At 66.3% G+C, this 57,131-nt stretch carries 44 protein-coding genes and 1 pseudogene (1 of these 45 running past the window's edge); 20 read left to right on the plus strand and 25 right to left on the minus strand.

Annotation, left to right across the window (positions count from 1 at the left end; all coding sequences use genetic code 11):
• On the minus strand, positions 1 to 551 hold the 5' portion of the coding sequence (locus KO490_RS09125; RefSeq protein WP_216019103.1) for a YafY family protein. It extends 430 nt beyond the left edge of the window; 551 of the gene's 981 nt are visible here — the first part of the coding sequence; it begins with the start codon at positions 549 to 551; the stop codon falls past the left edge of the window.
• A gap of 299 nt (positions 552 to 850) precedes the next feature.
• Here KO490_RS09125 and KO490_RS09130 point away from each other — a divergent pair, with 299 nt between their 5' ends.
• Complete coding sequence (locus KO490_RS09130; RefSeq protein ID WP_216019104.1) at positions 851 to 4,117, plus strand: TM0106 family RecB-like putative nuclease; 3,267 nt, start codon at positions 851 to 853, stop codon at positions 4,115 to 4,117.
• On the opposite strand, the gene KO490_RS09135 is transcribed toward KO490_RS09130, so the two are convergent.
• Complete coding sequence (locus KO490_RS09135) at positions 4,114 to 9,687, minus strand: DUF3320 domain-containing protein (protein WP_252727088.1); 5,574 nt, start codon at positions 9,685 to 9,687, stop codon at positions 4,114 to 4,116. The genes KO490_RS09130 and KO490_RS09135 overlap by 4 nt on opposite strands.
• A 185-nt stretch (positions 9,688 to 9,872) precedes the next feature.
• Positions 9,873 to 10,715 carry a helix-turn-helix transcriptional regulator gene (locus KO490_RS09140; RefSeq protein ID WP_216019105.1) on the minus strand — a complete coding sequence of 281 codons (843 nt, stop codon included), beginning with the start codon at positions 10,713 to 10,715 and terminating at the stop codon, positions 9,873 to 9,875.
• A 116-nt stretch (positions 10,716 to 10,831) separates the two neighbouring features.
• Between KO490_RS09140 and KO490_RS09145 the strand changes: the two genes are divergently transcribed.
• From KO490_RS09145 to KO490_RS09165, 5 genes are all read left to right on the plus strand, one after another.
• Positions 10,832 to 11,038 carry a DUF2061 domain-containing protein gene (locus KO490_RS09145; RefSeq protein WP_216019106.1) on the plus strand — a complete coding sequence of 69 codons (207 nt, stop codon included), beginning with the start codon at positions 10,832 to 10,834 and terminating at the stop codon, positions 11,036 to 11,038.
• Positions 11,039 to 11,228: 190 nt separating this feature from the next.
• Positions 11,229 to 12,227 (plus strand): YHYH protein, encoded by a 999-nt coding sequence (locus tag KO490_RS09150; protein WP_216019107.1) that lies wholly within the window; start codon positions 11,229 to 11,231, stop codon positions 12,225 to 12,227.
• Between the two features lie 9 nt (positions 12,228 to 12,236).
• On the plus strand, positions 12,237 to 13,400 hold the full coding sequence (locus KO490_RS09155) for an NAD(P)-dependent oxidoreductase (protein ID WP_216019108.1): 1,164 nt from the start codon (positions 12,237 to 12,239) through the stop codon (positions 13,398 to 13,400).
• A 2-nt stretch (positions 13,401 to 13,402) separates the two neighbouring features.
• Complete coding sequence (locus tag KO490_RS09160) at positions 13,403 to 14,146, plus strand: class II aldolase and adducin N-terminal domain-containing protein (RefSeq protein ID WP_216019109.1); 744 nt, start codon at positions 13,403 to 13,405, stop codon at positions 14,144 to 14,146.
• Between the two features lie 24 nt (positions 14,147 to 14,170).
• Positions 14,171 to 15,322, plus strand: coding sequence for a TauD/TfdA family dioxygenase (locus KO490_RS09165; RefSeq protein ID WP_216019110.1), 1,152 nt, complete (start codon positions 14,171 to 14,173; stop codon positions 15,320 to 15,322).
• Between the two features lie 114 nt (positions 15,323 to 15,436).
• On the opposite strand, the gene KO490_RS09170 is transcribed toward KO490_RS09165, so the two are convergent.
• The 3 genes from KO490_RS09170 to KO490_RS09180 are packed head-to-tail and all read right to left on the minus strand — an operon-like array spanning position 15,437 to position 19,707.
• On the minus strand, positions 15,437 to 16,879 hold the full coding sequence (locus KO490_RS09170) for an aldehyde dehydrogenase family protein (RefSeq protein WP_216019111.1): 1,443 nt from the start codon (positions 16,877 to 16,879) through the stop codon (positions 15,437 to 15,439).
• A 10-nt stretch (positions 16,880 to 16,889) separates the two neighbouring features.
• The gene (locus tag KO490_RS09175; protein ID WP_216019112.1) at positions 16,890 to 18,098 is read right to left on the minus strand and encodes a mandelate racemase/muconate lactonizing enzyme family protein; all 1,209 of its coding nucleotides are present in this window, start codon (positions 18,096 to 18,098) and stop codon (positions 16,890 to 16,892) included.
• Positions 18,099 to 18,126: 28 nt separating this feature from the next.
• The gene (locus tag KO490_RS09180) at positions 18,127 to 19,707 is read right to left on the minus strand and encodes a GMC family oxidoreductase (RefSeq protein WP_216019113.1); all 1,581 of its coding nucleotides are present in this window, start codon (positions 19,705 to 19,707) and stop codon (positions 18,127 to 18,129) included.
• Positions 19,708 to 19,861: 154 nt separating this feature from the next.
• Here KO490_RS09180 and KO490_RS16660 point away from each other — a divergent pair.
• A pseudogene (locus tag KO490_RS16660) lies at positions 19,862 to 20,047 on the plus strand (LysR family transcriptional regulator); the annotation flags it as partial.
• Positions 20,048 to 20,095: 48 nt separating this feature from the next.
• Positions 20,096 to 20,734: a LysR substrate-binding domain-containing protein gene (locus tag KO490_RS09185; protein WP_371822296.1), complete on the plus strand. Its 639-nt coding sequence runs from the start codon at positions 20,096 to 20,098 to the stop codon at positions 20,732 to 20,734.
• A gap of 63 nt (positions 20,735 to 20,797) precedes the next feature.
• Here the strand turns inward: KO490_RS09185 and putP are convergent, their stop codons facing one another.
• The 9 genes from putP to KO490_RS09230 all read right to left on the minus strand — a co-directional run bounded on the left by putP (position 20,798) and on the right by KO490_RS09230 (position 32,268).
• Positions 20,798 to 22,255 carry a sodium/proline symporter PutP gene (gene putP / locus KO490_RS09190; protein WP_216019115.1) on the minus strand — a complete coding sequence of 486 codons (1,458 nt, stop codon included), beginning with the start codon at positions 22,253 to 22,255 and terminating at the stop codon, positions 20,798 to 20,800.
• A gap of 141 nt (positions 22,256 to 22,396) precedes the next feature.
• Entirely contained in the window at positions 22,397 to 24,673 is a 2,277-nt protein-coding gene (locus KO490_RS09195; protein ID WP_216019116.1) for a TRAP transporter permease, read from the minus strand.
• Between the two features lie 96 nt (positions 24,674 to 24,769).
• Positions 24,770 to 25,771, minus strand: a complete 1,002-nt coding sequence (locus KO490_RS09200) for a TAXI family TRAP transporter solute-binding subunit (RefSeq protein WP_216019117.1) — start codon at positions 25,769 to 25,771, stop codon at positions 24,770 to 24,772.
• A gap of 135 nt (positions 25,772 to 25,906) precedes the next feature.
• Positions 25,907 to 26,740: an inositol monophosphatase gene (locus KO490_RS09205; protein WP_216019118.1), complete on the minus strand. Its 834-nt coding sequence runs from the start codon at positions 26,738 to 26,740 to the stop codon at positions 25,907 to 25,909.
• A 30-nt stretch (positions 26,741 to 26,770) separates the two neighbouring features.
• A complete protein-coding gene (locus KO490_RS09210; protein ID WP_216019119.1) occupies positions 26,771 to 28,234 on the minus strand; it encodes an alkaline phosphatase D family protein in 1,464 nt (487 codons plus the stop codon).
• Positions 28,235 to 28,318: 84 nt separating this feature from the next.
• The gene (locus KO490_RS09215; protein WP_216019120.1) at positions 28,319 to 28,960 is read right to left on the minus strand and encodes a DUF3047 domain-containing protein; all 642 of its coding nucleotides are present in this window, start codon (positions 28,958 to 28,960) and stop codon (positions 28,319 to 28,321) included.
• 91 nt (positions 28,961 to 29,051) lie between these two features.
• Entirely contained in the window at positions 29,052 to 30,440 is a 1,389-nt protein-coding gene (locus KO490_RS09220; RefSeq protein WP_216019121.1) for an FAD-binding oxidoreductase, read from the minus strand.
• Positions 30,441 to 30,539: 99 nt separating this feature from the next.
• The gene (locus tag KO490_RS09225; RefSeq protein WP_216019122.1) at positions 30,540 to 31,481 is read right to left on the minus strand and encodes a class I SAM-dependent methyltransferase; all 942 of its coding nucleotides are present in this window, start codon (positions 31,479 to 31,481) and stop codon (positions 30,540 to 30,542) included.
• Between the two features lie 94 nt (positions 31,482 to 31,575).
• Positions 31,576 to 32,268, minus strand: coding sequence for a FadR/GntR family transcriptional regulator (locus tag KO490_RS09230; protein ID WP_216019123.1), 693 nt, complete (start codon positions 32,266 to 32,268; stop codon positions 31,576 to 31,578).
• Positions 32,269 to 32,416: 148 nt separating this feature from the next.
• Here KO490_RS09230 and KO490_RS09235 point away from each other — a divergent pair, with 148 nt between their 5' ends.
• The 4 genes from KO490_RS09235 (at position 32,417) to KO490_RS09250 (ending at position 36,031) form a co-directional block, all read left to right on the plus strand.
• Complete coding sequence (locus tag KO490_RS09235; RefSeq protein ID WP_216019124.1) at positions 32,417 to 33,289, plus strand: fumarylacetoacetate hydrolase family protein; 873 nt, start codon at positions 32,417 to 32,419, stop codon at positions 33,287 to 33,289.
• A gap of 68 nt (positions 33,290 to 33,357) precedes the next feature.
• Complete coding sequence (locus KO490_RS09240) at positions 33,358 to 34,377, plus strand: ABC transporter substrate-binding protein (protein ID WP_252727090.1); 1,020 nt, start codon at positions 33,358 to 33,360, stop codon at positions 34,375 to 34,377.
• On the plus strand, positions 34,377 to 35,189 hold the full coding sequence (locus KO490_RS09245) for an ABC transporter ATP-binding protein (RefSeq protein ID WP_216019125.1): 813 nt from the start codon (positions 34,377 to 34,379) through the stop codon (positions 35,187 to 35,189). Before KO490_RS09240 ends, KO490_RS09245 begins: the two co-directional genes overlap by 1 nt.
• Positions 35,189 to 36,031, plus strand: a complete 843-nt coding sequence (locus KO490_RS09250; RefSeq protein WP_216019126.1) for an ABC transporter permease — start codon at positions 35,189 to 35,191, stop codon at positions 36,029 to 36,031. The genes KO490_RS09245 and KO490_RS09250 overlap by 1 nt, the downstream gene beginning before the upstream one ends.
• A gap of 40 nt (positions 36,032 to 36,071) precedes the next feature.
• On the opposite strand, the gene KO490_RS09255 is transcribed toward KO490_RS09250, so the two are convergent.
• Genes KO490_RS09255 through KO490_RS09275 form a run of 5 tightly spaced genes read right to left on the minus strand, consistent with a single transcriptional unit; the run spans position 36,072 to position 41,173 of the window.
• Positions 36,072 to 37,190, minus strand: a complete 1,119-nt coding sequence (locus KO490_RS09255) for a Gfo/Idh/MocA family protein (RefSeq protein WP_216019127.1) — start codon at positions 37,188 to 37,190, stop codon at positions 36,072 to 36,074.
• A gap of 31 nt (positions 37,191 to 37,221) precedes the next feature.
• A complete protein-coding gene (locus tag KO490_RS09260) occupies positions 37,222 to 38,292 on the minus strand; it encodes an ABC transporter ATP-binding protein (protein WP_216019128.1) in 1,071 nt (356 codons plus the stop codon).
• 44 nt (positions 38,293 to 38,336) lie between these two features.
• Positions 38,337 to 39,353 carry a hydroxyacid dehydrogenase gene (locus KO490_RS09265; RefSeq protein ID WP_216019129.1) on the minus strand — a complete coding sequence of 339 codons (1,017 nt, stop codon included), beginning with the start codon at positions 39,351 to 39,353 and terminating at the stop codon, positions 38,337 to 38,339.
• A gap of 21 nt (positions 39,354 to 39,374) precedes the next feature.
• The gene (locus KO490_RS09270; protein ID WP_216019130.1) at positions 39,375 to 40,103 is read right to left on the minus strand and encodes an SDR family oxidoreductase; all 729 of its coding nucleotides are present in this window, start codon (positions 40,101 to 40,103) and stop codon (positions 39,375 to 39,377) included.
• On the minus strand, positions 40,100 to 41,173 hold the full coding sequence (locus tag KO490_RS09275; protein ID WP_216019131.1) for a LacI family DNA-binding transcriptional regulator: 1,074 nt from the start codon (positions 41,171 to 41,173) through the stop codon (positions 40,100 to 40,102). Before KO490_RS09275 ends, KO490_RS09270 begins: the two co-directional genes overlap by 4 nt.
• A gap of 318 nt (positions 41,174 to 41,491) precedes the next feature.
• Between KO490_RS09275 and KO490_RS09280 the strand changes: the two genes are divergently transcribed.
• The 7 genes from KO490_RS09280 (at position 41,492) to KO490_RS09310 (ending at position 48,525) form a co-directional block, all read left to right on the plus strand.
• Positions 41,492 to 42,796: an ABC transporter substrate-binding protein gene (locus KO490_RS09280; protein WP_216019132.1), complete on the plus strand. Its 1,305-nt coding sequence runs from the start codon at positions 41,492 to 41,494 to the stop codon at positions 42,794 to 42,796.
• A 73-nt stretch (positions 42,797 to 42,869) separates the two neighbouring features.
• Complete coding sequence (locus tag KO490_RS09285) at positions 42,870 to 43,775, plus strand: carbohydrate ABC transporter permease (protein ID WP_216019133.1); 906 nt, start codon at positions 42,870 to 42,872, stop codon at positions 43,773 to 43,775.
• On the plus strand, positions 43,775 to 44,659 hold the full coding sequence (locus KO490_RS09290; protein WP_252727091.1) for a carbohydrate ABC transporter permease: 885 nt from the start codon (positions 43,775 to 43,777) through the stop codon (positions 44,657 to 44,659). The genes KO490_RS09285 and KO490_RS09290 overlap by 1 nt, the downstream gene beginning before the upstream one ends.
• A 2-nt stretch (positions 44,660 to 44,661) precedes the next feature.
• Complete coding sequence (locus tag KO490_RS09295) at positions 44,662 to 45,510, plus strand: sugar phosphate isomerase/epimerase (RefSeq protein ID WP_216019134.1); 849 nt, start codon at positions 44,662 to 44,664, stop codon at positions 45,508 to 45,510.
• Between the two features lie 11 nt (positions 45,511 to 45,521).
• Positions 45,522 to 46,757 (plus strand): D-mannonate dehydratase ManD, encoded by a 1,236-nt coding sequence (gene manD / locus KO490_RS09300; protein ID WP_216019135.1) that lies wholly within the window; start codon positions 45,522 to 45,524, stop codon positions 46,755 to 46,757.
• Positions 46,758 to 46,793: 36 nt separating this feature from the next.
• Positions 46,794 to 47,774 carry an aldo/keto reductase gene (locus tag KO490_RS09305; protein ID WP_216019136.1) on the plus strand — a complete coding sequence of 327 codons (981 nt, stop codon included), beginning with the start codon at positions 46,794 to 46,796 and terminating at the stop codon, positions 47,772 to 47,774.
• Between the two features lie 112 nt (positions 47,775 to 47,886).
• Positions 47,887 to 48,525, plus strand: coding sequence for a glutathione S-transferase family protein (locus tag KO490_RS09310; RefSeq protein WP_216019137.1), 639 nt, complete (start codon positions 47,887 to 47,889; stop codon positions 48,523 to 48,525).
• Positions 48,526 to 48,572: 47 nt separating this feature from the next.
• On the opposite strand, the gene KO490_RS09315 is transcribed toward KO490_RS09310, so the two are convergent.
• The gene (locus KO490_RS09315; RefSeq protein WP_216019138.1) at positions 48,573 to 49,403 is read right to left on the minus strand and encodes a DUF1206 domain-containing protein; all 831 of its coding nucleotides are present in this window, start codon (positions 49,401 to 49,403) and stop codon (positions 48,573 to 48,575) included.
• Between the two features lie 1,600 nt (positions 49,404 to 51,003).
• Positions 51,004 to 52,182, minus strand: a complete 1,179-nt coding sequence (locus KO490_RS09320) for a YHYH protein (protein WP_216019139.1) — start codon at positions 52,180 to 52,182, stop codon at positions 51,004 to 51,006.
• A 141-nt stretch (positions 52,183 to 52,323) separates the two neighbouring features.
• Between KO490_RS09320 and KO490_RS09325 the strand changes: the two genes are divergently transcribed.
• Entirely contained in the window at positions 52,324 to 52,773 is a 450-nt protein-coding gene (locus KO490_RS09325; protein WP_216019140.1) for a MarR family winged helix-turn-helix transcriptional regulator, read from the plus strand.
• A gap of 835 nt (positions 52,774 to 53,608) precedes the next feature.
• Here the strand turns inward: KO490_RS09325 and KO490_RS09330 are convergent.
• Genes KO490_RS09330 through KO490_RS09340 form a run of 3 tightly spaced genes read right to left on the minus strand, consistent with a single transcriptional unit; the run spans position 53,609 to position 57,012 of the window.
• Positions 53,609 to 54,307, minus strand: coding sequence for an aspartate/glutamate racemase family protein (locus KO490_RS09330; RefSeq protein WP_216019141.1), 699 nt, complete (start codon positions 54,305 to 54,307; stop codon positions 53,609 to 53,611).
• Complete coding sequence (locus KO490_RS09335) at positions 54,304 to 56,049, minus strand: SulP family inorganic anion transporter (protein ID WP_216019142.1); 1,746 nt, start codon at positions 56,047 to 56,049, stop codon at positions 54,304 to 54,306. The genes KO490_RS09330 and KO490_RS09335 overlap by 4 nt, the downstream gene beginning before the upstream one ends.
• A gap of 45 nt (positions 56,050 to 56,094) precedes the next feature.
• Positions 56,095 to 57,012 carry an MBL fold metallo-hydrolase gene (locus tag KO490_RS09340; RefSeq protein WP_216019143.1) on the minus strand — a complete coding sequence of 306 codons (918 nt, stop codon included), beginning with the start codon at positions 57,010 to 57,012 and terminating at the stop codon, positions 56,095 to 56,097.
• Positions 57,013 to 57,131 lie beyond the last annotated feature (119 nt).

Raw genomic sequence — 57,131 nt, forward strand, 5'->3', positions numbered from 1 at the left:
AGGACACCATGCGGTTCCAGGATCCTTTGCTTCGCATCGTCGCGATAGAACACCTTCAGACGGAACGGTCCGCGCAACGCCTCGATCATCGCATCGAGAAGGCTGCTGTCCAGAAGGCTGCGCGGGCCGGGGCGCGTCACCTCGGCCAGGGATGACAGGACCGCCTCGGCATCCGCTTCCACACGCGCTGCATTCGGTCCGGGCAGGCGTGCCAGCAAGCCCGCGCGCAGATCGTCCAGCGCCTTGGCGTGGCGCATCCGGCCCGCATCGCGCGCATGCCGCGCCGCGATGTCCAGCGCCTCGATCCCGGTTTCGTTCGACAGCTGCAGGCGGTCCGATTGCGGATCGACCAGACGCCAGCGTCGCTTGCGGTCGGGGCCATCCGTGTATTGGACATTGGCGAAGGTGGTTTCCAGCGCGGCGGCCATCCGCTGCGCGGTGCGATGGGAAACGGCGAATTCGTCCATGATGTCTTCGAGAGCCACGCCACGTCGGCGGGCCGCCGCCATCTGCGCAAGCTGGACGAGGTCGCGTGCCTTGGAAAACGACATGAGCGAAGCCCTGAAATGATTGTACTAATGCGATCGTCGAAAATGACCCTGACAGGGTTTGTCACCCGCAAAGGCTAGGACTGGACATGCCACCTGTCGAGGTGATTCCCCGTTTTCCCGTCGTGTTGGTAAATGGTGCGGGGGACGTCATCGGCGGGCCGGTCGGGTGTGGTGCCTGCAGGGCCGGGCGCGTCTCGGCGCGCCCGGCATATTGACACGAAGACCTTTCATCACGAAAGGCGGTCCGATCCGGTTTGCGATCGGGCCGCCTCATTCATCCGGCACAAGAGGGACATTCCATGCGCGATCTGGACGGACGCATCCTGTTCTCGGCCAGCGACCTGATGCGGTTTTCGGGCTGCGCCCATGCGACCTCGCTGGACCTCGCGCATCTGCGCGGAAACGGGCCTCGGCCTTGTGCCGGCACGGATGACGCGGCCCTGCTGCAGGGACGGGGCGACGCCCACGAGGCTGCGCATCTGCAGCGGCTGCGCAAGGAGGGCCGACAGATCACCGAGATCGCGCAGGGCAGGCTGGCCGACAATGCAGAACAGACGCGGGCCGCCCTGGCCCTGGGGGCCGAGGTGGTGTTCCAGGGGGCATTCCTCGACGGCAACTGGGGGGGATGGTCGGATTTCCTAGAACGGGTCGAACGCCCCTCGGCGCTTGGCGATTTCAGCTACGAGGTCGCCGATACCAAGCTGAAGCGCAGCCCGCATCCCAAGCATGTCCTGCAACTCGTGCTCTATTCCGATCTGCTGGCGCGCATCCAGGGCGTCGCGCCCGAAATGGCGCATGTCGAACTTGGCAGCGGCGAAAGGGCCAGCCTGCGCCTGACGGATTACGCCCATTACGCCCGCGCGATGCGCGACCGGCTGGAGGATTTCGTCGAACGACCGCCCCAGACGCGGCCGGTGCCTTGCGCGGATTGCGCGCTCTGCCGTTGGGCCGATCACTGTCAGGGGGTGTGGGACCGGACCGACAGCCTGTTCAACGTCGCAGGCATCACGCGGTCGCAGGTCAAGCGGCTGGAGGCCGCGGGGATCGACAGCATGGCCGCGCTGGCCACCCATGACGATTCGGTGCGCGGCATCGCCCCCGAGACCTTCGACCGCCTGAAGGCGCAGGCGCGTCTGCAGCATGCCCGCAAGACCGGCGCGCCCTGTCACGAGCTGCGCGCCCATGTGCCCGGTCGCGGCTTCGATCTGCTGCCGCGCCCGTCGCAGGGCGATCTGTTCTATGACATCGAGGGCGATCCGCATCACGAAGGGGGTCTCGAGTATCTGCACGGGGTTCTGGATGCGGGCGGGTTCCAGGCGATCTGGGCGCATGATCACGCGGCCGAGGCCGATGCGCTGACGGCGCTGCTGGATCTGTTCCGCGATCGGATCGAGGCCGATCCCGATGCGCATATCTATCACTATGCCCCCTACGAGGTGACGGCCCTGCGCCGCCTGACGGCCAAGTACGGGCGCGGCGAGGCATTCCTCGACCGGCTTCTGCGCGAGGGGCGCTTCGTCGATCTCTACTCGGTCGTGCGTGGTGGCCTGGTGGCATCCGAGGGGAACTACTCGATCAAGTCGATGGAGCGGTTCTACGGCCAGGAACGCGCGGGCGCGGTCACCACGGCGGGCGGTTCCGTGGTGGCCTATGAACGCTGGCGCGAGACGGGCGAGGACGCGATCCTGTCCGAGATCGAGGATTACAACCGGATCGACTGCGTCTCGACCCGGGGATTGCGCGACTGGCTGCTGTCGATCCGGCCCGAACGTCCGTGGCACGAAACAGGCCCCGACGCGAGCGCGCAGGAGGATGAGGACGACGCCGAGACCGATACGCTGCAGTCCATGCTGGATCGCGCCGATCTGACGGCCGAACGACGGCAGATGCTGTTCGATCTGGGCCGGTTCCACGAACGAGAGGCCAAGCCGGCCTGGTGGGCGATCTTCGACAGCCTTGCACAGGAAGACGACGCCCTGATCGACGGCCTCGATACGCTTGGGGGGCTTCGCGCCACCGGCCCCGCCGAACCCGTCGCCCGATCCGTTCGCCGCAGCTACCGATTTCCGTGGCAAGACAGCAAGCTGCGGGCGGGCAGCAAGGCCAGCATCCCGGACCCCGAAGGCGGCATCGCCAGCGTCACCATCGAGGATCTGGACCGGCGCAATCGGATCGTGACGCTGAAGATCGGCAAGGCGCGGGCGCATCTTCTGGCAGACCGGATGGGGTTGCATCCCGACCGCCCGATCAGCACCGATGTCATCGCGGATGCGGTCAGGGACGTGATCGCGGATCAATGCGGTCCGGTCGCCTATCGCGCGGTGGACGACCTGCTGGCACGGCGCGCGCCCCGGCTGACGGGTGGCGGGCCGATCCTGCCGCCCGGCGATGTGGTCGCGGGCACGGTGGCCGCGGTGAGCCGGATGGATGAAACCGTGCTGCCCATTCAGGGCCCGCCCGGCACCGGCAAGACCCATATCAGCGCCCGCGCGATCGTGGCGCTGGTCCGCGACGGTTATCGCGTCGGCGTGGCGTCGAACAGCCACGAGGCGATCCGCAACGTGCTGATGGGCTGCCTGAAGGCGCTGCCCGAGGATCTACAGATCGACATCCTGCACAAGCAATCGGGCGATGACGGCTATCCCACGGGTTGCCCGGTGCGTCGGACGAACGACAATGCCGAGGCCGCCGACAGCGGCGATATCGTGGGCGGCACGGCATTCTTCTTTGCCCGCCCCGAGAATATCGGTCGGTTCGATTGGCTGTTCGTGGACGAGGCGGGGCAGGTCGGTCTTGCCAACATGGCGGCGATGGGGCGCGCGGCGCGCAACATCGTCCTGGTGGGCGATCCGCGCCAGTTGCCGCAGGTGATCCAGGGCAGTCATCCCGAACCCGCGAACCTGTCATGCCTGGAATGGGTGTTGGGCCGCGACGCGACGATCCCCCCCGATCGCGGGATCTTCCTGGGTCAGACGAGGCGCATGCATCCTGCCGTCAACGGCTTCATCTCGGCCCAGGTCTACGAGGGCAGGCTGACGGCACATCCCGATACGGCGCGGCAGGGGGTTCCCGGCACCGCATTGCCCCAGACCGGCGCATGGTTCGTGCCGGTCCCGCATGACGGGAACGCCCAATCGGCCCCGGAGGAGGTGGCCGCGATCACCGCCGTCTGCGCAGACCTGATGGCGGGGCGATGGCAGGACCGCGACGGGACATCGCGACCCCTGCGGGCATCCGACATCATCGTGGTCGCCCCCTACAATGCGCAGGTGAACGCCCTGCGCGAGGCCCTGCCCGAGGCGATCCGGGTGGGCACGGTCGACAAGTTCCAGGGGCAGGAGGCACCCGTCTGCCTGGTGTCGATGACCGCGTCCTCGGCCGAGGAGACCCCGCGCGGGATGGAGTTTCTCTTTTCGCTCAACCGGATCAACGTCGCGGTGTCGCGGGCCAAGGCGCTGGCGCTGATCTTCGGCGCGCCCCGGCTGCAAGAGGCCCGTTGCGACACCGTCGATCAGATGCGGCTGGTTAACACGCTCTGCGCCTTGCCGAAGGTTCCGGGGCGCTAGGCCCCGGAGTTGCGCCACCAGTCGATCACCGATTGCAGGTGATCCTGCCCTTCATCCACGGGCAATCCGGCCAAACGGGCAAGCAACTGCGGATCGGCGTCGGGATGCCCGTCCAGCAGGGTCGCGTATTCCGCCAGCGGGATCTGATCCGCATGCCGATCCGTCCCCTCGCGGAAAGGCAGCCTTGTGGCGCGTTCGCCCGGCCACAGGAACTCGGCCCGGCCCTCGCGGTGCAGATGCGCGGGTTCCATCGCCGATCGCACCCGATCCTGGATCCGATCCCCGGCGCGCGGCCAGCCATGTGCCGTCGCGATGCGGGCCGCCAGCCGGTCAAGCGCGATGGGCGCCTCCTCGGCCAGGATATCCGCGATGATCCGCGTCAGGACGGGCTGATAGCCCGCCTCGAAGAACCGCTCGGGGTCGGGGGTGACGCCGCCCGCATCCGCAGGCGCGGCGCCGGTTTCGGCCTTGCGCGCCGCGCGACAGGCGCGGTCCCGGGCAAGGTGTTCCGACAGCGCCTCGTGGATGCGGTCGGCAACCGCCCGCGGATGGCGGAACCAGTCGGTGGACCAGACGCGCAGGATGGTCCAGCCCAACCCCTCCAGCACTGCTTGGCGGACCTTGTCGCGGTCGCGCGCGGTGGCCGATCCGTGATAGGTCGCGCCGTCGCATTCGACACCCGCCAGATAGATCCCCGCATGATCGGGATGAACGACGCCCAGGTCGATCCGGAAGCCCGACACACCGATCTGGGGCCGCAGCTCCCATCCTCGTGCCTCCAGCGCCGTCATCACGGCGGCCTCGAACGGGTTCTCGACCGGCCCTTCCGACCCGGTATCCTGCGCAGGCAGCGCAACTGCGCCGCGTTCCGCATAATCGAGGAACGCCTTCAGATGGCGCACCCCCGTCGCATTCGTCCGGGCAAGGTCGATCTGTTCGGCCCGGATCGAGGCGAAGACATGCAGCTCGGCCCGGGCACGGGTCACGGCCACGTTCAGCCGTTTCTCTCCGCCCGTTCCGTTCAGCGCGCCGAAGGCCATCGACAGCTTGCCCGCCTGATCGGGCCCGAAGGTGATCGAGAACAGCATCACGTCGCGTTCGTCGCCCTGGATGTTCTCCAGGTTCTTGACGATGACGGGTTCCTCGCGGGCATCCTCGAAGAACCATTCCAACTCGGGATCGCGGCGGCGTTCCTCGTCCAGCAGGTCGAGGATCAGCGCCTGCTGTTCGGCATTGAAGGTGATCACCCCAAGCGTCGGGCGATCCGCCTCGGGCAGGGTCAGCCATTCGGTCAGGCGCGACACGGCCATCGCGGTGATGGCGCGGGCCTCGACCTCGTTCCGCCGGTCCTTGCCGCGGCCATAGGTGCCGTTCACGGGATGCAGCCGCACGGCCTTCGACTGGGTGCGGGGCGAGGGGAAGGTGATCAGGCGCCCGCCATAGTAGTGCCAGTTGGAGAAGGCGATCAGCGCCTCATCCCGGCTGCGGTAATGCCAGTCCAGCTGCTGCATCGGCACGCCCGACGCCGCGACCTCGTCCAGGATCGAGGGCAGGTCGCGTTCGGTTTCGGGGATGTCGTCGGTGTCATCCTCGACCTTGCCGAAGAAATTGGTGGGCGGCAGCTGCTTGGGGTCGCCCACGATGATCGCCTGACGTCCCCGTGCTATGGCCCCGATCGCGTCCCATGTGGTGATCTGGGACGCCTCGTCGAAGATCACCACGTCGAAGGCCGTCTGGCCCGCCGGCAGATATTGCGCGACCGACAGGGGCGACATCAGCACGCAGGGCGCGAGCTTGGTGAAGGCGTCGGGCATCTGCGCGATCAGCGAACGGATCGGCATGCTGGGGCGCTGCAGGCCCAACTGGTGCCGAAGCGTGCCCAGCTCGGACTTGCGCGGGACCGCGTCGCGCGCGGGCAGCCCGTGGCGGATGCGTGACAGGATCTGTCCGGCGGCCATCTGCGTCGCGGCGCGGTCGAGGTCGCGGAAGCGTGCGATCGCATCCTCATGCGCCCAATGCGAGAAGCCGCGAAGGACAGGATCGGCGTCCAGCGCATGGGGCAGCCACCATGCGGCATAGGCATTGCGGAAGGCATCCTCGAGCGGCTGCTCGATGCCGCCACCCTCCAACACCGCGACCAGCGGTGACAGGCCCGCCGCCATCGCCTGCGCACGCGCGGCGTTCCAGCGGGTCCAGTCGGGCAGATGCTCGCGCGCGGCGTCGATGGTCTCCAACTGCTCCAGCAGGCGGGGCAGCGGCATCGTCAGCGGATCGCTGCCGGCGGCTTCGGCGAATGGTCGGGCGGCGTTGCGGAAGGTGTCCTCGGCAACGGACAGGGCGCGGGCGGCCGCATCCTCGCCCGCCGCCATGCGGCGCAGGGCAAGGTGCCAGCGGTCTTGGTCGGCGACATGCGGCGCGATACGGACGGCGGCCTTCAGAAGCACCACCGCCGCGTCGGCCTTGCGGCGAAGATCGGCGGGATCGTCGGCGATATCCCTGAGGGGGCTTGCGTCGATGACCGCCCGGTGGCGCGCGATTTCCGCAAGCGCGGGGATATCGGTTTCAGGATCGACCGCGCCGCCCTGGGCATAGGTCTGCAGCAGCTTGCGCAGGCGGCCCATCGCCAGCGCCGACATGGGCCAGATCCTGGTGCGGGCCATGCGCCAATCCTGATCCAGCCGGTCCACGGGGATGGGGGCGTCGGGCGCGTAATCCCCCGCCAATCGACCCCGCGCCGCATTCCGGGCCTCGATCGCGCGGGCCAGATCCTCGGCCTGGGCGCGCAGGGCCGAGGCATCGCGGTCGATGGCCCAGCCAAGATCACCCCCCTGCGATGCCGCGCGGGCCAGGTCCGCAAGCGCATCGGGGCCGGTATCGGGCTGCAGCCCGGCCTCGTGGATCAGCGCCTGCCGGGCCGCGTCCAGATCGCGCGCAGCGACCCGCAACGCCTCCGCGGTTTCGAGCAGGGTGGCCTGCCAGCCGAAGGACCAGTCCTGCGCGCCGATCAGCGGAAACTCCGGCAGGTCGCGCACGATCCGATGCGTGCGGCCCAGGGTCGCCGCGATCTGCAGCATCCGCTGGAAGCTGGCCTCGTCATGCGCATCGTGGTTGTCGAAGCGCAACCGCAGCGACGGATCGGCATTCAACGACCAGCCGATGGCCTGGAAGATGCTGAAGCCCTGTCGCCCCTTGGCATGCAGCGCGGCGACATAGGCGTTCAGTTCCTGCCGCGTCATGTCCAGATCGGCGGTCACGCGGGTCCATTCGGCGTCGCTGCCTTCGGATGCGCGATCCCAGCTGCGGCCCAGCTGGGCCATGACGGCCTTGCGGTCGGCCTTGTTCGAATGCAGCTCCAGCACGGCATCGCCCAGGCCGTGCGCGTTCAGGCGGCGATGAACGACGTCCAGCGCGGCGGATTTCTCGGCCACGAACAGGACGGTGCGTCCGGTCGCCAGGCACTGGCTGATGATGTTGGCGATCGTCTGGCTCTTGCCGGTGCCGGGCGGGCCGATCAGCACGAAATCGCGCCCCTCTTGCGCGGACAGGACCGCGGCCAGCTGGGAACTGTCGGCGGGCAGCGGCGCGAACAGGTCCTGCGGCGGTAGGCGACGGTCCACGTCGCGCGGACCGGCAAGGCCCGGATCGCCGTCGGGCAGGAAGGGCGTTTCGGGGTTGTCGACCAGGTGACGGACCAGCGGGCTGTCGCGCAGGCTGTCGGCGCGTTCGGCCAGGTCCTTCCACATCAGGAACTTCGCGAAGGAGAAGGTCGACAGCGCCGCCTCCTCGACCAGCTCGAAGCCCGGAACGTCGCGGATGCGGGCGCGCATGGTCGAGAAGATGCGCGTCACGTCGAAGCCTGCCTCGTCGCGGGGCAGATCGCCTTCCAGCTCCGGGATCTTCAGGTCGAAATCGCGCTTGAGGAACTCCAGCAGCGTCGTGTTGAAGCGGATGTCGTCCTCATGCGCCTCGATCAGGAAATCCGATTGCGCGGAGCGGCGGGTCAGCCGAACCGGGATCAGCAGCAGCGGCGCGCGGTAGCTGCGGCTGTCCTGCGCGGTATTCTTCCACCGCAGGAACCCCGCCGCCAGGAACAGCGTGTTCGTACCCCCCTCCTGCAGGTCGCTGCGCGCCTTGCGATAGAGGTCCAGCAGCCGTTCCTGCATGTCCTTGCCCGCAAGCGGCACCGCGATGCGGCCGCGCGCGAAGGCATCGTTTGCCATCTGGTGCAGGATGGCGGCATCCTCGGGCAGGCCGTCGCCCGCCATCGCCTCGGGTCGGATGCCCTGGCCCTGTGCAAGGCGGTCCTCCAGCGCGGGAATGTCGGGGCAGACGAAGGGCAGGGTCTGGCGCGTGTCGCGGAAATTCAGCAACCGGTTGCGCAAGGACAGGTCCAGCAGCTTGCGCTGCCAGCGCGCGATGCGGTCGGCGGCGTTCCGGGGGGTGTCGTCCGCGATGGGGCTTGCAGGCATCATGCCCGGCGGCAGCGGACGGGGCAGGGCTGCCGGCGCCACGGGGGCGTCCGGATCCGTATCCTCGGGCGGGCGGTGGCTGGCCATGGGCCGGATGCGGGCGGCACGGGCACGGCGGATGTCCAGCGCCTGCAGAAAGCCGTGTTCGTTGCGTTCGGCCACCAGATCGCGGCCGGCCGCTGCGGCCTCTTCGAAGGCGATGGCGGGGCGCCTGGTCAGGTGGGTGGTTTCCAGCATCACCAGTTCGCGCGCATCGACCGCCTTGCGCACGGTCATCACGTCGGGTTCCGCGATGCAGCCGAAATCCGCATCCGTCAGCCAGAAGCCGGCCCATGCATGGCCTTCCGCGAACAAGATCACGGGGTTCAGGCCCGCGGCCTCGAAGCACGAGGCAAGCAGCACGGCGCTGTCGAGGCATGTCGCCAACCCCTCGGACCGGATGCGGGCCGGGTCGCGCAGCTTCTGGCCCTGCAACTCGAACGAGGTGGGCGGCAGCGCGTAGCTGAGACCCCAGGCCGTCAGCGCCGACCAGATCGCGCCGGCAAGCATCCAGGGACGCCCGGGATCGCCGCTGCGATAGCCGTCGATATCGCCGGGCTCGCCCACCGCCTCCAGAAGGCGCGCGGCGTCCTTGAGGACAACGGCCACGACCGCGTCGTTCGGCGACACATGCGCGGCCAGCAGCGGGGCCATGGACAACCCGCCCCATTCGTCGCGGGCCAGCATCTCGACCGGGCGGGCGGCTTCCGCGATCAGCTCGTCGCCCCGATGGACCTGCAGGACGACCTCGCCCCATTCGGCCTCGTTCAGGCCCGAAAGATGCGCGGTATCCAGCGGCGTCTCGGCCTGCGGCAGGACGACGGTGGCGCCCGGTGCGATACGGTCGATGCGGAAGCTGCGCGGACGCATGACGGCGGGGCGCGTGGTCACCGTGACCTCCAGCGCCTCCAGCGGCGCGTCCCCTTCGTTCGTCAGCGCGACCCGACGCAGGATCGCGGGCCCGTTCTGGGACAGGGCAAAGTTGATCCGGTCCACCGGTTCGAGGTCAAGGGCGACTGCGGGGGCAGCGCCTTCGGGGCTGAGGTCTTCCAATTCGTCCAATCCAAGGGGTCGTCGTTGCCTGATATGCGATGCGTCAGGAAAGCCGATATCGCGCAAGGGGATGCATGGCGTTCTTCATGCACTTCCCGTTGCGCCCGTTTCTATATGTTGTATTGCTCGACTGCATCCTGCCATAGATGCGATCACGATATGTTCCGGGTCAAGTCGAAAGTTTCCCGCGGCGGTCAACCCACCGTCAGTTGGCGGGCATAGGCGGCCGCATGGCGGTCGTCGACGGCGCAACCCCGGATCAGCCAGTCGAAATGTTCGGTGAGGGCGGTCACACGCTGACGTTCGCGCAACGAAAGATAGAACTTGCCCACATAGATGATCGCAAGGCTGTTTCCGAAGACGGTCGTGGGCGCGCTGAAGGCGCAGCGCTTGTCGAACAGATGCAGTCGCAGGCGCGGGAACAGGACGTCGCACTGATCGGCCAGAAACGCCAGCTGGTCACGACGCAGCCCCGCAGCCAGCCCCGCGTAATAGCCGCTGCCTTCGGCCAGGGCGCGCAGTTCCTGCACCGGCATCGCGATCTCGTAATCGGCCTCGCCGGTGCGGACCCAGTCGTGATGGCTGCGTGCGGTCCCCTTGATCTGGGCGATCGCCTCGGGGGGAAGGGCCGCGTATTCCCAGTCCAGCAGTTCGGGGGTCTTCAGCATTTCGGGCAGGGTCGCGGGAACATGCCGGATCTTGCTGCCGATCGCGGTCTGGTGCCACTCGATGATCTGGGCATCGGCCGCGTCACGCTCGGCCGGGCTGAGGCCCATGGCCGAGGCGAGGATGTCGCCCGCAAGCTCGGGGCGGTTGGTCAGCCCCAGCAGCCAGTCGAGGCTGACCCCCAGGGCCATCGCCATGTCGGCGGCAAGCTGGGCATTGGGCAGGCGGGGCGCATCGCCCTTGAGCAGTTGTCCGATCGTCGAACGATCGACCCCGGTCGCGCGGGCCATCGCGCTTTTGCTGATGGCGCGATCGGCCATCGCCTGCTGCAACCGGGTGCGAAAGATCAGATGTCGGTCACGGCTGGCCATGCCGCAACTATGCAGATCAAACGCAACAAGGCAAATTATTTGCAGCAAATTCACGGAATTTCGGCACAGGGCGGGTTCCGATAAGGCGGATGGGATGACGATAACAGGAGGAATGCATGGAGACGCGGCGACGTATCGCCCTAAAGGCGGTGACATGGCAGATCATGGGTTTCGTGGTGATGACGGCCATCGGGTTCGCCTTTACCGGGTCGGTCCGGGCGGGCGGCGGGATCGCTGTCGTCGGTGCGGTCACAGGCTTTCTGTGCTATTTCGGGCATGAGCTGGCCTGGTCGCGCATCGGATGGGGCCGAAGGTCGCAATGACACGGCCGTGACCGCCGGCCCGCTTGCCGCAAACCGACGGTTGGCATACGAATCATGGGGATGAGCCATCCGGGCGTTCACCTTCCGCTGCACTCCGCGGATCTGTCGCAGGACAGGCTGCGCAAGGAGCTGCGTCCCCTCGGCCTGCATCCGGCCCAAAGCTGAGCGTTGACATCAGAAGGACGCATCCATGTTCCGAACCAGCCTTGCCGCAACCGCGCTTGTCATGACGGGCCTGCCCGCCATGGCGCACGAGACCGGGATCGACCGGATCGCGGCCTTTTTCGAGGGCGCCGATATCGTCAGCGGTCCGTCCGAGGTCGAATGCACCCTGTCGGGCGGGGCGACGACCAGCTGCTTCCAGATCACCGTGCGCCCCAATCCGCCCGACTACACGCCCGGGCCGTGGTGCCCGACGAATATCGCCGACGATGCCGAGAAGGGCGGCATCTGGTTCCTTGATGGCAAGGCCGTGGAAGTGGATGGCGATTTCATCGCGAACCTTGCCGAAACCTATGGCGATACGGAATGGCAGCTGTTCGACAAGGACACGGGCGAGATCCGTTTCACCGGCACCCTTGAGGCCTGCGAGGCGGCCGCGCGTCCCGACGTGGACCCGGACTACCAGAACTATTGCGTGCAATGTCAGCCGGAATACCTGCCCGAGGATGCCAGCGTGACCTATGTCATCCCCATGCATCCCGAACCGGCCGATGAACCGCAGCCCACGCAGATGGGGTCGGGGGTCGCGCTGAACGGCGTGCGGCTGGACGGGCCCGCGCCGCTGGATGCGATCCTGGGCGCACATACCATCGCGCCCTTCGACGATTGCGGCGGGCATGTGAACACGCATGTCGGGTATCACTATCACGCGGTGACGGATTGCCTGGAGGGTGGCCAGGCGACCGTCGATGCGGGGGCCGGGACGTTGGCGGAACATGGCGGGCAGATCGGCATCGCCATGGACGGCCATCCCATCTTCGCGCATCTGATGGCCGACGGGTCCGAGCCTGCGGATCTGGACGCGTGCTTCGGCCACGAGGCCGAGGGACTGCCATATCATTACCACGCGGGGGCTGCGGGTTCGAACCAGATCCTGGGTTGCCTGAAGGCGCAGACCGGCTGCACCCTCGAGGAAGAGGGCGGCACCTGCGATGCCAGCAGACGCCGCGGTCCGCCGCCCCGGTGATCCGGCACGATGGCCGGCAGCACGGGCCGTTCCCATCCGGGGGCGGCCCTTTTTCATAGGCGCGATGCGGCAACGCCAGCAGCCCCTCTGGGTGAAAACGCATTGCTTCATCTGTGCGGCGAACTGCCTCACGCTGGACGGGACTGGAAATGTTCTCGCGGAAGGGCGCTGCATCACATGAAAATCGGCTTCATCGGATTGGGCAATGTCGGCGGCAAGCTGGCCGGCAGCCTGTTGCGCAACGGCTTCGACGTCACCGTCCACGATCTGGACCCCAGGCTGGTTGCGGCATTCGTGGCCAAGGGGGCGAAATCGACCACGGGGCCGGCCCGGCTTATGCGGGATTGCGATGCCGTGATCACCTGCCTTCCCTCGCCCGCCGCATCCACCGCGGTGGTCGAGGAGATGCTGCCCGAAATGGGCCCCTCGAAGATCTGGATGGAGATGTCCACGACCGATCAGGCCGAGGTTCAGCGCCTCGCGGCCCTGGTCAAGGAGCGGGGCGGTGCGGCGATGGAATGCCCGGTTTCGGGCGGTTGTCACCGCGCGGACACGGGCAACATCTCGATCTTCGCGGGCTGCGACCGCGAGACGTTCGAACGCATGCTGCCGACGCTGGCCACGCTCGGGCGCCGCGTGCTGCATACCGGGGATATCGGCACCGCATCTGTCCTCAAGGTGATGACCAACTATCTTGCGACGGCGAACCTGCTGACCTGCTGCGAGGCGCTGGTGACGATGAAGGCCGCGGGCATCGACCTGAACACCACCTACGAGGCCATGAAGATCTCGTCCGGGACGTCCTTCGTCCACGAGACCGAGAGCCAGGTGATCCTGAACGGATCGCGCGACATCTCGTTCACGATGGACCTGGTCAAGAAGGATATCGGCCTGTTCCAGAAGATCGCCGAACAGGCGGGCGTGCCCTTGGAGATCAGCCCCCTCATGGTCGAGATCTTCGACGACGGCATTTCCCGCTTCGGGGAACGCGAACTGTCGCCCAACATCATCCGCCGCCTGGAAGAGGCCACCGGCCTGTCGATCACCGCGCCGGGCTTTCCGCCCGAGCTGGTCGATGACGAGCCCGAGGAGCGCGGCTACGAGGTGATCCCGACGGGCCTGTCCGCCCCCGCCGGATTGAAGCCCGCATCCCCCGCCCTGGCCGAGGGCTGATCATGCGCGACGCCAATATCGACCACTGGACCGAACGCGCGGATCTTGCCGCCAGCTTCCGTTGGGCCGCACGGCTGAACATGCACGAGGCGGTGGCCAATCATTTCAGCCTTGCGGTCAACGATGAGGGCACGCGGTTCCTCATCAACCCGAACCAGGTGCATTTCTCGCGCGTCAAGGCGTCCGACCTGCTGGTGCTGGATGTGAATGATCCGTCCGTCATGGATGCGCCGAACGCGCCGGATCCGACCGCCTGGGGGCTGCATGCCGCGATCCATCGCGCCTGCCCGCATGCGCGCTGCGTCATGCACACGCATTCGATCTGGTCGACGGTGCTGGCCTGCCTGGCCGACAGCCGCATGCCGCCGATCGACCAGAACACGGCCACCTTCTTCAACCGCCACGCCATCGACAACGAATTCGGCGGCGTGGCCTTCGAGGAAGAGGGCGCACGCTGCGCGACCCTGCTGTCCGACCCGGCCACGAAGGTTCTGGTGATGGGCAATCACGGCGTTCTGGTCGTCGGCGACGGGGTGGCGGATGCCTGGAACCGGCTCTTCTATTTCGAACGCGCGGCCGAGACCTATATCCGCGCGCTGCAGACCGGTCGGCCCCTGCGCGTCATGTCCGACGAGATCGCCGAGAAGACCGCGCGGGAACTTCAGGACTATCCCGGCCAGGCCAGGGCGCATCTGACCCAGCTGCGCGCCATCCTGGACGACGAGAACGACAGCTATGCCGACTGAGACGAACTGCAAGGGATCATTCCTATGACCGAGACGAGCTTCGAATTGCATGACAAGGGCATGGTCGTCGGCCTGCCCGAAGGCCAGCGCTACTTCAACTACTACTGGCTGCGCGACGCCTGCCAGTCCTGCATCGACCCGCAGACGCGCGAACGCGTGTTCGATGCCTCCGAACTGGCGCAGCCGCCGCGCGCGACCTCGGCCATGGTCGAGGGCGAGGTGGTGGTGATCGGCTGGGCGGACGAGGCGCAGGCATCCCGCGTGCCGCTGGCGCTGCTGCGCGATGTCGCGGCCAACGGACGGGGCGCCGATCCGGCCGATCTGCCGCGGCGCCTGTGGTTCAACGACCATCTGCCGCGCATCGCCCGCGTGTCGCAGGATGACGTGACCGGCACCGAGGAAGGCCGCGCCCGCCTGGCCCGCGCCCTGATCGAGGACGGCATCGCCATCGTCACCGGCATGGAGAAATCCGAAGGATCGCTGCCCCGGCTGGTCAACGCCATCGGTCCGGTGACGCCGTCCGCCGAGGGCCTGTTCTTCAACGTGCGGGTCGAGATCGCGCCGACGAACCTGGCCTTCACCGCCGGCCCGCTGGAGATGCATACCGACCTTCCGGGCGAGGAGACCGCGCCGGGCGTCCAGTTCCTGCACTGCCTGGAAAATACGGTCGAGGGCGGCAATTCGCTGTTTCTCGACGGGGCGGCGGTCGCCGAGGCGCTGCGAGAGGAGGATCCCGAGGCGTTCGCGCTGCTGGCGGGACACGACATCCCGTTCTTCTACCGCCACGACGACTGGGATTACCGCGCCCATCAGCGCGTGATCGAGACGGATGTGGACGGGCGCGTCACCGGCGTCACCATCTCTCAGCATCTGCAGGACAACATGGACCTGCCGCAGGATCTGCTGGACGACTACTATCCGGCCTTCGTCAAGTTCATCCGCATGATGAAGGAGGATCGCTTCCTGCTGCGCTTCCGGTCCGAGGCGGGGAACTGCGTGGTCTTCGACAATCACCGCATCGTTCACGGTCGCGAAGGTTACGTCGCAGACAGCGGCAGTCGCCACCTGCGGGGCTGCTATACCGATCGCGGTGCGCTTCGGTCGACCTATCGCGTGCTGGCGAAGAAGGGTTTCGACGGCGAGGCCGAGATCCCCGCGCGCCAGGCCCAGGGCTGAAGGCCGCGCCCGGCCGCAGATTGCAAGGGCACGGCGGGGCGCCCCACCGTGCCTTTCGTCCTGCCCCGTCCGATTGCCCGGCCCCGCCCCCATGATCAGGGGCGGGGCCTTTTGTCAGAGCGCAAAGGGCGGCTGCGATTTCAGTTCGAGATAGTCCTCCAGCCCGAAGCGACCGCCCTCGCGACCGATGCCCGAATGCTTGAACCCACCGAAGGGCGATCCGTAATCGGCATCCCTGCCGTTGATATGGATGCCCCCCGCCCGCAGACGGCGCGCGACGCGGCGGGCGCGATCCTCGTTGCCGGTCTGCAGATAGGCCGCAAGCCCGTATTCGGTGTCGTTGGCCATGGCGATCGCCTCGTCCTCGGTATCGAAGGGGGTCATGACCAGAACGGGCCCGAAGATCTCCTGCCGCCAGATCGCCATGTCGGGGGTGACATCCGCGAAGATGGTCGGGCGGACGAACCAGCCGCCCTGCAGCTCGGGCGCCAGCGCGTCCGGGCGGCCAGGCCCCCCGACCAGCAGCGTCGCGCCCTCGTCGATGCCCTTGGCGATCATCGCCTGCACGCGGTCGTATTGCAGCCCGTCGAACAGCGGTCCGATATGGTCGCCCGGTGCCAGCGGATCGCCCACCTGCTGCGCGCGGGCCGCGTCGCGCGCGATCTGGACGGCACGGTCGTAGACGCCGCGTTCGACCAGCATCCGGGTCGGTGCGTCGCAGGACTGGCCGGTATTGTAGAAGCAGGTCTGCACGCCCTCGCGGATGCGGGTTTCCAGGTCGCAATCGGCAAAGACCAGGTTCGGGGACTTGCCGCCCAGTTCCAGCGTGACGCGCTTGATCGTGTCCGCCGCATCGCGCGACACCGCGCTGCCCGCCCGGGTCGATCCGGTAAAGGACATCATCGCCACATCCGGATGGCGCGACATGGCGGCGCCCACGGTCGGCCCGTCGCCATGAACCAGGTTGAAGACGCCCGCCGGGTATCCGGCCTCGTGGATGATCTCGGCATAGATCTGGGCGGACAGGGGCGTATGTTCCGACGGCTTCAGGACGCAGGTGGACCCGGTCGCAAGCGCCGGGACCACCTTCAGCGCGATCTGGTTGATCGGCCAGTTCCAGGGGGTGATCAGACCGCAGACGCCGATGGGTTCGCGGGTCAGCCTGTCGCCGTTGGGCAGCGTCTCCTCTTCCTCCAGCGCCTCGAGCGCTGCGATGAAGGCGTTCAGATGGCCCAGCCCGCTATCGGCCTGAACGTCGCGCGACATGGTGATCGGGGCGCCCATCTCGGTCGTGATCGCATGGGCCAGGTCGTCCATGCGGGCCGCGGTGATGCGGGCCATGCGGCGCAGCAGGTCCAGCCGTTCCGCCTTGGACGTCATCGAGAACGTCTCGAAGGCGCGGCTGGCGGCAGCGACGGCGCGATCGACATCGGCCGCATTGCCAAGCGTCAGCGTGCCCACCCGCGAATTGTCGCGGGGGGTCAGGATCGGCATGGTATCGGTGCCCGCAGGCACGACCCATTCGCCGCCGATATAGAACTTGTCGATATTGATCATGTCGGTCCTTTCAGGGCGTCACATGCGTCTCGGTCATGCCCAGATGCAGGTCGCTTCCCTGCCAGGGCATCGCGGCGATGGCCGCATCGTCCAGCTCCAGCCCAAGGCCGGGCGCGGTCGAGGGGATGATGTAGCCTTCGTCCCATTCGATCCCGCCCTTGACTCCGGACATGTAGGGGCCGTCGAAGGTCCCGATGCTTTCAAGGATCAGGAAGTTCGGCGAACAGGCCGCGATCTGGATGTTCGCGGCGGCCACGACTGGCCCGCAATAGAGATGGGGCGCGATCTGGGCCTGGCGTGTCTCGGCCATGCCCGCGATCTTCTTGGCCTCCAGCAACCCGCCGACGCGGCCCAGGTTCATCTGCAGGATCGAGGCCGCGCCCGCTTCCAGCACGCGCGCGAATTCGTATTTCGTGCACAGCCTTTCGCCCGCCGCGACGGGGATCGAGGTGAAGGCCGCGACCGCCGCCATGTCGGCGGGGCTTTCGGGGGGCATCGGTTCCTCGAACCACAGGGGATCGTAGGGTTCCAGCGCGCGGGCCATCCGCTTGGCCCCCGACACGGTGAACTGCCCATGCGTCCCGAACAGCAGGTCGGCCCGGTCCCCCACGGCGCGGCGGATCTCGCGGCAGAAGGCGACGCTGCGGGTGATGTCCTCGCGGCGGGGCTGGTGGCCGTCGAAGATGCTGTAGGGTCCGGCCGGGTCGAATTTCAGCGCATTGAATCCCTGATCGACCATCTTCGCGGCGACCTCGGCGGCCATGTCGGCATCGTTGTAGACATTGGGCGCATCCGGGTCGGGATAGACATCGCCATCCGCCGGATAGATGTAGCTGTAGCTGCGCAGCCGGTCATGGACCCGCCCGCCGAGAAGCGCATGGACCGGCTTGTCCGCGGCCTTGCCCAGGATATCCCAGCAGGCCATCTCGAGGCCGCTGAAGACGCCCATGACGCTGACATCGGGGCGATGGGTGAAGCCCGCACCGTAGACGCGGCGGAACAGCAGCTCGATATTGGCCGGATCGCTGCCCGCGAACTGGCGGTCGAACATGTCGCGGGCCATCGCGCAGCAGATGTCGGGGCCGAAGGTGGCGTTGTAGATCTCGCCCACGCCGGTGATGCCGCATTCGGTCGTCAACCGGACGAAGATGAAATACCGGCCCCCATGGCGCGGGGGCGGGTTTCCCATGACGAAGGTTTCAAGCGTCTCGAGGCGCATCGCGCTGCTCCTTGTGCGTTGTCGGTTCTCAGCGGGCGTCCTGCAGGATCATGTCGGCTGCGCGCATGGCAAGCATCATGACCGGTGCATTGGTGTTGCCCGAGGTTATGTTGGGAAAGGCCGAGGCGTCGACCACGCGCAGCCCGGCCACGCCGTGAACGCGCAGGCGCGGATCGGTCACGGAATTCGCGGCGTCGGTCCCCATGCGGCAGGTGCAGGTCGGGTGATAGACGGTGGCGGCCCGGTCGCGGAAATCCTGCAGCAGGTCGTCATCGTTCATGGCCGGGAAACGATCATCCTTCGGCGCCGTGGTGACCGAGGCCAGCGCCGGGCTGGCCGACAGCTGGCGCACCAGCCGGCTGGCGCGTATCGCGGCCTGACGATCGTATTCGGTCCCGAGCGAGTTCGCGTCGATCATGGGCGCATCGCGATGGTCCGCGGACCTGATCCGGACCGCGCCCCGGCTGGTCGGGCGACAGGGCTGGCCCGACAGGATGAAACCGCCCGCGCGGTCCATGACCACCGCCCCATCGGTCGTGATCTCGTAGGATGCCGGGTTGCAGAACAGCTGGATGTCGGGGCGTTCGACCTGCGGGGCCGACCTGACAAAGCCGCCAACCTGGTTCACGGGCACCGCAAGCGGGCCCTTGCGGGTCAGGACATAGCGGATGCCCGCCGCGATCCGCCCCCGCCTGCGACCCAGCCCGTGGTTCAGGGTCCTGCGATCGGTCGTGAACTGGTGGGTGATCGCAAGATGGTCCTGCAATCCTTGGCCCACCTTCGGCAGATCCATGCGCGGCGCGATGCCGTGGCGGCGCAGCAGATCGGCAGGCCCGATCCCCGACAGCTGAAGGATCTGCGGGCTGTTGATCGCACCTGCCGACAGGATGACCTCTTGGCGCGCATGGACGGTCCGGGTCGCGCCCTTGTGATCATAGGTCAGTCCGGTGGCGCGGCGGCCGTTGAATTCCAGCTGCGTGACATGGGCATGGGTCACCATGCGCAGGTTCCGGCGGCGGAGGGCAGGGCGCAGGAAGGCATCCGCCGCCGACCAGCGCCGCCCCCGCCAGACGGTGCTGCGGTAATATCCGATGCCATCAGCCGCATTCAGGTCGTCGCTTGGCGGATGGCCCGCCTGTCGCGCCGCATCGAGGAAGCGGCCCGAGAACGGGTGCATCTGGTCGGACAGATCGCCCACGCGAACGGGTCCGCCGCCGGGTTCCTCCATGATGCGATAGGTCTCGTGGACGGCATCCCAGTCCCAGCCCGTCGCGCCGGCGGCGGCCCAATCGTCGAAGTCGTGGCGCATCCCGCGCATATAGGCCATCGCGTTGATCGAACTGCACCCGCCCACGACCCGGCCGCGCGGCCAATAGGATGCACGGCCCGACAGCCCTTCGTCGGCCTCGGTATGGTATCCCCAGTTGAGCGCGGGATTGGCATAGTTCACCGCATATCCCACAGGCACCTTGACCCAGAAACGGGCATCGCTGCCGCCCGCCTCCAGCAGCAGGACGCTGTGCCTGCCGCTTCGCGTCAACCGGTCCGCCAGCACGCAGCCTGCCGATCCGGCACCGACGATGATGTAATCGTAGCTGTCACTGACCATGGCCGCTGCCTTGATGTTGCCTGCGCGTTGCACAGGAAGACAGCAGATGCATTTCAACGCAAACAATGCCTTTGACCGCAAAGACCTCATTTGTGTTTGGCCAGCCGCGGATCCATGATGGGCGAATTCCCCGAGGCGACGGATTGGCCATACGATGCGCAAGCTGCCCCATGTCACCTGGCTTCGATCGTTCGAGGCGGCGGCCCGTCATGCGTCCTTCAGTTCGGCCGCGGACGAACTGAACCTGACCCCCGCAGCGGTCAGCCAGCAGATCCGGTTGCTGGAACAGCATCTGGGCATCCTGCTGTTCCGTCGCCTTGCACGGGGGGTCGAGCTGACGGATCTGGGGCAGGCCTATGCATTGCCCGTCCGCAAGTCCTTTGCCGAGATGCAGGTCGCGACCGACGGGCTGTTCAGCGACCAGCGCAAGTCGGTGGTCCGCGTGCGGTCGTCGATATCATTCGCCGCGCTGGTGCTGGCACCGCGCCTGTCGGATTTCCGAAGCGCGCATCCGGGGATCGAGATCGAGCTGTCGACCACCGTCTGGGCCGACCGGATCGCGGGCGCCAGCATAGATCTGGACATCCGGTACGGCGAAGGGGATTGGGCGGAACAGAACATCCACCCGCTGACCACCGCGCCCGCGACCGTGGTCTGCCATCCCGACTATGCCGGGGCCATCGCCGATACCGATGCGCTGCACCTGGCCGAGATCGTGCAGATCGTCGGATCGGAAACGGATTGGGACAGGCTGTTCGAGGCGCAGGGGATCGGATCGGCCCGTCCGGCCCATTGGATGAAGGCGGATTCGTCTCTGATCGCGATGCAGATCCTGTCGGGCGGACGGGGTTGCGCGTTGATCAGCCGAAGCTTCGCGGCAGATGCGCTGGCACGCGGCACCCTGGTCGCGCCGCTGCCCGTCGAACTGCCCATGGCCCAGAGGTTCTTCGTGGTCGAACGCGACGATCTGGGCAGGCGCGAGGATGCGCGGATCTTCATCGACTGGATACGCGAACAGACATCGTGACCGGCTGCGGGAATCGAAACGGGGCGGGAAATACCCGCCCCGTTCGTCTGTTCGATCGTTCGGTCAGGCGCGGAATTCGTTCTGCTGGCGGCTTGCCAGGCTGACGATCACGATGGCCGCGAAGGCCGCCACGAAGCCCGGGATGATCTCGTAGATGCCCGGTCCGCCCATGAAGGACCGGTTCAGCCCGAGGCTGATCCAGGCGATCACCACGGCGGCCCCCGTCACGAGGCCCGCCACCGCGCCCGAACCGGTCATCCGCGACCAGGTCAGCGCAAGGATGATCAACGGACCGAAGGCCGCGCCGAAGCCCGCCCAGGCATTGGCGACCAGCCCCAGCACCTGGCTGTCGGGATCGCCCGCGATCAGGGCCGCCACGATGCCCACCGCCGCAACCGCAAGGCGGCCGATATTCACCACCTCGCGCTCGGACGCGTCCTTGCGCAGGAACAGGCGATAGAAATCCTCGGCCAGGGACGAGGACGAGACGAGCAGCTGACTGGAGACGGTGGACATGACCGCCGCCAGCAGTGCGGCGAACAGGAAGCCCGTGACCAGCGGGTGGAACAGCAGGTCCGACAGGACGATGAAGATCGTCTCGGCGTCATCGACGACAAGGTCGTTGCGGACGGCATATGCCCGTCCGAGGATGCCGACACCCACCGCACCCAGCAGCGAGATGCCCATCCAGGCCATGCCGATATTGCGCGCGGCCGCGACCTCGCGAACGGTGCGGATCGCCATGAAGCGGACGATGATATGCGGTTGCCCGAAATATCCGAGGCCCCAGGTCACCGCCGACAGGAAGCCCACGAAGGTCAGTCCGTTCGTCAGCGACAGATAGTTCGGATCGAAGGTGGAAACGGTCTCGGCGGCCTGGGCGAAGCCGTCGCCCTTACCCAGCCAGAGGATCATCGCGGGCATGATGATCAGCGCGATCATCATGATGCAGCCCTGCACGAAGTCGGTCAGGCTGACGGCCAGGAAACCGCCGACCATCGTGTAGGCCATGACCACCAGCAGCGTGACCCAGACCCCGGTCAGGTATCCGCCGTCGAAGGCGCTGGCGAACAGCTTGCCGCCCGCGACCAGGCCCGATGCCGTGTAGACGGCGAAGAAGACCACGATGATGATCGCCGAGACGATCCGCAATGCCTTGGCCTTGGTCGGAAAGCGGTTTGCCAGGAAGGACGGGATCGTCAGCGCGTTGTCGTATCGTTCCGTCTGTTCGCGCAGCCGCGGAGCGACGACGATCCAGTTGATCAGCGCGCCCACGAACAGGCCGATGCCGATCCAGGCCTCGACCAGGCCCGTGGCATAGAGCGCCCCGGGCAGGCCCAGCAGCAGCCATCCGCTCATGTCGGATGCACCTGCCGAAAGTGCCGCGACCGCGGGCGGCAGGTTTCGGCCGCCCAACAGGTATTCCTCGCTGCTGGATGTCGATTTGCGGTATGCATAGAAGCCGATGGCAAGCATCAGCAGGAAATAGGCAGCAAGGCTGACCCAGACGCCAGTCTCCATGACGCACCCCCCTTATGTATTGCGTTTGGACCGCCATGCGGGGCGGCCCTTGATCTGCACCTTATGTAACAGCTTCGTGTTCGATGCAAAGGGAGGGGCGGGAAGGAAGGCGGGCCCGAGGATCGGACCCGCCAGATGCGATCAGTCGGCGCCGCGCACGTCGAATGCCGCGTCGGGGTCGGGGCGGATGACCTTCTGGATCGCCCAGACGGCGATGCCGCCCCCGATGCCGATGAGGTCGGTCACGATCCCGCCCTCGATCATGAACAGCGCGACGACGCCCAGGACCAGGCGCAGCCACCAGACCATGCGTCCACCCATGAACCAGCCCTGGACCGCCGCCGACAGCAGGAAGACGCCGACAATGGCCGTGAAACCCGCGCGGATGATCTCGAGCCAGGTGCCGTCCATCAGAAGGGCCGCGTTGTAGAAGAACATGAACGGCACGACGAAGGCGGTGATCCCGATCTTGAAGGATGCAACCGAGGTTGCCATCGCATTCGCCCCCGAGATCCCCGCCGCGGCATAGCTGGCCAAGGCCACGGGCGGGGTGATCGCACTGACCACCGCGAAGTAGAAGACGAAGAAATGCGCGGTCAGCGGCGGGATGCCCAGATTGGTCAGGCCCGGTGCCACGACGCTGGCCGCCACCGCATAGGCCGCGGTCGTGGGCATGCCCATCCCCAGCAGGATGGCGATGAACATCGCGAAGAACAGGGCCAGCAGCTCGGACGCGCCGGCGATCCCCAGCAGCAGCGACGAGAAGCGCGCGCCCACGCCGGTCAGTGCGATGACGCCCACGATGATGCCCGCGCAGGCGCAGACGGTGATGATCTGGATGGACATGATGCCCGCCAGCTCGAACGCCTTGCCGATGGCGCGCAGGCCCATCCGATGCGGCGTCAGCCATGACACGACGGCCGCCGACAGCGTGGCAAGGGTGCCCGCCCGGATCACCGAATAGCCCATGAACAGCGCCGCGATCAGGATCACGATGGGCAGGAACAGGTAGACCTGCCGGACCATGTTGCGGAACTTGGGAAGCTGATCCTCGGTCATGCCGCGCATGCCCAGTTTCGCGGCCTCGAAATCGACCATGAAGTAGATCGAGACGAAGTAGAGGATCGCGGGGATCACCGCGGCCAGCGCGATGTCGGTATAGGGAATGCCGGTGATCTCGGCCATGATGAAGGCGCCCGCACCCATGATCGGGGGCATGATCTGCCCGCCGGTGGATGCCGCGGCCTCGACTGCGCCGGCGGTGGTGGGACGATAGCCCACCTTCTTCATCAGCGGAATCGTCAGCGACCCCGTCGCCACGACATTGCCCGCGGACGTGCCGTTGATCATCCCCATGAGCCCCGAAGCGAAGATTGCGACCTTGGCGGGACCGCCGCGCGAACGCCCCGCGGCTGCGAAGGCGAAGTTCACGAAGTAATCCCCCACCTTCGATGCCGACAGGAAGGCCGCGAAGATGATGAACAGGATGATGTAGGTCGAACTGACGGCCGTCGTCGGCCCCAGGATCCCCGCATCGGTATAGACTTGGCTGAAGAAGCGTTCCCAGCTGATCGCGGGCGAATTGAGGAAGCCCGGCATGTATTGCCCGGTGAAGACATAGGCCAGGAACACGCCCGAGATGATGACGAGCGCAAGGCCCGCGACGCGGCGCGTCAGCTCCAGCACCAGCGCGACGCCCGCCAGCGCCGCCATCGAGATGCCGATGGGCGCGAAGGGCGTGCCGGTCGAATTGCGCATCAAGGTCCCGTAGATCGTGATCAGATAGACCGCGACCGCGACCGCGCAGATGCCAAGGACCACGTCGGGCAGCGCAAAGCCGTCCCGCCTGCGGCCGTGGAACCAGCTGAGGACGATCCCGCCGCCCGATGCGACCAGCAGGGGCAGGCCGTACCACCAGATCTCGCGGAAGCGGATGCCGGGGTCCATCCCGTTCCACATCGTGCCGCCCGCGATATCCGTGGCAAAACCGATCGCTGTCCCGAGCGAGATCAGCGCCAGCACGCCGAACGCCATTGCGGGCCAGTTCAGCCAGCGCGTCTCGGCGTCGTCCTCGTCGGGGAAGCTGCGTCCGGCGAACAGGACGAAGCCCAGGAACAGCGCGCCCGCGACGTGGATGATGCGGAAGTTCCAGGTCTCCATCGGGAAGGTCGGCAGGAAGGGTAGGTTCAGCCCCGTCCAGTCGCGGATCGAGACGCCGTTCAGCGCCGCCATGTGGAATGCCGCATAGAGCCCGGCGAACCAGGCCACGGCCATCAGGCGCCAGCCCGCGAAGTCGCGGCGATTGGCCTCGACCGGTTCCTCGTCCACCCCTTCCGCGATCACGCCGCCGCCTTCGGCCAGGGTGCTGGCCTCCAGCTCGGGGTGGGTCGCGTGCTTTTCTTCATCTTGTCGCGGCATCGATACTTCCCTGTGGCACGTGGCCTTTTGTTGATAGCGGAACGGGCCGCCGGCTGTCGCCGCGGCCCGCTTCGTTCGCAGTCCCGTCGCGCGGGCCTATTCGGCGGAATGGACCATGTCGTCGGGGATCTCGGCGCCCGCATTCTCGCGGAACCAGCGCGCCGCGCCCGGATGCCATTTCATCACCTTGTTCTTGTCCCAATGCTCGGGCAGCGTTTCCTTGGCCGAACCGTGGATGTTCACCATGCGCGCGTTGTCCGACATCACGATGTCGGTCGCGGCATAGATGAAGTCCTCGGGCAGTTCGCAATTGGCGATCGCGAAGTTCCACATCGCCACCGACTGCATGTCGCGGTCCAGCGTCGAATAGGTCGAGGCCGGGATCATGTATTCCGCAACCGGGAATTCCTCGATGATCTGGGCCTCTTCCTCGTCGGTGAAGTCGATGAAGTTCACATCGGCCTGCACCTCGATCTGGCTGATGGCCGGGGTCGGGATGCCGACGGCAAAGGCCACTGCGTCCAGAAGCCCGTCCTGCAGCTGTCCGCCCAAGTCGTCCCAGCCGCCGTTGCGACGTTCGAAGTTCACGCCCAGGGCTTCCAGCATTGCCGGGAAATAGGTGTCCGAGGTAGAACCTGCCGGACCGAAGCCGATCCGCGCGCCTTCCGGGATCGATTCGACCGAGGTGATCCCCGACGAGGACAGCGCCGCCATCGAGAAGGGCGTCTGGTACATCGGGAACATCGCGCAGGCATTGGTCATCTGCAGGCCGGGCGCGATCGGGTTCGTGCCTTCCAGCGATTCACGCGCGGGGCCCATCGTGGTCATGCCGAAGGCCGCATCGCCCGTATGGACCAGCGCCATGTTCTGCATCGGCCCGCCGGTCACCTCGCCGCCGCCGGAAATGCCCAGCTGGTCGCCCACGAGGTTCGCCCAGCCCGAGCCGTAGACGAAATAGGTGCCGCCCTGCGATGCGGTGCCGACGGTGAAGCTGTCGGGCCAACCGCTGCGGTCCAGATCGGCGTATTTGTCGTCCTGCGCGAAGGCTGCCGTCGCGCCGAATGCGATCACGGCGGCGATTGCTGTGGTGTTTCTCATCGTCATCCTCCCCACGGGCATGCGTTCCTGTGCTGCCCCTGTCGGCAAGAAAACGCTAACACGGCGCGGAATTCCACAATTTTCTGTGAAAAAGCGGTGATATGGGGCGCGTAACGCTGCGGAACTTCCGCTGCGTCACGGAAGGCGTTGGGTCGGGTCGCCGAATGCGGGTGCGGGCTGGTCGGGATGCACGGTCGCGGTGATGGGTGTCTCCATCGCGGCAGGGGTCCAGCGTTCGCCCCGACCGTTCGTCACGCGGCCGCCGATCTCCTCGATCACCAGCGCGCCCGCCGCATGGTCCCAGGGCTTCGTCAGGGGCGAGACCATGAATTCCGCGTGACCCCGCGCCATCTGCCGGTATTCGTGGCAGGAACAGGCAAGCGTGTTCACCCGGGCGAATGGCGGGAACGCCGCAGCGACGCCGGCACGACGGGCCTGGGGATAGAGCGCGAGCGAGACGAAACCGCGCGATCGTTCGATGGCGCGCGCACCACCCTGCGCCAGCCGGACCGGGTCGCCATCGGGCCTGCAATACCACGCGCCACCCCCGCGCCGCGCCATCACCCAATCGTCCAGAACCGGATCATGCAGCAGGCCGAAGACCGTCTCGCCCCGCTGGACGATGGCAAGGATCACGCCGAAGGTCGCAAGGCCGGCGGCGAAATTCGCGGTCCCGTCCACGGGGTCGATGATCGCGGCCAGCGGCGCCTGCCCCAGCCCTTCGAGAATGGCAGGATCCGCCGAGGCCGCTTCCTCGCCCACGATCATCGCACCCGGCAGAAGCGCCCGGATGGCCCGGGCGATCTGCGCCTCGGCGGCCGTGTCGGCCTCGGTCACGAGGTCCTCGGGGCCGGTCTTGGTCGCGATGGCGGTGGGCGGCAGGTTGCGGAAGCGTGGCATGATCTGATCGCGTGCTGCATCGCGGACGATGCGGATCAGGGCGTCTTCGGTCGCGGGCGAAAGGGGCATCGGATCACCTGTCCTTGGGTGCATCCGGTCTTAGCGCGGGCCGGGATCGGACGGAATGCCCCCGATCGACAAGGGCGGGGTGGTGCCGCTTTCCTCCAGGTGCCAGCGGGCTGACCAGCGGTCGCCCTGTCGGTCCAATGTCAGGAAGTTCCGCTCTGCCGCATAGCGGTGGCGCTGGCCGGGCAGGGGCTTGATGCGGATCGGATGGTCGGGCAGGGGGTCCTCGCCCAGCCAGGACAGCATCCCGAGGAATCGCGCCCATCCCTTGGGCGGCGCGCGATGCGATATGCCCGATGCCACAAGCTGATGCAGTTCGCGACCGCCGCCCAGGCCCATGACGGCACGGGTGGCCAGATGGATCTCGCCCGAAAGGGCGGTGACGTGGTGATCGCCGGCCCTGCACATGTCGCGGACCACGCGCAGGATGCGGCGCCATTCCGTGCGATGGGCGCGGCTCTGCCACTGATCGCGCAGGTCATCCTCGTATTTCTGCATGCTGGGGATGGCCATCATCACGGTTTCCAGCAACGACATGCGCGGCCCCAGCAGGGGCACGCTGGACATCAGCATGGTGTGGCCGGTCGCAGGCTTTGCTGCCTCGGTCTCGATCATGGCCCAGCCGCCGGGGCCCATGATGCGGTGCCGGTCGCGTTCGCCGCGCAGGTCCGGGGCCAGGATGCGCAGCCCGCCGGCGGTCACCGACCACCCCAGATGGGCGCCCGTGGGGTCGGCGAAACGCGCGGGCAGGTCGCCCGCCACGCAACCCTGCTGGAACAGCAGAAACGCCTCGGTCGCGGTTTCGAACAGCACCTGCCCGACCTCGGATCGGGTGCGGGTTTCGCGCAACGATCCCCAGCCATCGCAAATGTCGTGATCGTCCCACTGCATCAGCGATGGCACCCGGGCCGACAGCCATGCCAGTTCCGGCGCGGCATAGAGCGCGGCATAGCGCGCGAAGAAGCGCTGGCGCAGATGATGCCGCAGATCGGCAAGCTGCGCCGCATCCGGGGCCTCGGGAACGCTGTCGGGCCAGTCCTCGCTCAGCGGGTGACCATGCGTCACCTCGTCGGCATAGACCTGATCGCCGCCATGCAGCAGCAGGGCGAAGGGGGCGCTGTGGTGTTCGTCGCGCAGGCGGGACCACATGGCGTTCCGCTCGGACCCCTCGCGGTCCATGTCGCCGACCTCCTCGCCGTTGCACGAGACATAGGCCAGTCGCAGATCCCCCGTCAGATCGCCCGCGACCGCAAATTCGAACCCGCCCCAGCCATAGGTCGAGCTTCGGTCCGACGGCAGGGCGAAGCGCGCGCGCCAGATTGCGGCCTCGTCGTAATCGGCGATGCGGATCGGCGCGACCGGCCCCGAAGGCAGGTCGATCGGACCGGGTTCCTCGTCCAGGGGCGCGATGAACAGCGCAGAGAGATGCATCCGGCCATCCGACAGGTCGTCGAGCAGCAGGATCGGGCCGAGGGTCTGGGTGATCGGATGGGACATGCCGATCAGTTAAGTGCCGCACGGGGCCGCTGCAATTCGCAAAACCGCGTTTCGCGGGGAATTGAGGCGCGGCCCCGGACCGTCTCAGCGCAGTGTCAGGTTGCCGATGGCCGCACGGATGACGCTGTCGGTATCGTCGCTGTCGCCCGAAACGGCCAGCCCGATCAGCGCGCCCTTGCTGCCGCCGAAGGCGCGGGCGTAATCGGCGGGCAGATCGACGGATTCCCCGTGCGAACCGGTCCCGGCCTGCCGCAGCGGGATCGTGACGCCCTGTCCCTGCGGGCCATAGGGCGAGGGCAGGACCTGACCGCGCGCATGCTGCCCGCCCCAGGCGTATTGGATGATGCGGACCTGATCGTTGCCCAGCAGGCTGCGGATGTTCGCGCCCTTCAGCCCCGGCGCCGCAGCCTGCGGGACGAACACGAAATAAAGCGACAGGTTGCGGTCGTCGCCCCCCTTGCGCGACAGGTCGGTGGCCGGCACCGACTGCTCGACCGTCCAGTTCCACGACGCGCCGCCGGCGTTCCAGTCGGCCTCGGGGACGCGGGTCCACGCGATCGAGACCGAGCCGTCCGAAACCATCGAGAGATTCGCCCCGAAGCGATAGTCGTTGGTGCTGAACAGCGACAGGCGCTGTTCCTGCCAGCCGTTCGCGAAGCTGACGGGCCCGGCCATGGCCGCCTGCCCGAGGGTGAGAAGGATCGCTGTCGGAATGGCAAGACGCATCGGGTAATCTCCTTGAACTTTGACCGGTCGCCCGTCCATTCGCAGCGGATGCGCGAAACGCACGGGCGATCACGTCGTTGTGATCATCCGCTCAGATCTCGACGATCTTTCCGGGGTTCATGATGTTCAGCGGGTCGATGCTGCGCTTGATCTGGGCCATCAGGTCAAACCCTTCGCCATGTTCGGCGCGCATATAGGCGATCTTGCCCGAACCCACGCCATGTTCCCCCGTTACCGTGCCGCCCAGTTCCAACGAGACCATGTTGACCTGGCCCGCAAGCGCCTTGGCGCGGGACAACTGGTCCGGGTCGTCCTGATCGATCAGGATCGACAGGTGGAAATTGCCGTCGCCCACATGCCCGACCAGCGGCGCCGTCAGGCCGGAGGCCGCGATCAGTTCCTTGGTCCGGGCGATGCATTCCGCCAGGGCCGAGATCGGGACGCAGCAATCGGTCAGCACGGCCGCGCAGCCCGGCGCCAGCGCCTTGGCGGCGTAATAGGCGTTGTGACGCGCCTCCCACAGGCGGGTGCGATCCTCGGTCCTCGTGGCGGTGCGAAATCGGGATGCGCCGAATTCCCCGGCGATCGCCTCGAAGCTTTCGACCTGTTCGGCGACGCCCGCCTCGGTGCCGTGGAATTCGAGGAACAGGTGCGGCTTCTCGGGCAGTTCCAGATCGGGGTTGTAGATGTTCATCCCCCGCATCTGCATTTCGTCCAGCAGCTCGATCCGGGCCATGGGCAGGCCGGACTGGATGGCCAGGATCACGGTGTCCACGGCCGCCTCGACGCTGTCGAAGGCGCAGGTGGCGGCCATGATCCGTTCGGGCGTCCCGAACAGGCGCACCGTCAGTTCGGTGATCACCCCGAGCGTCCCCTCGGACCCCACGAACAGCCGCGTCAGGTCGTACCCGGCCGAGGATTTGCGCGCCCGGCTGCCGGTCCGCACGACGCGCCCGTCGGGCAGGACCACCGTCAGCGCCATCACGTTTTCCCGCATGGTGCCATAGCGCACGGCATTCGTCCCCGAGGCCCGCGTCGCGGCCATCCCCCCAAGGGTGGCATCCGCGCCGGGATCCACCGTGAACATCAGCCCCGTCGCGCGCAGTTCGGCATTCAGCTGCGTCCGCGTGACGCCCGGCTGGACCACCGCATCCAGATCGCGTTCGTTGATGGCGATGATCGCGTTCATCTGGCTCAGGTCGATGCTGACGCCGCCCTGCAGCGGAACGACATGACCCTCGAGCGACGATCCGATGCCGAAGGGCACCACCGGGCAGCGATGCCTGGAACAAATGCGCATGATCTCGGAGACTTCCTCGGTCGAGCGCGGGAAGACCACCGCATCGGGCAGATGCGGCACCGCATAGGCCTGATCGCGCCCATGCAGATCGCGGATCGAATCCCCCGTGCTGAAACGATCGCCCAGGGCTGCGCGAAGTTCGTCCAATGCGTCCTGATGGTCTGCGGTTCCGGTGGTCATGGTGCTTTTCTCCTTGGTCGCCTGTCGCGGCTGGTTCACGCGACGTGCGCGACAGGTAGAGATCGCTTGGCCACCGGATGCAAGCCCGGTCTGGGCCTGTCAGACCACGGGACCGAGCTGGCGGGCGTCCCGCCGCAGATCGCCCTGCCGATCCGGAACGCGGCGGGTGGCATGGACCACCAGCCCATGGATCGGGCGCCCGCGATCCTGTCGCAGGATGGCGGGGGTCAGCCGGGCCTCGAAGCCCGCCCGGTCCAGCAGATCGGCCAGGTGGGGGGCGGCATGGGCAAAGCGGCGGCTGGGGCGCAGGACATAGGCCTCGGGGCCGTCATGGGCCTCGACCGTGAAGGCGAAACGCCCGCCCGGACGCAGCGCCGATGCGACCCAGCCCACGATCTGTTCCAGCGCCCCCAGATAGGCGAAGACATCCGCGGCGGTGATCAGATCCCAGGCATCGCATTGCGGATCCAGCGCGGACAGATCGGCCTTGCGCAGATCGTCATAGATGTCCTTCGCGGCCGCTTCCCGCAGCATCTCGGCCGAGATGTCCCAGCCTTCCAGCCATTGGCAACCGCGCAGATGGATGCCCATCAACCCGGTGCCGCAGCCAAGGTCCAGAACCCGCCCGAGCGGTCCGGACAACCCCTGCGCCAGCAGTTCGGGCGCGCGGTAATCCAGCCTGTCCACCAGCGATTCCTCGAAGCCCGCCGCATATTGATCGAACAGCGTTTCCACGAAGGCCGACGGCATGCTGTCGGCCAGCGACCGTCCCCGCAGCAGGTCGAGGCACAGCGCCGCGCCCAGCCGGTCCTCGGGGTCCAGCCGCAGCGCGGTCTCGAACGCCTCGCGGGCGGCGGGCAGATCGGCCTTCATGCGGATCTCGCCCAGGCGGAACCAGCCCGCGACCCAGTCGGGCCGCAGGTCCAGCGCCTGAAGATAGATTTCGGAGGCTGCCACGGGGTCGCCCGGCAGCAGGGCTTCGGCATATTCGGCACGGCGATCGGCGATGAGATCGCCCGACGACAACGAAAGGAACGACATGATGGGCTTTTCGGGAAAAGAGGCGGTCGTGACGTGACCGCCGATGCCGTTTATGCCGTTCCGGGGCGGCGTCAAGACGTGACGCACGGGCGCGTCAGCGGGCAGCACCCGGCGGCAGGTTCGCCCCGACCGAGGCGAGGTGATCGCGCATCAGGCGGACCGCCGTATCCGGGCGGCGACCCTCGATCGCGCCGATGATCGCATCATGCTGGGGGAAAGCGAAATGGTCCTGCGGAGGGCGGGTGGACCGGCGCTCGACATTCCACAGGACCGCGCGCTTGACGGTGTTGATCTCGTTGAACAGGTGCATCAGCAGCTTGTTGTGGGCCGCCTGCGCGATGGCGTTGTGCAGGTTCGTGTCGGCAGCCTCGTACATGCGCCAATCGGCGGCCCGTCTTGCCCGTTCGGCCCAGTGGCGCAGCCTGTCGTGATCCTGCACCGTGGAATGCAGGGCGGCCAGTCGCGCGATCTCGGGTTCGATCGCCATGCGCGCTTCCAGCAGCTGCACCGGGCGGGCAAGGTCGCGCAGATAGGCCAGATCGCCCAGGTTGTGGACCGGACGCGCCCCGAGGAAAGTGCCCCGCCCGACATGCCGCCAGATGAGGCCGTCCCCCTCCAGCACCTGGAGCGCCTTGCGCAGTTCTGCCCGCGTGACGCCGAATTCGGCGACAAGCGCACGTTCGGGGGGCAGGCGGTCGCTGTGGGAAAAGCCCGCTTCGGCCAGGAACTCCCGCAGCCTGCGAACCAGATCGGCGGTTTGCCCTGATGCTTCGCCCAATCCCGGCATTGGTCATATCCCCTAAATTCCTGCCGAAATGCGCAGTCCCCGCGTCATTCAGCCATTTCCTTGCGACCAATGCAATGATTGGTTTCAACACGACGGCCCCATGCGTGGCTAGGCTGTTCCCCAAGGACAGTTTGTTTGGGAGGACAGAATGCGACTGGCGACACTCAGGATCGGGCCGAAGACCGAAGGGGCCGTGATCGACGAGGATGGCAACGCCCATCTGATCGGCATGTCGGTCATCGATGCGGTCGCGGGCGGGCTGGCGAAGATCGGCGATATCTCGACCCTGCGCATGGTGCCCAGGGGCAGCTACAGCCTGGCGGCCCCGATCCCCGCACCGCCGAAGAACATCTTCTGCGTCGGGCGCAACTACATGGAACATATCGCCGAAGGCGACCGTGCGCAGAAACGCGACGTGGGCGTGACCGAGGTGCCGGTCTTCTTCACCAAGCCCCCGACCGCGATCACCGAGCCCGACGGGGCGATCCCGATCTTTCCGCATGTCTCGACCAATATCGACTACGAGGTCGAGCTGGCGGTGATCATCGGCAAGACCGGGCGCGACATTCCCGCGGAACGCGCGATGGAGCATGTCTTCGGATACACGATCCTGAACGACATTAGCGCGCGCGATGTCCAGCGTCTGCATGGTGGCCAGTATTTCAAGGGCAAGGGGCTGGACGGCTCGGCCCCGATGGGCCCCTGGATCGTCACCGCCGACCAGATCCCCGACCCCCATGCCCTGCAGATCCGCTGTTCGGTCAACGGAGAGGTCCGGCAGGACGGGAACACCCGCGACATGGTCTTCGACATCCCCACGCTCATCGCCTCGCTCTCGGCGGGGATGACGCTGGAACCGGGCGACATCATCGCCACGGGCACGCCCTCGGGGGTCGGCTATGCGATGGAGCCGCCGCGATATCTGCGTGACGGCGACAGCGTCACCTGCGAGATCGAGGGCATCGGACGTCTTGCCAACACCATGCGCGACGAGGGCCGCGCAAGGCTGAACGTCGCCTGACAGGCACCGCCCCGACGCGCGGAGGAGGCGCGGACGGGCGGTCATCATCAACGAATGGGAGGAAGAACATGTTTGCCAGAAAGATGCTCGGCACCGCCGCCGCCATCGGGATGATCGCGGCTTCGGCCTCGGTCGCGATGGCCCAGGACCTGCAGCAGATCACCTTTGCGCAACCAAGCGCGTCGGCCATCAACTCGTTTCCCGTCTTCATCGCCATGGGCGAGGGTTATTTCGAGGATGAGGGTCTGGACGTCCAGGTCGAGACGGTGAACGGATCGGGCGCGGTCCTTCAGGCGCTGGCGGCGGGTCAGGCCGAATTCGGGCGCCCCGGCCCCGGGCCGCTGCTGACGGCACGGTCCCGCGGGGTCGATGCGGTCTTCGTCTACAACACCGCCGCACGCGCGAATTTCGGCCTGATGGTGCAGGAGGACAGCACGTTCCAGACGCCCGAGGATCTGTCGGGTCAGGTGATCGGCACCGGCACCGCCGATGGCGCCGAAGTGGGCTTTGCCCGCAATGTCATGAGCGGGTCCGGCCTCGAGGCGGGCGAGGATTACACGCTGATGACCGTGGGCGACGGCGGTCCCGCGACGGCGGCCTTTTTGCGCAACGAGATCTCGGCCTATTCGGCATCGGTCGCGGATGCCGCCGTGCTGGTCCAGCGCGGCGTGGCCCTGCGCGACGTGACCCCTGACGAATTCGCCCGCTTCTTCGGCAACGGCATCGTTACCATGAACGAGACGATCCAGTCCGATCCCGAACTGGTCGAGAAGTTCCTGCGCGGCGTCCATCGCGGGATGATCTTCGCCATGGACGAGGCCAACCGCGAGGCCAGCCTCGACCATTTCGCCGCTGGTTTCCCGCAAGAGATCGAGGATCGCGACTTCGCCTCGGCGCTGTTCACCGCCGTCCGGTCGAAATCCGTGCCGGTCGATCCGGAATCCAGCATGGGCTATATCCCGCCCGCCGTCTGGGCCGAATGGCAGGACAGCCTGATCGCCAATGGCGACCTGTCCGCACCGCTGGACGATCTGGATGCCGCCTTCACCAACGAATTCGTGGACAAGATCAGCGCGGAGTTCGAGTGATGGCGGCGCTGGCAAGGAAGGTTGAACCCATCCGCGGATCGTCCGACGCCGAGACGGTCTACGAGCTGACGGGCGTCGGCAAGACCTATGCCCGCAACCGCGTCCGCGCGCTGGAGGGGATATCGCTGTCGCTGCAGCGGGGCAGCTTCTCGTCGGTGATCGGGTCTTCGGGCTGCGGGAAATCGACGCTGCTCAAGATCATGTCGGGGCTGACCCCGCCATCGGCAGGACGGGTGACGATCAACGGCCAGCCCGTGATGGGTCCGCGCCGCGACATCGGGATGATGTTCCAGCACGCGACCCTGTTCCCCTGGCGGACCACGCTGGAGAACGTGCTGCTGCCCATCGAGATCCGCGACGGCAAGGCCGCGGCCCGCAAGGCGCGGGACCGGGGTGCCGACCTGCTGAAGCTGGTGGGACTCGAAGGGTTCGAGAACGTCTATCCCAACGAATTGTCGGGCGGCATGGCGCAGCGCGCGGCGATCTGCCGGATGCTGGTCACAGAACCCGACATGATCCTGCTGGACGAGCCTTTCTCGGCGCTTGACGAAATCTCGCGCGATTTCATGAACATGGAACTGCAGCGGATCTGCACGGAAACCAATGCCACGGCGTTCCTCGTGACCCATTCCATCGCCGAGGCCGTGATCCTGTCGGACCATGTCTATGTCATGGCGCCACGTCCGGGCCGCATCGCCGAGGTGATCGAGATCGACCTGCCCCGGCCCCGCACGCTGGACATGATCACCACGCCGCGCTTCGGCGCGCTGGTCGAACGCATCCGCACCCGTCTTGACCAGGGGGATTTCTGATGACCGAGACACATGCCCATCAGCCCGCCGACACGATCTGGCAGGAAAAGGTCAGCCTGCTGGACCAGATCCCGCGTGCTGTGCAGCTGGCCTTCGTGGCGATGGTCTTCATCGGCTTCTGGCAGCTGCTGACCATGTCGGACCTCGTGCCGCCGATCATCCTGCCGACGCCGCTGGAGACCCTGAACGACATGATCTTCGTCGGGCGCAACATCCTGACGGGGGATTACATGGCGGTCTCGCTCTGGACCACGGTGCGGACGGTCCTTTACGGCTATGCGCTGGCGATCGCCATCGGGCTGACCCTTGGGATCGTCGTGGGCGAGACCTCTTTCGGGGAACGTGCGATCATGCCCTATCTGGTGGCGATCGACACGATGCCCAAGGTGGCCTTCGCGCCCTTGTTCGTGGCCTGGCTGGGCTTCGACATCGACAGCAAGGTGGCGCTTGCGGCCTTCATCGCGACCTTCCCGATCGTGGTGGGCACCGCCGCGGGGCTGCATGCACCCGATGCGAATGCGCGGATGCTGTTCAAGACGATGGGGGCCACGCGGTGGCAGACGCTGGTGAAGATGAAGATCCCGACGGGCCTGCCTCAGATCTTCACGGGCCTGAAGATCGGATCGGTCGGCGTCATGGCCGGCGCCATCACCGGAGAGTTCCTGGGCGGCGGCAACGGCTTTGGTGAGCTGATCCGCGTCGCGGCATCCCAGTTGAACACGCCGCGGGTCTTCTCGCTGATCCTCTATCTCAGCTTCATCGGGCTGGCGCTGTTCGCGGCGACGGCCTGGGCGCAGCGCGTGCTGATCTTCTGGCACAAGGAACGCGCGATGGGGGAATAGGCGATATGCCCGGCGGGTCGATGACCCGCCGGGCGGGCGTTCAGTCGAGGTTGGTCCAGTTCCCTTCGGCGCGGATCAGCTCGATGATCTGCTGATACTGGGCCCCTTCGCGGAAGGTGGGGTAATCCTCGTGAGGCTCGCCCCGGATGTCGCGGGTGAATTCGCGGGCCAGATAGTGCCAGCACTGCTCGGTCTCGCCCTTGGTGTCGGGGATGCGGGCGGCGATGTCCTCCGGCAGTGGCAGTGCGTGCCACTTGCCCGATTTGTCGAACAGATGCAGCTGACCGCTGCCGTAATGCCCCTCGACATAGATCGCGCCCTCGCGCCCGTAGAAGACGATGTGATCCTCGTGGAAACGCGGCACCAGCCCGCCATGCCTGAACAGGACCGAGACGGGCTTCGACGCAAGCGCGCTTTCGATCCGGGCCATGACGGTATAGGACCATTCGACATTGCTTTCGCCCCATTCCAGCGTCGGATCGTTCAGATCCTTGGGCATGAAGTCGCGCCGGGTGGCGAAATTGTGGACGCCCTTCACGATGGGCGCGCGTTCCAGATCGTCGCGGACCTCGCCCATGACCGACAGGATGCGGTCGCCCAGCACCGACGCCACGATGGACAGGGTATGGGTGAAGTTGTTGTTCAGCCGTCCCCCGCCATCTTCGCGGCGGTGCGACCAGCCGAAGGGGATCCCGCGTTCCAGGTTGAAATGCGAGATGCATTCCACCTCGGTCGGCTCACCGATGGCACCTTGGGCCACCAGCTGCTTGGCATGCAGCACGCCGGGGGCATAGCGGAAGCTGGCGGCATAGGCGGTCTTGACGCCGGCCTTCTGCGCCAGGCGGTGCAGTTCGGCCGCCGTGTCGGCCGTCGCGGTCATGGGCTTGTCGCAGAAGACATGCGCGCCATGCGCGATGGCTTGCTTGATCGGGTCGTAATGCGCCCCGCCCGGTGTCGCGATGGACACGATGTCGGGGTCGCAGATGCGCAGCGCCTCGGGCCAGTCGGTTCCGGCATGGGGGATGCCCAGCTTCTGCGCGATCTCGTCGACGACATGGGGGGTGCGCCCGACGATCCCCGCGATCTCGGCGCCGGCGGCGCGGAATGCCTGTGCGTGACCTTCGGCGGCAAAGCCCGTTCCTGCGATGAGTACCTTCAATTCCGTTTCCCTTGCATTGTTGTCGTGGATGTCAGGCCCGCATTCCGCTGGCCTTGTCGAAGACGTGGATCCGGTCGGGGTCGATCCCGACCTCGATCGCACTGCCCGCCTGCAGATCCAGCCCGCCTTCCAGGACGGCCATCATCGAGATCCCGTCCATGTCGAAGGTGACATGCGTCTGCGCGCCGGTCGGTTCGACCAGCGTGATCCGACCCGGCAGCGATGCGCCGCCCGGTCCCAGTGCCAGGTGTTCGGGCCGCAGCCCCAGCACGACGGCCTGGCCCGCCTGCAGGCGGTGATCCGGCCCCAGTCGCAGCACCTGGCCATTGGCCAGCTGCGCCATCGGCCCGGTATCGGACGGGACCACCGTCGCATCGATCATGTTCATCGAGGGCGTGCCGATGAAACCCGCAACGAACAGGTTGCGGGGCCGGTCGTAGAGCTCGATCGGGCGGCCCACCTGTTCGATGTTCCCGCCGCTGAGGATCACGACGCGGTCGGCCAGGGTCATCGCCTCGATCTGGTCATGGGTGACATAGATCGAGGTCGTCCTGACCCGCTGGTGCAGCGTCTTGATCTCGGACCGCATCTGGACACGCAGTTTCGCGTCCAAGTTCGACAGCGGCTCGTCGAACAGGAAGGCCGCGGGGTCGCGCACGATGGCGCGGCCCATGGCGACGCGCTGACGCTGCCCGCCCGACAGCTGGCCGGGCTTGCGGTCCAGCAGCTTGTCCAGTTCCAGAAGGCGCGCGACCTCGGCCACCTTGGCGTCGATCTCTTTCCGGCGCAGCCCCGACAGCTTGAGGTTGAAGCCCATGTTCCGCGCCACCGTCATATGCGGATAGAGCGCGTAGTTCTGGAACACCATCGCGATGTTGCGTTCCCGCGGGTTCATGTGGTTCACGACGCGCCCGTCGATGCGGATCTCTCCGTCGGTGGCGGGTTCCAGCCCCGAGATGATCCGCAGCAGGGTCGATTTCCCGCATCCCGACGGGCCGACCAGTGCCACGAATTCGCCGTCCTCGATATTCAGATCGACGCCGTGGATGACCTCGACCGCGCCGAAGGCCTTTCTCAGGCCGGTGATCTCAACTGAAGCCATCTTCCCCTCCCATGATGTTGCGATTGCCGCGCGGCCCGTCCTCCTCAGGCAAGCTGCGCGGCCCTTTCACGTCTGATTTCCTGAAGCAGGGGTTCCCCGTTCAGGAAGCGGCGGACCTCCTCGACGGCAGACATGCCCTGCATCCGGTAGGTGTCGGTCGTATGCCCCGCGCAATGCGGCGACAGATAGGCGTTGGGCAGCATGCGCAGCTCGTCTTCCTGCGGCAGCGGTTCCGCATCGAAGGTGTCCAGCGCCGCGAAGATGCGTCCGCGACGCAGCTCGGCGGCCATCGCGCCGGGCCGGATCAGGCCCGCGCGGGCGGTGTTCACCAGCAGCGCGCCCTGCGGCATGGCGGCAAGATGATCGGCGGTGATCATGCCGCGGGTCGCGGGCAGGTCGGCGGCATGCAGCGTGACGACATCGCAGTCGCGGAACAGGGCCTCCAGCCCCATCGGCACGACGCCCAGTTCGCGTGCCTGTCCGGCATCGAGGAACGGGTCATGCACCGCGATCCGGCAGCCGAAGGGGCGCAGCAGATCCAGAACCAGCCGACCGACATAGCCGAGGCCCAGGATCCCCACCTGCCGCGCCCCCAGAAGTCCGCCGGTATTTCCGTCGCGCAGGGCATCCCAGCCGGTGCCGTCGCGCATGCCTGCATCCATCACGCGGTGGCGGCGCAGATGTGCCAGGATCTGCGTCAGCGTGAACTCGGCCACGGCGCGCGCGATGACGGGTGCCGCATGGCTGACCCGCAGCACCCCCGATTGCAGCGCATGGTCGATGCCCAGGCGCCTGACCGATCCCGCGGAATGCGACACGAAGCGCAGCCCCCCTCGTGGCGACCAGGCCGAGGCGGGGATGACCGGGCTGCGCCATCCGGTGATCACGGCAGGCATGTCGCGCAGGACCGGGGCCAGATCGCCCGTCAGTTCGGCATCCGACAGGATGACGGGCCGTGCAAAATCCGACAATGCCGTCATCACGGGCGGGGGCATCACGCGGTCGCGCATGATGCGCGGCATCAGGATGGCGACATTCGGCAATGCGCTGTCATCGGTCATGGTGCCCGGTTCCTTCTGCGATCAGCGTTGCGACGGTTGGATCGTCAGTTCGGTGACATGTGCCCGCGGCGGCAGCCGCATCACGAACATGCAGGCATCCGCGACATCCTGCGGCTGCAGCGCCCGGGCCCGCATCTCGTCGGTGGGTGGCGTGGGACGTTGCGCCAGAAGGGGGGTGTCGGTCATCCCCGGCATGATGACCGTGGCGCGGATGCCGTTCTGCCATTCCTCTTCGGTGATGGCATGGGTCATTGCCAGAACGCCTGCCTTCGTCGCCTGATAGGCCGCCCCCGAGGCATCGGGTTTCCTTGCCGCGGTCGAGGAGATGTTGACCATCAGGCCGCCACCACGCGCCCGCAGCACCGGCAGCAGGATCTGCGCCAGGTTGAACGCGGCGTTCAGGTTCGCATCGATCATGCCCGCCCAACTGGTCGGCGTCAGGTCCCCGAAGCTGCGCCGGACGATGTTCACGCCGATGGTATTGACCATCATGTCCACCCCGTCGATCTGCCCTTCAAGCGCGCGGGCCAGGGCATCCGCATCGGCGGCGTCCGCCAGCACCTGCCGCACCCGTCCCGGCCCGGCATCGTCGACACGGGCGGCCGCTTCCGCCATGCGGTCGGCATTGCGGCCCAGCAGGATCAGGTCTGCCCCGGCCTGTGCGGCGGCGATGGCCGTTGCAAGGCCCATGCCGCTGCTTGCGCCTGCGATCAGGATGGTGCGGCCCTTCAGGTCATCCGAATGGTTCATGTCGCGACGGCTCCGGTTTCGCGCGGCCTGGCTGCCGCATGGGCGGTGGACGACCTGACGGTCAGTTCGGGGCGCAGCTCGAGATAGCGGTTGGGGATCTCTCCCTCGGCCTCCAGCGCGTCGATCAGCTTGGCGACGACCAGCTGCGCCATCCGCTGCAGCGGTTGGTGAACCGTGGTCAGCGGCGGTGACATGACCTTGGCCAGATAGATGTCGTCGAACCCGATGATCGAGATGTCCTCGGGCACGCGGCAGCCCATCTCTCGGGCGCCCGACAGCGCGCCGATGGCATACATGTCGTTCACGCAGAAGACTGCCGTGGGCGGGTCGTCCAGCGTCAGCAGCTCGCGGATGGCGGACCGTCCCAGCTCGGCCGCCTGGCTGTCGCCAAAGCCGGTGGCGGTCCGGCCCAGCCACAGAAGGTCCTGATCCAGCGCCAGCCCCGCGCGGTCCATCTCGGCGCGCAGGCCCTCCAGCCGGGCGATCCGGCTGGCCGTGCCGATCGGCCCCGAGATGAAGCCGATGCGGCGATGCCCCAACCCGATCAGGTGCCGCGCGGCCATCCGTGCGCCCAGTGCCTGATCGACGCTGACCGAACAGGCCAGAAGGTCCTGAATGCCCTGCGTGTTCCGGTCGAAGGCCGCGATGCGCATTCCGCGTTCGGCATGCTGGCGCAGATGGTCCAGCGACACCGGGGACGACCCGAGGATCACGCCCCTGATCCCCGAACCGTGCAGCGATGTCAGATAGCTGTCCTCGGCCTCGGGGTCGCGCTCGGCATTGCAGATCAGCACCTGATAGCCGCGCTCCTTCGCCTCCTTCTCGATCATCTGCGAGGCATTGCCCCAGAATGGGTTCGCGACCGAAGGCACGATCAGCCCGAGCGTGCGGATCTGTCCCGATTGCAGCTGTCGGGCAACGGCATTGGGGGTATATTTCAGCTGCGCGATGGCGTCCTGAACGCGGCGCAGGGTTTCCGCGCCCATCTTGGCGTGCCGCCCGTTGATGACGTTCGACACGGTGCTGACCGACACGCCGGCCTTCTTCGCAACGTCCTTGATCCCGGCCATCTTCCCCATCCCCCCGATCGGATCACCATGCTGCAAGGTGATACGTTACACCAACTTAAACGCAGGTCGTGCCGGATTGCCAGTCCCGATCCGCATCCGAGATGACTTTCTGTTTTTGCGTGACGGATCTTTCATATCGCGATGTTTGCACGCCTTCCGGCCGCGGCGTGGCCGCTTGCGCAGCCTGCAAGACGGCGAATGAATCGTTCGACAAAGGTGAAACGTTGCACTACGCTTCGATTCGGAGGATGTCCCCGAGGGGAGGCCGGTCTTCGGGTCGGTATCGGGGCATATGCGTCACAGCCATGGGAGGGGACGATGACGAGATCCGGATCACGCAGGCATTTTCTTGCGCAGGGCGCGGCGGCCATCGGGGCCTTCGCGATCCATGTCGGCCCACGGGGGGCAGGCGCGCAGGGGGTGACGAATGTGCGCTTCAGCGGCTTTGTCGAATCCGAGGAGCAGCTTGCCACCACGCTGAAGGTCCTGAAGGCCTACGAGGCGAAGAACCCCGGCGTGCGGATCATGCCTGAATTCTCGAGCTTCCGGTCGTTCACCGACAAGCTGGCGACCGAGGCGGCGGGCGGCAATGCCCCGGACATGTTCAGCGTGAATGTCGATCTGCTGGCGGAATATGCTGCGCGGGGCGTGCTGGCGCCGCTGACCGACTGGATCCCCGATCCGTTCGACCTGTCGGGATACCAGGATGGCAGCGTCTTTTCCTGCACCTATGACGACAAGATCTTCGCGATGCCGAACGACGCGATCGCGACCGCGATGTTCTACAACCCCGCCAAGTTCGAGGAGGTGGGCGTCGCGATTCCCGACAAGTTCTATACCTGGGAACAGCTGAAGGAGACCGCGGTCGCGCTTGGCCGGGAACATGGTCGCGGCTTCTGGGGGATCGAGGATGGCGGCGGCAACAACCTGCCCTGCGACATCTTCCTCCGCGCAAGGGGCAAGTCGCTGTTCACGCCCGAACACACCATCGGCTTCACCCCCGAGGATCTGGCCCAGTGGTTCCAGTACTGGGAGGACATGCGCCAGGAGGGCGGCGCGCCCCCGGCCGACGTGCAGGCGCAGGCGGGCGACAATTCGGCATCCCTGGGGATCGTGCGGGGCCGGGCGGCCATGCTGGTCCAGACGACCGACAGTTTCGTGGGCATCGGGGCGCTGATGGACGAGCCGCTGGAGCTGATGATGATGCCCAACGGCTTCGAGGGCGGCGAGATGCGCAATCACCACTACGATTACGCCGGGAACTCGACCGGGATCTGGGCCAATGCCCCCGACAAGGACCTGTGCGTCGACATCATCCGCTTCATGCATTTCGATCCCGAGGGGGTCGAGCTGTATTACGACGGCAGCGGCATGATCCCCGCATCGACGGCGGGGCTGGAGAAGTTCGGCACCAGCGGGACCGAGGCCGAGAAGAAGCTGGTCGCCTATCTGCGGATGCTTCGGGAAGATCCCGCGCCGTCGCGGCGTCCGGGCGTCGGTGGTCTGGGCGGCATGTTCCGCCGCGCGAACGAAGCGGTGGCCTTCGGCGAGGCAAGCGCGCTAGAGGCCGCGCAATCCGTCGCCACCGAGATCGAGCAGAAGCTGTCGGCCCTGAACGGCTGACCGGCCGGGACGGCCCACGGACGGACCGGATCCCCCGCCGGGGTCCGGTCGCCCTGCAAGGAGTAGGCACATCATGCGCAGCACCAGGAACCTGAAGAAGCGGCAGAACGGGGTGGCCTTCCTGTTCCTGTCGCCTTGGCTGATCGGCTTCACGCTTCTGACATTGGGGCCGATCCTCGGATCGCTCTACCTGTCCTTCACGGATTATGACCTGTTCAGCAAACCGGAATGGACGGGGCTGGACAATTACGCGCGGCTGATGGGCGGCGATCCGCGATACCTCCAGTCGTTGAAGGTCACGCTCGGATACGTGCTGTTCTCGGTCCCGCTGAAGCTGGGCTTCGCGCTGTTCATCGCGCTGATCCTGAACCGCGGGCTGCGGGGGCTGGGGTTCTATCGCTCGGTCTTCTACCTGCCCTCGCTTCTGGGGGGCAGCGTGGCGGTCGCGCTGATGTGGCGGCAGATCTTCTCCTATGACGGGATCATCAACCATTTCCTGTGGACCTATCTCGGCTATGACGCGCCCAGCTGGATCACCAATCCCGACTATGCGCTCGGGACGCTGGTGCTGCTGGCGGCATGGCAGTTCGGGGCACCCATGGTGATCTTCCTGGCCGGGCTGAAGCAGATCCCGCAGGACATGTACGACGCCGCGGCCATCGACGGTGCGCGTCCGGTCCAGCAGTTCTTCTTCGTGACCATCCCGCTGCTGACGCCGATCATCTTCTTCAATTTCGTCATGCAGACCATCGGCGCGTTCCAGGCCTTCACGCCGTCCTACATCATCTCGGACGGGACGGGGGGACCTGCGGATTCGACGCTGTTCTACACGCTGTATCTCTACGAGCAGGCCTTCACCAATTTCGAGATGGGCTATGCCTCGGCCATCGCCTGGGTGCTGGTCGCCATCATCGCCGCCGCCACGTCGGTTTCCTTCCTGACGGCGAAATACTGGGTGCATTACGGGGACGAGGGCTGATGACCGACATGACCGACACCACGACGCTTCGGGCCGAACCCGCCATTCGCCCGGTCAGGCCGCGTGCGCGACTGTGGATGCATGCCTTCCTGATCCTTTTCGGGATCGTCATGCTCTATCCTCTGGTCTGGCTGGCCGTCAGCTCGTTCAAGCCGTCGGGGATCATCTTTTCCGATACCAGCATCATCCCGCGGCATTTCGAATGGGAAAACTATGCCCGCGGATGGGCCGGGGTGGCGGCGCCCTTCAAGACCTTCTTCCTCAACAGCTTCGTCATCTCGGGGCTGGCGGTGATCGGGAACTGCCTGTCCTGTTCCTTCGTGGCCTATGCCTTCGCGCGGCTCGATTTCAGCTTCAAGAAGCCCCTCTTCGCGCTGATGCTGATGACGATCATGCTGCCCGTCCATGCCACGCTGATCCCGCAATACGTGCTGTTCAACGCCTTCGGCTGGATCAACACGATCCTGCCCATCGTCACGCCCAAGTTCCTGGCGGTCGAGGCGTTCTTCATCTTCCTGATGATCCAGTTCATCCGCGGCATCCCGCGCGAGCTGGACGAGGCCGCGGCCATCGACGGGGCCGGTCCGATCCGCATCTACTTCGCGGTGATCCTGCCGCTGATGTCGCCCGCACTGGTGACGACGGCCGTCTTCTCGTTCCTGTGGACCTACGAGGATTTCCTGTCGCCGCTGATCTACCTGACCTCGATCGAGAATTACGTCGTCCCGCAGGGGCTGCGCCTGCTGCAGGCCGCGCGGGGGTCCAGTTCATGGGGGCCGATGCTGGCGATGTCGCTTCTGTCGCTGGTGCCGATGTTCATCGTGTTCTTCGTCTTCCAGCGCAAGCTGATCGACGGGATCGCAACCACGGGGCTGAAGGGATGACGATGACCCACGCACCTTCCGTCACGGTCTTTACCAAGCCCTGGACCGAGCCTCTGGAAACGCTGGCCCCCAAGCTGGCCCGGCTGGGCTTCGAAGGGGTCGAACTGGCCGTGCGGACCGGATACCAGGTGGCCCCCGACCGCGTCGCCCAGGATCTGCCGGCGGCGGTGCGGCTGCTGGCGGATCACGGGCTGGCGACCCCCAGCATCGCGGGCGATATCGACGCGGCGACAATCGCGGCCTGCGGCGAGGCAGGGGTCCGCATGATCCGCATCTGCGCGCCCATCGACATGGGGATCGGGTATCGCGCTTCGGTGGACCGCTATCGCGCGTCCTTCGACCGGGTGCTGCCGATGCTGGAACGGGCGGGCGTGTGCATCGGCGTGCAGAACCATTCGGGCACCCATGTCGCAAGCGCGGTGGGGCTGGCGCACCTGCTGGAACGCTACGATCCGCAGCTGGTCTGCGGGGTGCTGGACATGGCCCATTGCGCGGTGGACGGCGAACCCGTGGACATGGCCGTCGATATCGCCTGGCCGCTTCTGAACGGCCTCGTGAACTTCAAGTCGGCCTGCCATCTTCGGGCCACCGGCCCCGAGGAGCAGGCCCGATACGAGGTCCATTGGACCACCCACGACCATGGCGGCTATGACTGGGCGGATCTTGTGGCCGCGCTGCACGCGCGCGGTTACCGGGGCAGCTTCTGCATGCCCGCCGAATACAACGCCCAGGCCGGCCGACACGGTCAGCGGATGGGCGACGACGTGATCCCCATGCTGACCCGCGATCTGGCGCATCTGCGGATGCTGCGCGACCGGGCCTGGGGAACAGCCACGCAGGACAGGGCATGAAAGCGGCAGGAATGAGAACGGGCAAAAATCTGATCATCAGCGACGTAAGGGTCATCCTCTCCAGTCCGGGGCGGAATTTCGTCACGGTCAAGATCGTCACCGAAAGCGGCGTCTTCGGACTGGGCGACGCGACGGTGAACGGACGCGAGATGGCGGTCGCGACCTATCTGCAGGAACATGTCGCGCCCTGCCTGATCGGGCGCAATGCCCATGACATCGAGGATATCTGGCAATACCTCTACAAGGGCGTCTACTGGCGGCGCGGTCCGATCAACATGGCCTGCATCGGCGCGGTCGACATGGCGCTGTGGGACATCAAGGGCAAGGCGGCCGACCTGCCGGTCTTCGAGCTGCTGGGCGGGCGAAGCCGCCGCGCCATCGGCACCTATGCCCATGCGACCGGCAACACGGTCGAGGATACGCTGGCCCGCGCCGAGGAACTGATGGGGCAGGGCTTCGCGGCGATCCGGCTGCAATCGGCGGTGCCGGGCATGGATGGCAGTTACGGCGTGCTGGGCGACAAGAAGGACTATTTCGAACTTCAGAGCGATAGGCCCCTGCCGCCCGAACATCCCTGGTCCACGCGCAAATACATGAACTCGATCGAGGAGCTGTTCCGCGAGGCGCGCGACCGGCACGGTCAGGACATCCAGCTGCTGCACGACGTCCACAGCCGCCTGACCCCGATCGAGGCCGCGCGGCTGGGCAAGATGCTGGAACCTTACGACCTGATGTTCCTAGAGGATGCGGTCGCGGCAGAAAACCAAGAAAGCTACCGCATCATCCGCGATCACACGACGACGCCCCTGGCGATCGGAGAGATCTACAACACGATCTGGGACTGCAAGGAGCTGATCCAGAACCAGTGGATCGATTACATCCGAACCGCCGCGACCCATGCGGGCGGCATCACGGGCCTGCGCCGGATCGCGGATTTCGCGGCCCTGTTCCATGTCCGCATTGCCCCGCACGGCGCGCCCGACCTGTCGCCGATCTGCTTTGCTGCGCAGTCGCATGTGGATATCTGGGCGCCGAATTTCGGCATCCAGGAATTCGTGGGCTTCGGCAATGCAAAATCCGACGAGGTCTTCTCCTACGACCTTCGGTTGGAAAACGGAATGATCCATGTCGGCGACAGCCCCGGACTGGGCGTCGATTTCGACGAGGAGGCCGCAGCGCGATACCCCTACAAGCGATCCTATCTGCCGGTCAGCCGGCTCGAGGACGGAACACTCTGGAGCTGGTGACGGTTCTTGTAACGACAATACGGACAAGGTGAGAATATGACTGAGAAATTCGGCAAGACCGACCTGGAAACGACCAAGATCGTCTATGGCTGCATGGGCGGGGCCGGTGCCTTCGGGGCGCAAGAGGAAACCGACAGCATCGAGGCCCTGCGCGAGGCCCACGAGGTGGGCATCAACTTCTTCGACACGGCCGAGGCCTATGGCAATGGCTACAGCGAACAGCTGCTGTCGCGTGCGCTTGGCGACAAGCGGGACGACATCGTCATCTCGTCCAAGGTCGCGACGCAGAACCTGGCGCCCGACGACATCATGGCCGCCTGCGAACGCAGCCTGAAGAACCTCGGGACCGACCGCATCGACCTCTACATGCTGCACTGGCCCAATCGCGAAGTTCCGCTTGCCGACAGCATCGGCGCGCTCAAGACCCTCAAGGATCAGGGCAAGATCCGCTGGTATGGCGTGTCGAATTTCGGGCGCGACGATCTGAACGATGCGCTGGCGCTTGGGGACGTGGCCGTCGATCAGCTGCCCTATCACCTGTTCTTCCGCGCCATCGAGTTCGAGGTCCAGCCCATCTGCAAATCGGCCAACGTGCCGATCATGTGCTATTCCTCGCTTATGCAAGGGCTTCTGGCGGGCAAGTACCGTTCGCTTCAGGATTTCCCAGTGGACCGCGCGCGCACGCGCATGTTCGATCATCGCAAATGGGCCGATGTCGTCCACAAGGAGGAAGGCGCCGAAGAGGCGGGCCAGGAACTGCTGGATGCTCTGTGGAAGATGGTGGACGAGACCGGTCTCTCGATGGAGGAGCTTGCCGTCGGCTGGCTGAAATCGCGCGAGGCCGTGGGCGGTGTCATCGTCGGCACCCGCAACGGCGCGCAGAGCCGCGGCCTGAAGAAGCTGCTGGACGTGCAGCTGGATGCCGATGTCCTGGCATCGCTGGACCGTGCATCCGATCGCCTGAAGCAGGAACTGGGCGCCGATATCGACATGTGGGGCAAGGGCCGCACACGCTGATCCGACGCGGGCCGTGCCCTTCGCGGTTGCCTTCGGCGCCGCGTTGGGCATCCCTTGGGCCATGGCCCCGGCGATATCGTTTGCCGGGGCGTCCCCAATGCACGGATCCGCCATGATCGATCTCTATACCTGGACCACCCCCAATGGACGCAAGGTTTCCATCCTTCTGGAGGAACTGGGCGTCCCCTTCACCGTCAAGCCGGTCGATATCGGCAAGGACGAACAATTCGCCCCCGATTTCCTGAAGATCGCGCCGAACAACCGCATCCCTGCCATCGTGGATCACGAAACGGGCGTGCATATGTCCGAGAGCGGGGCGATCATGCTGTATCTGGCCGACAAATACGGCCGTTTTCGCGCCGAGGGGCAGGAATACTGGCGCATGGTCGAATGGCTGATGTGGCAGATGGGCGGGCTGGGTCCGATCTGCGGCCAGGTCCATCACTTCGTGAAATACAACCCCGGCAAATCCGCCTATGCCGAGGACCGTTTCGGCACCGAGGCGCGCAGGCTCTATCGCGTGCTGAACGATCGTCTGACGGGCCGGGACTATGTCGCGGGCGACGGGGCCGGGATCTATACCGTGGCCGACATGGCGATCTGGCCCTGGATATCGCGCCATGAATGGCAGCAGATCGATCTGGCCGATTACCCGGCCCTGCGCGACTGGTATCGCGGGATCGCGGAACGTCCCGCCGTCCAGCGCGGCTATCACCTGCCGCATTTCACCGCCGATATTCCGACCGGCTGACGCGACAGGATTCGCGTGAATCGGGGCGGCGCCGTGCCGCCCCGTTGTTACCGCATAAGCTTGGCTGCCAGCGTCTGGATGCCGGGATCGGATACCTTGGGCACGACACGATAGGCGGCGTTGACGAAGCAGAAGATCGCAAAGCCGACCAGCCCGAGGCAGATCCCGAAGACGAGCGCCTGCCCATAGGCCTGGTTCGACAACCACGAGAACGCCTCGCCCGTGCCGCCTGCCTGCTGCGGATCGGCCTGCCATGCCGCGAAGCCGAACAGCATCCCGATGATGCCGATGACGATGCCATGCGCGATCAGCCCGGCCTTGAGGATCGGGTTCCACCGCGTCGTGAAATGGTTTGCCCGCAGATGCTTGCGATATTCGTTGGTCAGCCCCTGGCGCATGTAATGCCCGCCCGCGCCCAGGATCAGCAGCGCCACCAATCCAATGATCCATCGCCCGCCGGGCCATCCCATGACGGTGCCGACATGGCCGGAAATTCCGGAACCCTGACCCGAACCGCCACTTCCGATGATCAGCGATACCGCCAGAATGCCGATGCCCAGATGGATGGCACCCGTCACGACCATTCCGATCCGCGCGACGATGCCCTTCGCCTCGCTGCCATAGGCTTCGAGGTCGAACCACGCATCCAGAACGCGCCACAGCGCGTAGGCGAACATGCCTGCCGCGATGATGGCCAGCAGGATGCCGCCGCCCAGGCTGTTCTCGACCCATCCGAATGCGGACGAGGTGTCCTGGGCCTGCCCCCCGCGCCAGATGGAATAGAGCGACATTCCGGCCACGACGGCATAGACGAGCCCCTTGCCGGTATAGCCCGCCCGCATCAGGGGCACGGCCCATTTCAACTCTTCCTTGCCCATATCGCTCCGTTCCTGCTGAGTTCCGGTGCAGAGGGTATCGGCCTTCGTGGCACGGGCCTGTCCCGCCCGCTTCGAAGGCCGCCCGCGCACCTGATGACGCCGACGAACGTGCAACCGGCAAGGTGCGTTCCTTCGGGTATCCGGGCGGATGTTGCCTTCGCTTCGAAGGGCGGAGAGTCATCGCCGCTGTTGTGCAGGGAGCGTTCGGCCCTTCACAGCTGTTGGCACCCGGGCGATCCCGCGCGGATTCGGCCCATGGACCCGGGCGACAATCTTCATCCAATGCGCGACCTGTGCGGTAGACCCTGTTGCGAAGATGGGCACCGATCCCGCGATACCGCGGTAGGTGTGCCGCGCGTCGCGCCGATCGGCGACCGACCAGGGGGATCCAGTCGAGAGCGACGTTCGGGATTGGCCGGCGGCGTGCCCCACTTGGCAGGTGTCGCATGCCGACGCAGATCCTGCGCCGCATTCTGTTGAGGCGGGCTCTGGCGACACTGCTACGAAGCGCAAGCTCCGCTTCGGTCGAAGCGGTGGGCTTGGACCCGTCATGCATCTTTGAAACGCCAGGTCGCGACATTGAACGATTACATGTCTGTTCAGGCGGCCCGTCACGACGCTAGGGCATACGGGTTGAATGCCGCGCAGGGTCGCGGGCAACTGCCATATCGGTGAACGCCTATTGCTGCAACCAAGTCGTCTTCGGCCCTCTGGCGGCCGCGCTGACTAGGTATCTGGTTCAGGCCAAGCGCATCCGATTCCGCCCCCAGGACAAGGCGATCGTGATCATGGCGGCTAAGGGTCCTCGGCCCTCTGATGACGGATCTCGCTTGGCCCAATTGTGTGATGCAGATGTCGAACATTCTGAGGTAAGGCGCATCCGACCCGGCTTTCATCTGCCTTGTGAACGAAAGGGGCGCAGGGATCTGATTGCTTTCGGCCTCCTATGCTCCCCCCCCCCCCGCGGAACAACATCCGTCCTCGCGATCTCCATTCGTGCCGACGGATCGAGCATCCGGGGTTGGCGGATCTGACAGCGCCCTGCGGGACGCGGTCGTTTGCTCCGACATGGGCGAACAGATGGACCGCCTTTGTCGGGCTTGAACAGAAACCGTGGTGGAGTTTGGGGCGTAACGTCTTCGGATATGGTCATTGCGGGCAGTACGGTCGTCACCGTTCCTGACAGTCATGTCGCGAATATCGCGATCAGAGGTGGACGGGTCATGAACCGAAGGCAATCAGGCATATCGATGTCACGGGTCCTTCCATGCGAGCCCGACCTGCATGGCCATCTGGATCAGCCGACCCTGGGCGGGACGATGGTGGCGGACGGATTGGCAGCCGAAGCCCGCTCGGGGGCAGGGGGGGCGCGACCCGGTCAAGCCACTTCGAGGAACGCGGGCGAGCCGGATGAAGCTTCACGCCAAAACCTAACTGCAGTATATCGTGCTAACCCCCGCGGTCTGGATACGGATCTTGGAAGCCCCGCGGGACCGAACGTCCGCCCCCCGTTTTGAAGCGATCCGCGGAGGTTCGCGCCGCCATCCAGCACTTCGTGGCGCCGACCGGCGTTAAAACCCGCGCGGCACCATGAGTTCGATCAGTGTCCCGGCCGGGGCATCGCGGCCTCCAGTGCATCGGGGGTGACGCTCAGGGTTTCGGCGACAGCGTTCATATCGGCGGTGGGGCCGCCTGCAGCGTCCAGCGTCTCGCGCAGCAAGTCGGCATCGACACCCAAGGTCCGGGCGATCGGGTCGAAATCGGGCTGGCCGCCATGTCCGCCATGCCCACCATTACCGCTTGCCGATCCGATGCCGCCCGCCGCGGTCGTCGAGAAATTGTCCCGCGCCACGCTACCGACAAGGCAGGTCGGCAGGTTCGGGAAGCTGTCACGGGCGTGATAGTGATAGACCGGCTCGCCATCCTCGGTCGTGGGGCCCATGTGGCCGCCGCATTCGTCCAGCCCATCGGGGGTCGTGCCGTCATGTTCCAGCGTGCCGAACATCGCGAAGCCGTCGAAGGCGAAACCGAACTGCGCGGTCGGATCCTGTTCGACATTCGCGCATGCGGCATGGACCTCCTCGGCATCGTAGATCGCGTCGAGATCGGTCGCCGTCGCATGCCAGTGATACCAGCCGCCCGGGTCGATATGCCCGCCGCACGTGTCGAGCGCGGGCATGTGGCCCGTATCCAGCACCGAGGGCGCATCCGCGAAGATCGGCACGCCGTCCAGCGCGATGCCCACCTTCGCGACCGTCCCGAGATCGCTCGGCGTTTCGGCCATGACCGGATCGACGGGGATCAGCACGGTCATCTCGACCTCGGGGTCGGCGGTCGCCTGGATGCATTCGTTCGCTTCGGTCGGGCCTTCGGTCCTGATGTCGAAGCTGTAGACCTCGCCCGATTCATCGAAGAAGGTATAGCCCTGATCGGCCAGCATTCTCAGGAAATCGCCGTCGATCCGATACAGCCCGGCCTCGTCGCCATCCCAGTGCCAGATGCCGCCTTCATCCTCGATCGTTGCCGGGCAGAAGGGGCCGATCCGAAGGTCGTCGGGCTGATGCTTCACCACATAGCGGGCACATTGGGCGGCCTCGCCGGATTCGAGCGTGCAGTCCACGATCTCGGCCGGTGCGGCCAGCGCGGTGTCCTGAACCGAATCCGCATCGGCATGGACCGCATGGGCGCTGCCATGGGCGAAGGCGCCCCCGGCAAATGCCAGACAGCCCAAGGCCGAGAGGAGAAGGGTCCGCAATGCCGTGCCGGGATTCGGGGTCATGCGTGGGACAGAAGACATGTGAAGCTTTCCATTCATGGCTGGTCGCTTTTCGGGATCGGCGCCTGTGCCCCCGGGTTGCCCGGATGGGAAGAAGGGCATAGAAGCGCCCGAACAATTGGTAAGGTGCCTAACTAAATGGCCGTGAAAGAGCAACCCCCGGGTTTTCACCTTCTGGCGCATTCGGCCCATCTGATCGAGGACCGGCAGCGCAGGATGCTCAGGCCCTTGGGTCTGCACGCCGGGCAGGCGCGGGTCCTGCATGTTCTCAGCGACAAGGGCGAGGCGTCGCAGCGGATGCTGGCGGACCAGTTCGACGTCTCGGCCGCCAGCATGAGCGAGATGACCAAGCGCCTGATCGCCAACGGGTTCATCCAGTCGCGCCCCAGCCCCGAGGATCGACGGTCCAGCCTACTGTCGCTGACGCCCAAGGGCCGCAAGCTGGCGCAGAAGGTGTTCCAGGTCTGGCGCGAACTGGATGAACTGATCGCGGACGCGATCGGAGCGGAGCGGGCGGGCCGGCTGTTTGCCGACAGCATGGCCCTGCGCGACGCCTTGGGCGGACGCGCGCCGGGGCGCGACGAGGCGAACTGAAGCAGGGCGCTATCATGGCGTCCCGATGATGCTTGCGCCTGCCCGATCAGGGGCGTGCCGGATTGCATCCGCCGCCCTGTGCGTCCTGAGCGCTACCGGGTCAACGTAGATGAGGCGCCCTATAATGTTTCAAGCGGGTGTGGTTTCCGTCCGAATCCGGTTCGTATTGCCAGCCGCTCTCCCGGCTCCAGTTCCACCATTCTGCGGCCAACGGGTGATTTTCGCCGGGCAGCGGGTCATGCCCGACCCCGGGTTTAAACGAAGAACATCGGTCTGTTCGGCCGGATCGGCGCGACTGTCACCTGCAGCCTAATGTCATGCTTGGCGATGCTGTTCGGATTGCCCCGCTTGGCAAAGGTGTCGCTCAGATCGTTCGCGATCCCGGGTCATCGAATCCGCGCATCCGGCACAGGATCTCCTTGTCGCAGACTTGGCCTGCCGACGTGTTCGTCGCGGGCAGATGCTACTGTGTTGCGCGACCAGCCAATCACGATGGTCATGTCTCCGGTATCGGGGGACCAAAACCGTGCCGACGTTCTGTGCGAAGCTTTCGGTAAAAATGCCGGCGGAAGACAGGGCGATGGCGGGGTGGCCTGATATCGTCGACGATACGCTTGGCCAGCCGGACCAAGGAGCATGGTCCATGTGGAAACGACCGGCATCGCCTATCGGCCCGTCACCCGTTCGAGGCCCCACGACTAACCGACTGAGAGATGACGGCGATCTGCTCGGGCTGCCTGCGGGCTTGGATCAGTCACAGGGGCGTGTGGCTGTCCACGCGCGCCTGTCCCTTCGTCGGGCTGTGCTTGCTCCCGGGGCGATTGCCGGGCGCGGGTCAGCCGGTCTGCAGTGCCATCGCCACTGCCGCGCGGCAATGCAGTTCGGTCGTCGAGTAGAGCGGCAGGCAGGCATCGTCCGGCCCCAGCAGCAGGGGAATCTCGGTGCAGGCAAGTGCCACGCCCTCGGCGCCCCGCGCGGCGAGGGCGGCGATGATCCTGCCATATTCGTCGCGGGTGGCGTCCAGGAAACGGTCGTTCACCAGCTCGCGGTGGATGGTGTCGTCGATGATGGCGCGGTCGGGCTCGGTCGGGATCAGCGTCTCGATGCCGTGATCCGCGAAGATCGAGGGATAGAAATCATCCTCCATCGTCTTTCGCACGCCAAGCAGGGCGACGCGGCGGCAGCCCTGCGCGGCGATGGCGCGGGCGGTCACTTCGGCGATATGCAGGAAACGCAGCGCGACCGTCGGCGCGATGCGTGGCACGAAGCGATGCGCGTTGTTGCAGGCCAGCACGATGAACTCCGCGCCTGCGGCCTCGAGTGCGCCTGCGGCATCCGCGATGATGGCGCAGGCGGCATCCTCGTCGCCGCGACCGTGCATCGCGTCCAGGTAATCCTGCCGGTTCACGCTCTCGATCACGATGCGCGCGGATGTGGCCCCGCCGCATTCGGCCTGGATCAGCTGGTTCAGACGCCGATAATATTCCGCGGTGGCGACCCAGCTGAGCCCCCCGATCATGCCGATCTTCTTCATGCCGCTCCCTCATCCTTTTGCGGGTTCCGTGGGGCCAGGGCGCATATCGCCTCGTGCTGGCTCAGATAGACGTGACCCGTCAGCTCGTCCAGAAAGCGGCAGCAGCGCAGGCGGTCCATGACCGGCCCCTTCACCTCGCTCAGATGCAGGCGGATCCCTGCATCCGACAGGCGGCTGTTGATCGCCTCGAGGGATTCCAGCGCCGAAAGGTCGATCTCGTTCACGGCGGGGAACATCAGGACGACATCCGTCAGGGCCGGGCGTTCGGCCACCAGCCCCGCCAGCCGATCCTCGAGGAAGCGGGCATTGGGGAAATAGAGGCTCTCGTCCACGCGCAGGGAAAGGATGTGGGGATGTGTCTCGACCTGATGGCGCAGGACATTGCGGAAATGCTGCGTGCCGGGAACGCGACCGACCACTGCCATATGCGGCCGCGACGTCTTGTAGAGATGCACGAGGATCGAGGTCGCGACCCCCGCGCTGACGCCGGTCTCGACGCCCGCCAGCAGGGTCAGCAGCATGGTTACGGTGACGGCGGCGAAATCGGCGCGGCTGAAGTTCCACGCGCGGCGCAGGATCGACAGATCCACGAGGCTTGTCACGGCCACGATGATCGTCGCGGCCAGCGTCGCCTTGGGCAGCAGCTGCACCAGGGGCGTCAGGAACAGCGCAGCCAATGCCAGCCCTGCTGCGGTGAAGGCGCCCGCTGCGGGCGTTCGGGCCCCTGCATCGTCGTTCACCACAGACCGAGAAAAGCCGCCCGTGACAGGGAAGCCCCCGGTGAAGGCCGCCGCGATGTTCGCACCGCCCAGGCCGATCAGTTCCTGATCCGGGTCGATGCGCTGACGCCTGCGCGCGGCCAGTGTCTGCGCGACCGAGATGCTCTCGACGAAGCCGATGACCGAGATCAGCATGGCCGGCACGACCAGCGCCGACAGCAGATCGGGCGAGAACGAGGGCATCGTCAGCGGCGGCAGGCCACGCGGCACGTCCCCCACCAGCGCGACGCCCCGGTGGCCAAGGTCGAAGGCCCAGACGGCAACGGTGGTCGCGGCGATCGCCAGGACCGGGCCGGTCCGGGCGCCCAGCTCGGCCATCCGGCGAGGCAGGCCGATGCGCTGCAGGAAGGGTCGCAGACCGCCACGCGCCCAGAACAGGAACGCGGTCGTCGCTCCGCCCAGGATCAGGGTCGGAAGATGGATGCCGGGCAGGTTCCGTGCAAGCTGCGGCAGGATCTGGGGCAATGTCTCCCCGTCCCCCGCGAGGCCCAGCAGATGGCGCAGCTGGCTGGCCGCGATCAGGATGCCGCTGGCCGACACGAAGCCCGAGATCACGGGATGGGACAGGAAGTTCGCAAGGAAACCCAGCCGCATCGTCCCCAGGGCCAGCAGCATCAGCCCCGACATCAGTGCCAGCGACAGCGCCGCCGTTGCATAGCCCGCGATCCCCTGCGCCGCGGTGTTTCCGACCGCCGCCGCCGTCATCAGCGATACGACCGCGACCGGCCCCACCGCCAGCGCACCGCTGGTCCCGAAGATCGCATAGACGAGGATCGGCGCGATCGAGGCATAGATCCCGGCCTCGGGCGGCAATCCCGCCAGCAGCGCATAGGCCAGCGATTGCGGGATCAGCATGATCGTGACGATGGCCGCGGCCATCAGGTCGCCGCCCAGATCGGCACGGTCGTAGCGCCGCCCCCATTCCAGGATCGGCAGGTGGCGGGACAGGGCAGGGGGCTTCATCGCGATGGGGTCCGGTTTCCTTGGAACGGGGATGGCGCGGGCCCGTCAGTCGAAACGGTTGACCGGCAGCTTGAGATAGCTGTGGCCGTCATCCTCGGCCGGGGGCAGCCTGCCGCCGCGCAGGTTGATCTGCAAGGCCGCAAGGATGCAGTCGGGCAGGCGCAGCGTTGCATCGCGCTTGCGGCGGCGTTCGACGTAATCCTCGCGCCGGGTGCCGTCGCGCACATGGATGTTGTTCGCCCGGTGTTCGGCCACGGTCGCCTCCCATTGCGGTTCGTCCCGGTCCTTGGTGCCGTAATCGTGACCGACATTCAGCCGCGTCTCGGGGGGCAGGGCCAGGATGGCCTGGATCGAATCCCACAGCTCTTCGGTGTTGCCGCCCGGGAAATCGGACCGCGAAGTGCCGGCATCGGGCTGCATCAGCGTGTCATGGACGAAGGCCGCATCCCCGCAGACATAGGTGATCGACCCGAGCGTGTGGCCCGGCGACAGCATCACCGTCACGGGCAGATTGCCGATCTTGAATGTCTCGCCATCGGCGAACAGATGGTCGAAATCGCGTTCGGGGTCGAAGGCATCGGGCAGGTTGTAGAGATCGGCCCAGATCCGCGCGATGTCGGGCAGACGTGCCCCGATGGCATTCGGTGCCCCGGTCCGCTGACGCAGATGCGCCGAGGCCATGACGTGATCGGCATGGGGATGGGTGTCCAGAACCCATTGGACCGTCAGGTCGTTCCTGCGGACCAGATCCAGCACCTGGTCCATGCTGTCGGTCGAGAAGCGGTAATTCTTGGGGTCGAAATTCCAGACCACGTCGATCAGCGCAGCCTGCCGCGTCTCGGGATCGGCGCAGACATACTGGATCGAACCGGTATCGGGTTCGTAGATGCCCCAGACATCGGGGCTGCCCGACCCGGATGAAGGGGAATGACGGATGACGGGGGATCGAAGCGGTTCGCTCATGCTTGGTCGTTCCTTCGTGCCGGTGTCATTGACAGGGTGTCGCCCCTTGAAGCTAGGGGCAAGCGCAAACACATTCAAGTATGTGAATGAAAAAACGCCCGAACACGACGTTATCGTAT

Source organism: Paracoccus sp. C2R09, from assembly GCF_018860625.1.
Classification (GTDB): domain Bacteria; phylum Pseudomonadota; class Alphaproteobacteria; order Rhodobacterales; family Rhodobacteraceae; genus Paracoccus.

Excerpts from the sequence above, each read along its gene's own strand:
- KO490_RS09340 (WP_216019143.1), bottom strand. The coding sequence starts at position 57,012 with ATGAGCGAACCGCTTCGATCCCCCGTCATCCGTCATTCCCCTTCATCC.
- KO490_RS09145 (WP_216019106.1), top strand. The coding sequence starts at position 10,832 with ATGGAGACGCGGCGACGTATCGCCCTAAAGGCGGTGACATGGCAGATC.
- KO490_RS09280 (WP_216019132.1), top strand. The coding sequence starts at position 41,492 with ATGACGAGATCCGGATCACGCAGGCATTTTCTTGCGCAGGGCGCGGCG.
- KO490_RS09150 (WP_216019107.1), top strand. The coding sequence starts at position 11,229 with ATGTTCCGAACCAGCCTTGCCGCAACCGCGCTTGTCATGACGGGCCTG.
- KO490_RS09235 (WP_216019124.1), top strand. The coding sequence starts at position 32,417 with ATGCGACTGGCGACACTCAGGATCGGGCCGAAGACCGAAGGGGCCGTG.
- KO490_RS09285 (WP_216019133.1), top strand. The coding sequence starts at position 42,870 with ATGCGCAGCACCAGGAACCTGAAGAAGCGGCAGAACGGGGTGGCCTTC.
- KO490_RS09265 (WP_216019129.1), bottom strand. The coding sequence starts at position 39,353 with ATGACCGATGACAGCGCATTGCCGAATGTCGCCATCCTGATGCCGCGC.
- manD (WP_216019135.1), top strand. The coding sequence starts at position 45,522 with ATGAGAACGGGCAAAAATCTGATCATCAGCGACGTAAGGGTCATCCTC.
- KO490_RS09180 (WP_216019113.1), bottom strand. The coding sequence starts at position 19,707 with ATGGTCAGTGACAGCTACGATTACATCATCGTCGGTGCCGGATCGGCA.
- KO490_RS09270 (WP_216019130.1), bottom strand. The coding sequence starts at position 40,103 with ATGAACCATTCGGATGACCTGAAGGGCCGCACCATCCTGATCGCAGGC.
- KO490_RS09160 (WP_216019109.1), top strand. The coding sequence starts at position 13,403 with ATGCGCGACGCCAATATCGACCACTGGACCGAACGCGCGGATCTTGCC.
- KO490_RS09305 (WP_216019136.1), top strand. The coding sequence starts at position 46,794 with ATGACTGAGAAATTCGGCAAGACCGACCTGGAAACGACCAAGATCGTC.
- KO490_RS09335 (WP_216019142.1), bottom strand. The coding sequence starts at position 56,049 with ATGAAGCCCCCTGCCCTGTCCCGCCACCTGCCGATCCTGGAATGGGGG.
- KO490_RS09155 (WP_216019108.1), top strand. The coding sequence starts at position 12,237 with ATGGCCGGCAGCACGGGCCGTTCCCATCCGGGGGCGGCCCTTTTTCAT.
- KO490_RS09320 (WP_216019139.1), bottom strand. The coding sequence starts at position 52,182 with ATGACCCCGAATCCCGGCACGGCATTGCGGACCCTTCTCCTCTCGGCC.
- KO490_RS09130 (WP_216019104.1), top strand. The coding sequence starts at position 851 with ATGCGCGATCTGGACGGACGCATCCTGTTCTCGGCCAGCGACCTGATG.
- putP (WP_216019115.1), bottom strand. The coding sequence starts at position 22,255 with ATGGAGACTGGCGTCTGGGTCAGCCTTGCTGCCTATTTCCTGCTGATG.
- KO490_RS09185 (WP_371822296.1), top strand. The coding sequence starts at position 20,096 with ATGCAGGTCGCGACCGACGGGCTGTTCAGCGACCAGCGCAAGTCGGTG.
- KO490_RS09225 (WP_216019122.1), bottom strand. The coding sequence starts at position 31,481 with ATGTCGTTCCTTTCGTTGTCGTCGGGCGATCTCATCGCCGATCGCCGT.
- KO490_RS09245 (WP_216019125.1), top strand. The coding sequence starts at position 34,377 with ATGGCGGCGCTGGCAAGGAAGGTTGAACCCATCCGCGGATCGTCCGAC.
- KO490_RS09205 (WP_216019118.1), bottom strand. The coding sequence starts at position 26,740 with ATGCCCCTTTCGCCCGCGACCGAAGACGCCCTGATCCGCATCGTCCGC.
- KO490_RS09215 (WP_216019120.1), bottom strand. The coding sequence starts at position 28,960 with ATGCGTCTTGCCATTCCGACAGCGATCCTTCTCACCCTCGGGCAGGCG.
- KO490_RS09140 (WP_216019105.1), bottom strand. The coding sequence starts at position 10,715 with ATGGCCAGCCGTGACCGACATCTGATCTTTCGCACCCGGTTGCAGCAG.
- KO490_RS09220 (WP_216019121.1), bottom strand. The coding sequence starts at position 30,440 with ATGACCACCGGAACCGCAGACCATCAGGACGCATTGGACGAACTTCGC.
- KO490_RS09330 (WP_216019141.1), bottom strand. The coding sequence starts at position 54,307 with ATGAAGAAGATCGGCATGATCGGGGGGCTCAGCTGGGTCGCCACCGCG.
- KO490_RS09295 (WP_216019134.1), top strand. The coding sequence starts at position 44,662 with ATGACCCACGCACCTTCCGTCACGGTCTTTACCAAGCCCTGGACCGAG.
- KO490_RS09165 (WP_216019110.1), top strand. The coding sequence starts at position 14,171 with ATGACCGAGACGAGCTTCGAATTGCATGACAAGGGCATGGTCGTCGGC.
- KO490_RS09195 (WP_216019116.1), bottom strand. The coding sequence starts at position 24,673 with ATGCCGCGACAAGATGAAGAAAAGCACGCGACCCACCCCGAGCTGGAG.
- KO490_RS09260 (WP_216019128.1), bottom strand. The coding sequence starts at position 38,292 with ATGGCTTCAGTTGAGATCACCGGCCTGAGAAAGGCCTTCGGCGCGGTC.
- KO490_RS09210 (WP_216019119.1), bottom strand. The coding sequence starts at position 28,234 with ATGTCCCATCCGATCACCCAGACCCTCGGCCCGATCCTGCTGCTCGAC.
- KO490_RS09310 (WP_216019137.1), top strand. The coding sequence starts at position 47,887 with ATGATCGATCTCTATACCTGGACCACCCCCAATGGACGCAAGGTTTCC.
- KO490_RS09175 (WP_216019112.1), bottom strand. The coding sequence starts at position 18,098 with ATGCGCCTCGAGACGCTTGAAACCTTCGTCATGGGAAACCCGCCCCCG.
- KO490_RS09200 (WP_216019117.1), bottom strand. The coding sequence starts at position 25,771 with ATGAGAAACACCACAGCAATCGCCGCCGTGATCGCATTCGGCGCGACG.
- KO490_RS09315 (WP_216019138.1), bottom strand. The coding sequence starts at position 49,403 with ATGGGCAAGGAAGAGTTGAAATGGGCCGTGCCCCTGATGCGGGCGGGC.
- KO490_RS09240 (WP_252727090.1), top strand. The coding sequence starts at position 33,358 with ATGTTTGCCAGAAAGATGCTCGGCACCGCCGCCGCCATCGGGATGATC.
- KO490_RS09290 (WP_252727091.1), top strand. The coding sequence starts at position 43,775 with ATGACCGACATGACCGACACCACGACGCTTCGGGCCGAACCCGCCATT.
- KO490_RS09275 (WP_216019131.1), bottom strand. The coding sequence starts at position 41,173 with ATGGCCGGGATCAAGGACGTTGCGAAGAAGGCCGGCGTGTCGGTCAGC.
- KO490_RS09230 (WP_216019123.1), bottom strand. The coding sequence starts at position 32,268 with ATGCCGGGATTGGGCGAAGCATCAGGGCAAACCGCCGATCTGGTTCGC.
- KO490_RS09170 (WP_216019111.1), bottom strand. The coding sequence starts at position 16,879 with ATGATCAATATCGACAAGTTCTATATCGGCGGCGAATGGGTCGTGCCT.
- KO490_RS09250 (WP_216019126.1), top strand. The coding sequence starts at position 35,189 with ATGACCGAGACACATGCCCATCAGCCCGCCGACACGATCTGGCAGGAA.